67 protein-coding genes (1 of these 67 running past the window's edge) are annotated in these 56,774 nt (G+C 36.2%); 12 read left to right on the plus strand and 55 right to left on the minus strand.

Annotated features, from left to right (window positions below):
• The coding region (locus tag DRF57_RS15745) for a SpvB/TcaC N-terminal domain-containing protein (protein ID WP_317126109.1) at nt 1-763 on the minus strand (763 nt) is incomplete at its 3' end.
• 4 nt (nt 764-767) lie between these two features.
• Nucleotides 768-1,226, minus strand: a complete 459-nt coding sequence (locus DRF57_RS15750; protein ID WP_241508031.1) for a hypothetical protein — start codon at nt 1,224-1,226, stop codon at nt 768-770.
• A 404-nt stretch (nt 1,227-1,630) separates the two neighbouring features.
• Between DRF57_RS15750 and DRF57_RS15755 the strand changes: the two genes are divergently transcribed.
• On the plus strand, nt 1,631-2,113 hold the full coding sequence (locus DRF57_RS15755; protein WP_115919552.1) for a helix-turn-helix domain-containing protein: 483 nt from the start codon (nt 1,631-1,633) through the stop codon (nt 2,111-2,113).
• On the opposite strand, the gene DRF57_RS15760 is transcribed toward DRF57_RS15755, so the two are convergent.
• The 3 genes from DRF57_RS15760 to DRF57_RS15770 are packed head-to-tail and all read right to left on the minus strand — an operon-like array spanning nt 2,110 to nt 3,096.
• Nucleotides 2,110-2,367, minus strand: a complete 258-nt coding sequence (locus DRF57_RS15760; RefSeq protein ID WP_115919554.1) for a hypothetical protein — start codon at nt 2,365-2,367, stop codon at nt 2,110-2,112. The genes DRF57_RS15755 and DRF57_RS15760 overlap by 4 nt on opposite strands.
• Nucleotides 2,364-2,894 carry a hypothetical protein gene (locus DRF57_RS15765; RefSeq protein ID WP_123863334.1) on the minus strand — a complete coding sequence of 177 codons (531 nt, stop codon included), beginning with the start codon at nt 2,892-2,894 and terminating at the stop codon, nt 2,364-2,366. The genes DRF57_RS15760 and DRF57_RS15765 overlap by 4 nt, the downstream gene beginning before the upstream one ends.
• Nucleotides 2,824-3,096: a hypothetical protein gene (locus DRF57_RS15770; protein ID WP_115919558.1), complete on the minus strand. Its 273-nt coding sequence runs from the start codon at nt 3,094-3,096 to the stop codon at nt 2,824-2,826. The genes DRF57_RS15765 and DRF57_RS15770 overlap by 71 nt, the downstream gene beginning before the upstream one ends.
• A gap of 406 nt (nt 3,097-3,502) precedes the next feature.
• Between DRF57_RS15770 and DRF57_RS15775 the strand changes: the two genes are divergently transcribed.
• Nucleotides 3,503-4,711, plus strand: coding sequence for an NUMOD4 domain-containing protein (locus DRF57_RS15775; RefSeq protein WP_115919560.1), 1,209 nt, complete (start codon nt 3,503-3,505; stop codon nt 4,709-4,711).
• Nucleotides 4,712-4,937: 226 nt separating this feature from the next.
• On the opposite strand, the gene ctlX is transcribed toward DRF57_RS15775, so the two are convergent.
• From ctlX to DRF57_RS15795, 3 genes are all read right to left on the minus strand, one after another.
• Nucleotides 4,938-5,861, minus strand: coding sequence for a citrulline utilization hydrolase CtlX (gene ctlX, locus DRF57_RS15785; protein ID WP_047491507.1), 924 nt, complete (start codon nt 5,859-5,861; stop codon nt 4,938-4,940).
• 58 nt (nt 5,862-5,919) lie between these two features.
• Nucleotides 5,920-6,324, minus strand: coding sequence for a four helix bundle protein (locus DRF57_RS15790; RefSeq protein ID WP_115919562.1), 405 nt, complete (start codon nt 6,322-6,324; stop codon nt 5,920-5,922).
• Between the two features lie 71 nt (nt 6,325-6,395).
• Complete coding sequence (locus tag DRF57_RS15795) at nt 6,396-7,310, minus strand: dimethylarginine dimethylaminohydrolase family protein (protein WP_047491500.1); 915 nt, start codon at nt 7,308-7,310, stop codon at nt 6,396-6,398.
• A 314-nt stretch (nt 7,311-7,624) separates the two neighbouring features.
• Between DRF57_RS15795 and DRF57_RS23675 the strand changes: the two genes are divergently transcribed.
• Nucleotides 7,625-7,789, plus strand: a complete 165-nt coding sequence (locus DRF57_RS23675) for a hypothetical protein (protein WP_157969904.1) — start codon at nt 7,625-7,627, stop codon at nt 7,787-7,789.
• Between the two features lie 37 nt (nt 7,790-7,826).
• On the opposite strand, the gene DRF57_RS15800 is transcribed toward DRF57_RS23675, so the two are convergent.
• The 11 genes from DRF57_RS15800 to DRF57_RS15855 all read right to left on the minus strand — a co-directional run bounded on the left by DRF57_RS15800 (nt 7,827) and on the right by DRF57_RS15855 (nt 21,749).
• Entirely contained in the window at nt 7,827-10,001 is a 2,175-nt protein-coding gene (locus DRF57_RS15800; RefSeq protein ID WP_115919564.1) for a TonB-dependent receptor domain-containing protein, read from the minus strand.
• Between the two features lie 79 nt (nt 10,002-10,080).
• Complete coding sequence (locus DRF57_RS15805) at nt 10,081-11,142, minus strand: helix-turn-helix domain-containing protein (protein ID WP_115919566.1); 1,062 nt, start codon at nt 11,140-11,142, stop codon at nt 10,081-10,083.
• 547 nt (nt 11,143-11,689) lie between these two features.
• Nucleotides 11,690-12,976 (minus strand): citrate synthase, encoded by a 1,287-nt coding sequence (locus DRF57_RS15810; protein ID WP_047491490.1) that lies wholly within the window; start codon nt 12,974-12,976, stop codon nt 11,690-11,692.
• An 84-nt stretch (nt 12,977-13,060) separates the two neighbouring features.
• Nucleotides 13,061-14,353 (minus strand): phosphopyruvate hydratase, encoded by a 1,293-nt coding sequence (gene eno / locus DRF57_RS15815; RefSeq protein WP_047491487.1) that lies wholly within the window; start codon nt 14,351-14,353, stop codon nt 13,061-13,063.
• 270 nt (nt 14,354-14,623) lie between these two features.
• Nucleotides 14,624-15,982, minus strand: coding sequence for a hypothetical protein (locus tag DRF57_RS15820; RefSeq protein WP_123863335.1), 1,359 nt, complete (start codon nt 15,980-15,982; stop codon nt 14,624-14,626).
• Nucleotides 15,983-16,056: 74 nt separating this feature from the next.
• Complete coding sequence (locus DRF57_RS15825) at nt 16,057-16,350, minus strand: hypothetical protein (RefSeq protein WP_115919570.1); 294 nt, start codon at nt 16,348-16,350, stop codon at nt 16,057-16,059.
• 16 nt (nt 16,351-16,366) lie between these two features.
• A complete protein-coding gene (locus DRF57_RS15830) occupies nt 16,367-16,693 on the minus strand; it encodes a hypothetical protein (RefSeq protein WP_115919572.1) in 327 nt (108 codons plus the stop codon).
• A gap of 126 nt (nt 16,694-16,819) precedes the next feature.
• A complete protein-coding gene (locus DRF57_RS15835) occupies nt 16,820-17,608 on the minus strand; it encodes a sensor histidine kinase (protein WP_047491473.1) in 789 nt (262 codons plus the stop codon).
• 640 nt (nt 17,609-18,248) lie between these two features.
• Nucleotides 18,249-19,037: a hypothetical protein gene (locus tag DRF57_RS15845; protein WP_115919576.1), complete on the minus strand. Its 789-nt coding sequence runs from the start codon at nt 19,035-19,037 to the stop codon at nt 18,249-18,251.
• Between the two features lie 6 nt (nt 19,038-19,043).
• Nucleotides 19,044-19,676 carry a response regulator gene (locus DRF57_RS15850; RefSeq protein ID WP_047491464.1) on the minus strand — a complete coding sequence of 211 codons (633 nt, stop codon included), beginning with the start codon at nt 19,674-19,676 and terminating at the stop codon, nt 19,044-19,046.
• Nucleotides 19,677-19,892: 216 nt separating this feature from the next.
• Entirely contained in the window at nt 19,893-21,749 is a 1,857-nt protein-coding gene (locus DRF57_RS15855) for a glycoside hydrolase family 35 protein (RefSeq protein ID WP_115919640.1), read from the minus strand.
• 67 nt (nt 21,750-21,816) lie between these two features.
• Here DRF57_RS15855 and DRF57_RS15860 point away from each other — a divergent pair, with 67 nt between their 5' ends.
• A complete protein-coding gene (locus tag DRF57_RS15860; RefSeq protein ID WP_084086626.1) occupies nt 21,817-22,251 on the plus strand; it encodes a hypothetical protein in 435 nt (144 codons plus the stop codon).
• 105 nt (nt 22,252-22,356) lie between these two features.
• On the opposite strand, the gene rplQ is transcribed toward DRF57_RS15860, so the two are convergent.
• The 29 genes from rplQ to DRF57_RS16005 form a co-directional block, all read right to left on the minus strand.
• Nucleotides 22,357-22,875 (minus strand): 50S ribosomal protein L17, encoded by a 519-nt coding sequence (gene rplQ, locus DRF57_RS15865; protein ID WP_047491461.1) that lies wholly within the window; start codon nt 22,873-22,875, stop codon nt 22,357-22,359.
• A gap of 6 nt (nt 22,876-22,881) precedes the next feature.
• Nucleotides 22,882-23,877, minus strand: coding sequence for a DNA-directed RNA polymerase subunit alpha (locus DRF57_RS15870; RefSeq protein WP_047491458.1), 996 nt, complete (start codon nt 23,875-23,877; stop codon nt 22,882-22,884).
• Nucleotides 23,878-23,910: 33 nt separating this feature from the next.
• On the minus strand, nt 23,911-24,519 hold the full coding sequence (gene rpsD, locus DRF57_RS15875; RefSeq protein ID WP_047491456.1) for a 30S ribosomal protein S4: 609 nt from the start codon (nt 24,517-24,519) through the stop codon (nt 23,911-23,913).
• A gap of 19 nt (nt 24,520-24,538) precedes the next feature.
• A complete protein-coding gene (rpsK, locus tag DRF57_RS15880) occupies nt 24,539-24,928 on the minus strand; it encodes a 30S ribosomal protein S11 (protein ID WP_047491454.1) in 390 nt (129 codons plus the stop codon).
• 12 nt (nt 24,929-24,940) lie between these two features.
• Nucleotides 24,941-25,318, minus strand: coding sequence for a 30S ribosomal protein S13 (gene rpsM, locus DRF57_RS15885; protein WP_047491452.1), 378 nt, complete (start codon nt 25,316-25,318; stop codon nt 24,941-24,943).
• A 9-nt stretch (nt 25,319-25,327) separates the two neighbouring features.
• Complete coding sequence (gene rpmJ / locus DRF57_RS15890; RefSeq protein WP_007839480.1) at nt 25,328-25,444, minus strand: 50S ribosomal protein L36; 117 nt, start codon at nt 25,442-25,444, stop codon at nt 25,328-25,330.
• A 63-nt stretch (nt 25,445-25,507) separates the two neighbouring features.
• Entirely contained in the window at nt 25,508-25,723 is a 216-nt protein-coding gene (gene infA / locus DRF57_RS15895) for a translation initiation factor IF-1 (protein ID WP_034684855.1), read from the minus strand.
• Between the two features lie 3 nt (nt 25,724-25,726).
• Entirely contained in the window at nt 25,727-27,106 is a 1,380-nt protein-coding gene (secY, locus tag DRF57_RS15900) for a preprotein translocase subunit SecY (RefSeq protein WP_047491450.1), read from the minus strand.
• Between the two features lie 9 nt (nt 27,107-27,115).
• Nucleotides 27,116-27,565: a 50S ribosomal protein L15 gene (gene rplO, locus DRF57_RS15905; RefSeq protein WP_047491447.1), complete on the minus strand. Its 450-nt coding sequence runs from the start codon at nt 27,563-27,565 to the stop codon at nt 27,116-27,118.
• A gap of 20 nt (nt 27,566-27,585) precedes the next feature.
• Nucleotides 27,586-27,762 (minus strand): 50S ribosomal protein L30, encoded by a 177-nt coding sequence (rpmD, locus tag DRF57_RS15910; RefSeq protein ID WP_029297759.1) that lies wholly within the window; start codon nt 27,760-27,762, stop codon nt 27,586-27,588.
• Nucleotides 27,763-27,772: 10 nt separating this feature from the next.
• Entirely contained in the window at nt 27,773-28,294 is a 522-nt protein-coding gene (gene rpsE / locus DRF57_RS15915; RefSeq protein WP_042721505.1) for a 30S ribosomal protein S5, read from the minus strand.
• Nucleotides 28,295-28,313: 19 nt separating this feature from the next.
• A complete protein-coding gene (rplR, locus tag DRF57_RS15920; RefSeq protein WP_047491441.1) occupies nt 28,314-28,667 on the minus strand; it encodes a 50S ribosomal protein L18 in 354 nt (117 codons plus the stop codon).
• A 15-nt stretch (nt 28,668-28,682) separates the two neighbouring features.
• Nucleotides 28,683-29,228: a 50S ribosomal protein L6 gene (gene rplF, locus DRF57_RS15925; protein WP_047491438.1), complete on the minus strand. Its 546-nt coding sequence runs from the start codon at nt 29,226-29,228 to the stop codon at nt 28,683-28,685.
• Between the two features lie 17 nt (nt 29,229-29,245).
• The gene (gene rpsH, locus DRF57_RS15930; protein WP_034694686.1) at nt 29,246-29,644 is read right to left on the minus strand and encodes a 30S ribosomal protein S8; all 399 of its coding nucleotides are present in this window, start codon (nt 29,642-29,644) and stop codon (nt 29,246-29,248) included.
• A gap of 145 nt (nt 29,645-29,789) precedes the next feature.
• Nucleotides 29,790-30,059: a 30S ribosomal protein S14 gene (rpsN, locus tag DRF57_RS15935; protein ID WP_047376574.1), complete on the minus strand. Its 270-nt coding sequence runs from the start codon at nt 30,057-30,059 to the stop codon at nt 29,790-29,792.
• Between the two features lie 3 nt (nt 30,060-30,062).
• Nucleotides 30,063-30,614: a 50S ribosomal protein L5 gene (gene rplE / locus DRF57_RS15940; protein WP_047491435.1), complete on the minus strand. Its 552-nt coding sequence runs from the start codon at nt 30,612-30,614 to the stop codon at nt 30,063-30,065.
• 13 nt (nt 30,615-30,627) lie between these two features.
• Nucleotides 30,628-30,954: a 50S ribosomal protein L24 gene (gene rplX, locus DRF57_RS15945; protein WP_047427597.1), complete on the minus strand. Its 327-nt coding sequence runs from the start codon at nt 30,952-30,954 to the stop codon at nt 30,628-30,630.
• A 22-nt stretch (nt 30,955-30,976) separates the two neighbouring features.
• Complete coding sequence (gene rplN / locus DRF57_RS15950; protein WP_002983226.1) at nt 30,977-31,345, minus strand: 50S ribosomal protein L14; 369 nt, start codon at nt 31,343-31,345, stop codon at nt 30,977-30,979.
• A 2-nt stretch (nt 31,346-31,347) separates the two neighbouring features.
• Nucleotides 31,348-31,602, minus strand: coding sequence for a 30S ribosomal protein S17 (rpsQ, locus tag DRF57_RS15955; protein WP_027371715.1), 255 nt, complete (start codon nt 31,600-31,602; stop codon nt 31,348-31,350).
• 12 nt (nt 31,603-31,614) lie between these two features.
• Nucleotides 31,615-31,800, minus strand: coding sequence for a 50S ribosomal protein L29 (gene rpmC / locus DRF57_RS15960; RefSeq protein WP_027371716.1), 186 nt, complete (start codon nt 31,798-31,800; stop codon nt 31,615-31,617).
• Nucleotides 31,801-31,812: 12 nt separating this feature from the next.
• Complete coding sequence (gene rplP / locus DRF57_RS15965) at nt 31,813-32,238, minus strand: 50S ribosomal protein L16 (RefSeq protein ID WP_047491432.1); 426 nt, start codon at nt 32,236-32,238, stop codon at nt 31,813-31,815.
• A gap of 98 nt (nt 32,239-32,336) precedes the next feature.
• Entirely contained in the window at nt 32,337-33,089 is a 753-nt protein-coding gene (rpsC, locus tag DRF57_RS15970; protein ID WP_047491426.1) for a 30S ribosomal protein S3, read from the minus strand.
• Nucleotides 33,090-33,096: 7 nt separating this feature from the next.
• Nucleotides 33,097-33,495 (minus strand): 50S ribosomal protein L22, encoded by a 399-nt coding sequence (rplV, locus tag DRF57_RS15975; protein ID WP_047491422.1) that lies wholly within the window; start codon nt 33,493-33,495, stop codon nt 33,097-33,099.
• Nucleotides 33,496-33,497: 2 nt separating this feature from the next.
• A complete protein-coding gene (rpsS, locus tag DRF57_RS15980) occupies nt 33,498-33,776 on the minus strand; it encodes a 30S ribosomal protein S19 (RefSeq protein ID WP_002983209.1) in 279 nt (92 codons plus the stop codon).
• 2 nt (nt 33,777-33,778) lie between these two features.
• Nucleotides 33,779-34,600 carry a 50S ribosomal protein L2 gene (gene rplB / locus DRF57_RS15985; RefSeq protein ID WP_047491418.1) on the minus strand — a complete coding sequence of 274 codons (822 nt, stop codon included), beginning with the start codon at nt 34,598-34,600 and terminating at the stop codon, nt 33,779-33,781.
• 22 nt (nt 34,601-34,622) lie between these two features.
• Nucleotides 34,623-34,913 (minus strand): 50S ribosomal protein L23, encoded by a 291-nt coding sequence (gene rplW / locus DRF57_RS15990; RefSeq protein WP_047491415.1) that lies wholly within the window; start codon nt 34,911-34,913, stop codon nt 34,623-34,625.
• Nucleotides 34,914-34,916: 3 nt separating this feature from the next.
• Nucleotides 34,917-35,546 (minus strand): 50S ribosomal protein L4, encoded by a 630-nt coding sequence (gene rplD, locus DRF57_RS15995; protein ID WP_047491412.1) that lies wholly within the window; start codon nt 35,544-35,546, stop codon nt 34,917-34,919.
• Complete coding sequence (rplC, locus tag DRF57_RS16000; RefSeq protein ID WP_047491409.1) at nt 35,537-36,163, minus strand: 50S ribosomal protein L3; 627 nt, start codon at nt 36,161-36,163, stop codon at nt 35,537-35,539. Before rplC ends, rplD begins: the two co-directional genes overlap by 10 nt.
• A 253-nt stretch (nt 36,164-36,416) precedes the next feature.
• Complete coding sequence (locus DRF57_RS16005) at nt 36,417-37,178, minus strand: DeoR/GlpR family DNA-binding transcription regulator (RefSeq protein ID WP_047491406.1); 762 nt, start codon at nt 37,176-37,178, stop codon at nt 36,417-36,419.
• A gap of 116 nt (nt 37,179-37,294) precedes the next feature.
• Here DRF57_RS16005 and DRF57_RS16010 point away from each other — a divergent pair, with 116 nt between their 5' ends.
• The 8 genes from DRF57_RS16010 (at nt 37,295) to DRF57_RS16045 (ending at nt 48,009) form a co-directional block, all read left to right on the plus strand.
• Nucleotides 37,295-38,887, plus strand: coding sequence for a glycerol-3-phosphate dehydrogenase/oxidase (locus tag DRF57_RS16010; RefSeq protein ID WP_047491403.1), 1,593 nt, complete (start codon nt 37,295-37,297; stop codon nt 38,885-38,887).
• A gap of 14 nt (nt 38,888-38,901) precedes the next feature.
• Nucleotides 38,902-40,398 (plus strand): glycerol kinase GlpK, encoded by a 1,497-nt coding sequence (gene glpK / locus DRF57_RS16015; protein WP_115919578.1) that lies wholly within the window; start codon nt 38,902-38,904, stop codon nt 40,396-40,398.
• Between the two features lie 24 nt (nt 40,399-40,422).
• On the plus strand, nt 40,423-41,154 hold the full coding sequence (locus DRF57_RS16020; protein ID WP_115919580.1) for an MIP/aquaporin family protein: 732 nt from the start codon (nt 40,423-40,425) through the stop codon (nt 41,152-41,154).
• 42 nt (nt 41,155-41,196) lie between these two features.
• Nucleotides 41,197-41,964, plus strand: coding sequence for a hypothetical protein (locus tag DRF57_RS16025; protein ID WP_115919642.1), 768 nt, complete (start codon nt 41,197-41,199; stop codon nt 41,962-41,964).
• Between the two features lie 242 nt (nt 41,965-42,206).
• Entirely contained in the window at nt 42,207-42,626 is a 420-nt protein-coding gene (locus DRF57_RS16030) for a hypothetical protein (protein ID WP_047491395.1), read from the plus strand.
• Nucleotides 42,627-42,873: 247 nt separating this feature from the next.
• Nucleotides 42,874-43,845 carry a hypothetical protein gene (locus tag DRF57_RS16035; RefSeq protein ID WP_115919582.1) on the plus strand — a complete coding sequence of 324 codons (972 nt, stop codon included), beginning with the start codon at nt 42,874-42,876 and terminating at the stop codon, nt 43,843-43,845.
• Nucleotides 43,846-43,934: 89 nt separating this feature from the next.
• Nucleotides 43,935-46,661, plus strand: a complete 2,727-nt coding sequence (locus tag DRF57_RS16040; RefSeq protein WP_115919584.1) for a hypothetical protein — start codon at nt 43,935-43,937, stop codon at nt 46,659-46,661.
• 334 nt (nt 46,662-46,995) lie between these two features.
• Nucleotides 46,996-48,009 carry a terpene synthase family protein gene (locus tag DRF57_RS16045; protein ID WP_115919586.1) on the plus strand — a complete coding sequence of 338 codons (1,014 nt, stop codon included), beginning with the start codon at nt 46,996-46,998 and terminating at the stop codon, nt 48,007-48,009.
• A 58-nt stretch (nt 48,010-48,067) separates the two neighbouring features.
• Here the strand turns inward: DRF57_RS16045 and DRF57_RS16050 are convergent, their stop codons facing one another.
• From DRF57_RS16050 to fusA, 7 genes are all read right to left on the minus strand, one after another.
• The gene (locus DRF57_RS16050; RefSeq protein ID WP_115919588.1) at nt 48,068-50,323 is read right to left on the minus strand and encodes a zinc-dependent metalloprotease; all 2,256 of its coding nucleotides are present in this window, start codon (nt 50,321-50,323) and stop codon (nt 48,068-48,070) included.
• 71 nt (nt 50,324-50,394) lie between these two features.
• Complete coding sequence (locus DRF57_RS16055; protein ID WP_115919590.1) at nt 50,395-50,889, minus strand: low affinity iron permease family protein; 495 nt, start codon at nt 50,887-50,889, stop codon at nt 50,395-50,397.
• An 88-nt stretch (nt 50,890-50,977) separates the two neighbouring features.
• Nucleotides 50,978-52,174 (minus strand): PepSY-associated TM helix domain-containing protein, encoded by a 1,197-nt coding sequence (locus tag DRF57_RS16060; RefSeq protein ID WP_157969905.1) that lies wholly within the window; start codon nt 52,172-52,174, stop codon nt 50,978-50,980.
• A gap of 210 nt (nt 52,175-52,384) precedes the next feature.
• Nucleotides 52,385-53,002: a hypothetical protein gene (locus DRF57_RS16065; RefSeq protein WP_115919594.1), complete on the minus strand. Its 618-nt coding sequence runs from the start codon at nt 53,000-53,002 to the stop codon at nt 52,385-52,387.
• A 17-nt stretch (nt 53,003-53,019) separates the two neighbouring features.
• Nucleotides 53,020-55,278 carry a TonB-dependent siderophore receptor gene (locus DRF57_RS16070; RefSeq protein ID WP_115919596.1) on the minus strand — a complete coding sequence of 753 codons (2,259 nt, stop codon included), beginning with the start codon at nt 55,276-55,278 and terminating at the stop codon, nt 53,020-53,022.
• A 317-nt stretch (nt 55,279-55,595) separates the two neighbouring features.
• Complete coding sequence (rpsJ, locus tag DRF57_RS16075; RefSeq protein WP_002661363.1) at nt 55,596-55,901, minus strand: 30S ribosomal protein S10; 306 nt, start codon at nt 55,899-55,901, stop codon at nt 55,596-55,598.
• 16 nt (nt 55,902-55,917) lie between these two features.
• Nucleotides 55,918-56,774 carry the 3' end of an elongation factor G gene (fusA, locus tag DRF57_RS16080; RefSeq protein WP_047491375.1) on the minus strand. It continues 1,261 nt past the right edge of the window, so only the last 857 of its 2,118 coding nucleotides appear in the window; the start codon falls outside the window, past its right edge; the stop codon is at nt 55,918-55,920.

Genomic DNA, 56,774 nt, shown 5'->3' on the forward strand with positions numbered 1-56,774 from the left:
TTTTGCTTTGGTAAGATTTGAGATCTTGTATGTAAGATTCCTCTTTCAGTTCCCTTTCGTTATAAACAAACTGTATGGTGTTCATATGAGGTGTATTCACATCCTTGTTGCCACCCCAGCTTATGCTGCTGATCATGGCAACACGGGTTCCCTGGATATAACTGTATGAAATGTAATTTCCCTGTGGATCTTTCCATTCACTTATATTATACTCAGTTGGAATTCTGGCATCTGCACCACGGCCATACCATGCCTGGGAACCATCCTCGAAAGTTACTTCCCAATATTCCGGACCATACCATCCGGCAGCAGCTCCTACAGATTTAATCTTGATATTAGAATACTTCTCCGTCACATATTCTCCACCATCCCTGCCATATTCTCCGGATTTTAAAATCAACCTCTGGCCGTTATAGCTGTAATAATCTGAGTAGTTCAGCTGGACTCCCTTTACTTCTTCGGCATTCTCTATATTCTTTGCAATTCTTGTGATACTCGTTGTTCCGGAGATGTTCCATCCATATCCGGCAATACCATTTCCAGATCCACTGTTGTAAACCAAACTCACCTGGGGGGACACGTTTTTTATACCCGGTGGAACATCAATAGGTAAAGTAAATTGTAACTGTCCGCCTTTGGTAACCTCGATATCCCCTTTGGTATCGTGAAAATTCGGTCCTGTCTGTGAAAAACAGAATACGGAAATAAAAGATAATACAAAGGATGAAAATAATTGGAGTTTCTTATGATAATATTTTTTCATAGCATTATCTTTTAGTGATGTTTTTACTGAAAGCTCTTCCGTCCTTTAGCGTAAAGCGCAGTACATATACGCCCCAGTCATAGCCTGTCATATTAATCTTCAGCTGCCTGTTAAGGTCAGGTAAATTCTGTTGCTGGAATTTCCAGTGTACCGTACTATGCTGGTATAAAGAGACGGATTCTATGAGTCCGTCTGCTTTTTCTGTCCAGTCGATCGTTAGAACATCGCTGACCGGAACAGGATACAAACGGATTTGTTCCCAGAATGTTTTTTCATCCATCAGCTGTGATCCCGCTAAAGAAGACGTTTTGGATTGTTCAGAAGCCTGTTTGGCTGCAGAGTCAGGACCCCGGTACCGTTGATTCCCGGCCTCGTCATACTTAAAGTAAACTTCTGTTACCTGGGCATACGATAGTCCCAGAGATGCGCATAAGAGGGATGCGCTTAAATAGATTTTTTTCATTTGTTGATTTTTTTGTGAATATAAAAGCTATTTTTAATTCCCACTACAGGGAAAATACCATTTTCATATGGGGTTTTTACGGTAGAATGTTCTACCCTGATAAAAAGAGTGTTTTCATAAAAATATGGTTTTAAATTTTTGTGTTTCAGTTTCGTAACTAAAGCAAAGCTACAGTAGCATGGCGCCAGAACCTGTCGTATTTATCACCAATTGTTTAATATTGAAAGAATGCTTGCATTCCTTTAATGCTAATTAATTGTGGTATTCTTGATTTTGTTTTCATTTTTATTTCTTTACATTTGTAAAACAATTGATACTGTTTTGTTATACAAATATACACCGAATATTCATATTTACAATATTTATACACCGAATATTCGCATTTAAATTATAATCACTTGATTATGAATGGTAAAACTTTAAAGCAAAAGCGGAAAGCTATTAAATTAACACAAACTCAATTAGCTCATAATTTAGGGGTATCAATGCGAACAATTCAGAACTGGGAAGGAGACATCAATGCTATCCCTAAAATTGTAGAAGTATATTTTAAGAACTACACCGAATATTCGCAATATGAACAATTAAAACAAGATTTAGAACAAAAGAAAGAAGGCCCATATAATGAGCTTCCTATTGAAGAGAAATTGAATGTTTTGTATAAGTTGTGGTTAGAATACTTTATGGATGAAAATAAATCAGGAGATGATATCAAAAAGGTAAATAGAACCATTCATGGTTTAGTCAGTAAGGATGCTCACCAAGACAAGTATATTATATTTATGAGAGATAAAATTTTGGAACTAGAAAAATCTCTTGAAATTCAACAAGAAATGACTAGGCAGATTCTTGAAATTGTAAAAGATTTAAAATTAACAACACATTAATTTCTATTAATCTTGAATTTTTTTCCTTTACATGAAACTAGAGTAGGATTTGGGGTTCTAATAATGACATATCCTAAACTTTTTGCAAAGCCATCTAAATCATTTAATTGCCCTTTAAGTGCTTCCTGCATTTTAATTCTGATGTCGTCCATTTTATTCATGAATTCTCTATCGAGAACCAATTTGTTACAATGATCCTCGCATAACTGCTCGCTTAGGGCGTTAAGAATTTTGAAATCATCAAAGTGGTTCATAGGTTAGAATTTTTCTTAAGAATTGTAGAGAATCTTTCTAGAGTAGTATCTTTAAATCTATCAACAATTAAAATTTTTTGATAATAAATAAATAATCTATAGAGTCCCCAAGCGAACAGAGCAAAAGTTAAAATTGACCCAATAAGTCCACCTATATTAAAATGATTTTTGTCAAAAAATATAAATTGAATTAGTAAAATATACTGGATAAGTAAAGATATTATTACGGCAATTTTAGGAAACAAACGTGCTCCAAAATTTAAACCTACAAATAAAAGACTTAATGTAACCGGCCAGGATAAAAAAAATAGAACATCATCTAAATCAAGTGTACTTTTTCCAGTAACATTTGGAAATGTAATACTTGTATCAATAAAATAGCCTGCAAGATTATTAGCGAATGGCATTACTGCTGCTAACAAAACAAGAAAAGAGGCAAAGTATTCGATAATAACTTTACCAAGGTTTGTCTTTTGGTTTTGTTGGATCGACAGTGTCTGTCTCTTGTTGATTAATTGCTGCTCCATCACTTTGTGCTTTTAAAGAATCACTTTCCAGTTGTTCAGTAGGATTTATGTTCTTGGCTGTACTTTTCTTTTTTATAATTTCTTTATTAGAGAGAGTCATTTCCTCTTTTTTGCTATTTATCTCATCATCTTCTCTTACACAAGAAACTACACTAAGAAATAGTATTGACGCTAGAGCTATTTTTATTGTTTTGATTTTCATTATATACAATTTTTTGGATAATCGTAAAGTTACAAAAATCATTATATATCTCCTTACTGTGAATATCAAATTTATAAAAAGTTTTAAAATAAACAAATAATAATTCAAAATTATGTGAAAATAAATATGAAGACCTCACGATCAGAGTCGTAATAAAAGGATTCTGCGCATTTGCTTCTATCTTTCCTCGTTTATATTTTTGTATTTTTATGAAAATATTGTAATATTGATATTGGTTTAGTTATAGAGAAACCGAGATTGGACAAGGTCACAAAAAAAACAATGATTCGTCTTCAACAAAGGAAGAAGAACAAAAGGAAAAAATAGTACTTAATAATTATTCCGGTTAAACATTATTCAAAAAAACATATAACCCGATTAACGCATTTATTAAATTCATGCTCTTATGAAACTTCCCAAAGAAATAGAAGATCAATATCTGAAAGAGGTGATTTACAATAATTCCTTAAATAACCTTCCGAATGAAGAATGGAAGCTAATTGAAGGTTTTGAGAATTATGAAATCTCTAATTACGGAAGAGTGAAGAGTCTAAAACGCATTACAGTCACACCACGCAGCAGGCGTGAGGAACCGGAAAAGGTTATGGAGCTGTTTTTTACGAAGTATTCTAATAAATATCTTGAGCGAAGTTATTACAATACTTTTTGTTCATTATCATCGGAAGGGGTAAAATACCGGAAGTCGATAGCCCGTTTGGTGTATTATCATTTTATAGAAAAGTATGATATGGATAATAAGTCTGTTGTTATTTCTTATAAAGACAGCAATAGCTTCCACCTTCATTATAGCAATCTGGAGCTGCTTTCCATTAGTGAACAACGCTATAAAATGTTCAGGAAAAACAGAGCCAGAAGCTGGAAGAGTGATTATCAGCAACCTATAAGCCAATACACTATTAATGGTGATTTTGTAGCTTCTTTTAATAGCATTTATGCTGCTGATAAAGCGCTCGGTATTGCTAGTGGCGGTATTCTGTATGTATTACAAAGAAAAAATTTTACAGCAGGTGGATTCCGATGGTTTTATAAAGAGTATCAGCCTGAAAAGGAAGATTTTATATTTACTTCAAAAAACAGAACAAGATCAGCAAGGACAAATGATGTTCTTAATATCAACCTTTGGATGAGGCTGGGCAAACCATTAATTGACGAAAATAATCCGCCTGCCTGCATGAACCTCTCACTTAATGATTTTCCCGGTGAAAACTGGAAGCCTGTCCCCGATTTTGAAAAAACTTATCTTGTTTCGAACAAAGGGAGGGTTAAGCGATTGAGCGGATGGATCGTTGGGAAAAGTAAAACGTACATGGGTGAGCAGATTATGAGGCTTAAGTTTGAAGTTAAACCTAATAATAAAGATATAGTTCGCTTCTCTGTCTCCCTAAGGAATGATAAGAAGGGGGTTCAAATAACTCTTAACCGACTGCTTTATTATTGTTTTGTGAAGCCATTTGATTTGAATGATAAAACGATTGTAATTAATAACCAAAGCCAACCTATGTGGAATATTGAGCTGTCAAAGCTGTCTTTGTGTTCTTTGAGTTCTGTACTCAAAGGAAAGAACAAGATAAGACCAAAAAAGAAACAAGGATAATTTTTGGGACTCTAGGGGCTCAAAATTTCCCAGAACCCTTTTACCTATTGATTTTTTCACATTCAACCCTTTCCTAAGTTTATCATACATCATGTCTAATCGCGTGACCTTTCCCCAGATGTATGGAACAGCCTAATAACAAATCTTCTGACTCTGTTTCCAAAGTCAGAAGAATATGTAAACCTTTACTTGATAATGGTTTCAATTAATTTTTTTCGTAAATATATTATTTTTTTGGCAGAAATACTTCAGCAAGCATACATCTTGCACTTCCACCACCATTTACTTCAATAGTAGTAAGATCTGAATAGATAATTTCACAATATTTTTCAATGGCTGCTACCTGCTCAGGACTCAAAGACTGATAAGCTGTCTGGCTCATTACCAGGAACTTTTCTCCATCTTTATTTTGAACCTGAAGCATATTTCCTGCAAACTGCTGCATTTGTTCCTCAGAAATTTCTACAATCTCTTTTCCGGAATTTTTGATCGTTTCAATTACTTTTTCTCTTTCCAGCTCATCATCAATACAATCGAGACAGATTACCACAAACTTATCTGCCACACACATCATTACATTGGTGTGATAAATAGGAAGTCTTTCTGTACCTACTGTTTGATAAGAATGAAAAACAATCGGTGTGAAACCATATTTTGCACAGAAATCTCTGAATAGCTGTTCATCCAATCTTAGAGAAACAGATCCGTAAGCAATTTTGTTATCATGATCGAAAATCATACTTCCTGTTCCCTCCAGAAAATGTCCCTGAGTTTCAGAAAATGACCAGTCATCAATTTCAGCAACATCAAATCCTTGATCCTTGATGCTTTCAATAATATCTTCTCTTCTTTCCACCCGTCTGTTGGACGCGAACATGGGGTATAAAACCACTTTCCCGTCCTTATGGAAGCTCACCCAGTTATTAGGGAATATAGAATCCGGTGTATGAGGATCCAGGGTATCTTTTATGGAGATCACATTGATTCCTTTGTTTCTCAGTTTTCCGACAAAAGTATTGAATTCAGCCAAAGCCTTAGACTGAATATCAGCTCCTGTCTGCTCAACCTGGAAATAATTGTTTTTCGCAGTTTCTGCGTTATAACCGAATGCGATCGGCTCTATCATTAATACGGTATCTGTTGTCTGCATTTCTTTTAAGTTTGAGGGTGTTAGTGTATGAGGGTTTGTGAGTTATCAGTCATATTTTTCAATCTTTCTGTTCTGTATCGAGCGAAGAGAATGAACACCATTTTTCTGATTGCCCCATCATAATAACTAACATTCCAATAATTTGATTATACTCATTATTTAATTTTCCAAACTCTTCAGTATTGATATACTCACAAGCCAAAGCAAACTGAAGCCATGTTTGGGTTTCCCTTGCCTCCCCTTCAGAATCTGTGAGTTTAGCAATAAAGGATCTTTCATATTTTCTTTTTCCCCAAGCCTCACTAATATTGGCTGAAACGGATCTTGATGATCTTCTGATCTGATCCGTAAGGGAATAGAGTTCTTCTTTTGGGAAAGATTTTGAGAGGTCATAAATTTGCTGTGCCATATCAAAAGACTTTTTAAAAACCTTCAAATCCTGGTGAAATTTAATCGTTGACATAATTTGATTATTTAAGATTAATAATTCACTTAAACACTCCAATGCTCCTACTCTACTACTTTCCCATTCAATTACTCTCTCACAAGAGGCATAGTAGAACATCTCAATAAACCACCCATTTTAGAGATCTCTCTGTAAGGTATTTCTTCTACGGTCATTCCCCATTCATTTCTCAAATGGTTATTCATTCTGGTAAAAGCCTTATCAGACACTACAATTTCCGGTGAAATAGAGAAAATATTCGGGAACATTTCAAACATCTCATCGTCATTAATATGGAAACAGTTTTCTTCTCCAAAAATATCGATGATTAAGCGGTAATCGCTTTCGTCTACAAATCCGTTTTTATAGATGATACATTTGTCTTCTCCAATGGGGTTAAAGGTACAGTCTAAATGCAGAATTCCTTCAAATGGAACTTTATCATTTTTCTTCAATTCGAGATCAATGATTCTTTTCTTTGGAAAATATTCTTTTAAAATTTCTATGGCATATTCGTTCGTTCTTGCCGTTTTATAATTTCTGTAATCTTCGCTGAAACAAGTTCCTATAAAAAGAAAATCATTCCAGACAATTACATCACCACCTTCAATATGTGCTGTTTCCGGAAGATTGATAATTTTTCTCCAGGCTACCTTTTCAAAAACGCTCTTATATGCTTCCTGTTCATCCGCTCTGTCAGCAATCACATTGGAAATAATCATTTTATCATCAATGACAAAGGCTACATCTCGTGAAAAAACCTGATTGTAATCTTTGATAATGCTAGGGCGAAGCACCTCAACATCATATTTCTTTAATACTGCCTCAAAAGCATTCATTTCATTGATAATATCCACCTCTTTAGGATAGATATTGTGTTCGATTGAGTAATATGACTTGGCGTCATAACTTTCTTCTAATGTGGGAACTGGTCCCAAAGAATTAGGCTGGCCTAGAACTACTGACTTCAGCCTTCCCGTTTCGTTTTTAATGTTTAGTCTCATAAAGATTTATGCAATACTACAAATATAAGTAAAGGACTCTACCTGCAAAACTTTTGCATTATTTTATCCGGCAATTTTGAATTTATTTATACAATAACTCCACCTGGAATTTTCACTTCCTTCTTAATATTTCGCCCCATTTTCCGGAATAAAATCAAAATTTTCTATCATCCATGATCTACAACCTACTATATTCCATCTACATAAGGATAAAAAAAAATAGCATTATTATAGAATATTTTCATACTTTAGTGATATAATTTTCGCGAAATTATAACTAAAACTTAACTATTTAACATCAAAACAACAAAATCATGAACAAGAACAATCCAATGCTGAAAAATGCACGAAAATTAGGGAGAGATCAACAGAAATCCGTTATGGGAGGAGCTCCTATCTCAACTGGCAGAAGATGCTGTGAGTGGGATGAAAATGGAGTATGCTATATCTGGACATGTGACAGATGTCAGTGCCCATAAATAAATTAAGAACCTGCTTTTTCAAGCAGGTTTTCTTTTATCTTGTCCTGTTCTCCTCTTCGGTCTTCTGAATTTCTTTAGCCTGATATTTTGAGCTACCGAAATTATAGCTTAATGAAAGAAAGAACCGGCTGCTGTCCCACCAATGACCTAAACGATTATCCATAATCTGTTTATGCCGGAATTCCAGGCGTTGGTCATATGAATCAAAAATATTATTATACCCAATTTTAGTATTCAGCTTATTATCCAACCAAAACTTCTGTACTGAAAGATCTACCGTATAACGCGGTTTGATGATGTAAAGGCTGTTCCCGCTTTTAGATTCATAATTCGCAAACAGATTAATAGTATATCCTTTTGGCAGAGTGAAAACCTGGTTTAACCTGATTTCGTAATTACAAATTTTCAATGCAAAAACATCGTCAAGATAAGGTCTGAATTCATAATTATAATATCCTGCAAACTGGCTGGTTACAGTCCACCATTTCTTGATTTTCAGGGGGAAACTGGTTTCCAGAACGGCAAATTTTCGGTAAGGAAGATTGGTTCCCAGATACTCCAGCACATTCGTTTCAGGATTATAGATTGGATAACGGGTCATTACATCTTTTTCTTTTCCCAGGGTAAAACTTGTAATCCAGTTCTTGTAGCGATAAGTAGCTTTGATCTGGCTGGTAAAAGAAGGTAGCAGATAAGGGTTTCCTATCCAGTAATTCAACGGACTAAAATAAAACCGGAAGGGGTTAAGCTGTGAAAAAACAGGCCTGGTTATTTTCCTGCTGTAGGAGAAAGACAGCTCGTTAGATGGATTAATGGTATAACTTGCACTGAAAGAGGGTAGCCATTCCAGATAATTTCTTGAAACCAGAGAGTCTACGGTAATGGCATTGGAAATACTGTTTGTATTTTCAAATCTTATTCCTGCATTGATCTGAAGTTTTCCCAACTTTTGCCTGTACGCTAGATAACCTGCCCATATTTTCTCTTTATAGGAAAATATATTGCTTCTTGCCGGATCAAATACAAACTGTCCTGCAGCTGATAAGGTATCATACCTGATATTATTATGAGTATCTGACTGGCTGTATTTAATTCCTACTTCCATATCTGCGCTTCCAATCTTTTGGGAAGCATCAATTTGGCCCGTATAAATGCTAATTTTATTAAAAAGATCAGATTTCCAGTAGGATAATAATGCTGATGATCCTTTATTTCTATTGATAAAATCGTCCTGTTGTTTGTTTTTAACGGAGAGATAATTACCCAAAAAGTCAATTTTAAATCCTTTATTCTGGAAAGAATAATTAGCCGTCATCCCATAATTATCCTGCGAATAAGAAATAGGATTTTCACTTTCGGTATGGGAAACAAGTTTCGTTTCACTTTTGTCAGTTGTATATAGAGATCCTGAACGGATACGATCATTTTCCCGGAAGTTACCTCTTAGATTTATACTCACCCGGTTTTTATCATTCACTCTGAAATCTACTCCGGTTTGGATACTATAAACGGCTCCCCTATCTTCCTGATAGGTTTTGGTTCGCATAACATTCGTATTGGCAAGCCGCTGCAGTGCGTGATAACGATATGTCGAAATTCCATCATTGTATCCTGCCTGTACACTATAAGCAACCTTTCCTGTATTATATGTTAAATTCAGAGAATTCTCCCGGGTACTGAATTTGTTTATATAGAGATTTCCATTATAGCTTCCTTTCCAACCAAGGTTGGTATTCTTTTTTAGTTTAATATCAATAATCCCCTTAAATTCTGCATCATACTTTGAAGAAGGATTGGAATTCACTTCTAGAGACTCCACCATTTCTGGCGGCAAAGACCGTAAATATGCCTGTAGCTCCTGATTAGTCATCACCACAGGTTTTCCATCAATAAATATTGCCGGAGTCACTCTTCCCCCGATAAAAATCCCACCCTCCTGGTCTATGGCAACTCCAGGGGTTTTTCTAAGGACTTCAAAAAGGTTCGTTGATGTTCTAAAATCTTTATTACCGGAAACAGCCATCACCACATTTCCATCATTCAACTTGATACTACGTGAAGCAGACTGAATAATCACTTCTGAAATCGCTGTTGTTTCAGATTTGTCATCGATAAGAGAATCTGAAACTTTTCTTTTTAAAACATCCTGAGCTTTCCCAAAAGTTGACAACAACAAAAGCAACATGCACAGCCCTAATTTAATCATCATAAATTTTAAATTTTATGAATCAAAAGTATCGGCTTAAGGTAAGAATAGGGTTTTAAAGTTTAAATTCCGCAGTACGAAATTATAAATTTGAACTCTGAAACTTAGATTCTGCGGGAGTTTGCAGTTGTTTGTACAAAAGAGGTGTTGTATTTTTAAATCTCTTAAATGTAGAAAAAAATGTAGACTTGGAATTGAATCCCACCTCGTATCCTATCTCTTCAATCTTTAAACAGGAACCGTTTTCAATTTTTTCACAGGCTTCATCAATTCTGTATTCATTGATGTATGTTGAAAAACTTTTACCCAAATTATCATTCAGCAACTGAGAAAGCTGATGGGCAGACATATTCATTCTGGAAGCGAGATCACTTAATTTCAGATTTGGATTCTTATACAGTTCTTCTGACTTCATCAATCGTTCCAGCTTTGAAACAAAACTGTCCGCCCGTTCTCCAGAGATTTTCTTATTAGAATATTTATTAGGCTCTTTCGTGGTAACCTGCTGATATTTTTTGTTGAAGAAAATCAGAAAATTAGCATACAATACAAATGAGAATACCAAGCTTCCCCCTGCACAGTAGATCGCCACCCAACCTGTAGAGATCAGCTGATATGTCAAAAAGATAATTACATTACTGAGGAGTACAGTAAGAACAAATTTATTGGCAATTTTAATATTCTGCTTTGAAAATATATAATACTGGTATACGGCAAGAAATACGAATACCGACCAGACTGTATAAATAAAAGTTCCAAAATAATGATCCCAGGTAACCGGAAAAAATAAATAAAGCAGTCCAACAGTTCCTAAAATAAGGGTTAATATTCCAAACATCCGTCGGCAGCTTCTCCAATCAAAGTCTTCCTGCTGAAAAGAAGATTTAATGTAATAAAATAAAGCCGGACCTGTAAAAAACAATGCTGAGAACCCCAAATGTGGAATAATCCTCGGTATTTCCGGATAGAAATACATACCTACTGACACCCCCACTCTTATACTTAACATCAGCAGCAGCAGCCCCAGGAAAAAATCGGGTACATATTTCAGTTTTTTGACAAACAACAGATAAATTCCCAGCAAAAGCCCATTGAAAGCTCCTACTGCACTGAAAAAAAATAACAACTGTTGTCCTAAGGTCATGATTTACTAATTTTTATTTTTCTAGCAGAAATACGTTACGAAGGCACCCATAGAAACAAATTTTTAGTTTGTTTTACGTCATAAAGTTTATTCATTTGGCTTGAGTCAAAACCTGTATTCTGCAAAAGTAAATTTAATAAATTATTGAATTGAAATTCAAATAGATAAATATTTTTTAGGTTTTGGCTAAAGCCCATGGAATTTTTGTTTATTTCCAAACGGGCTAAAGCCCTTTCCTATTGAATAATAAGCGTTGTGGATAAAACATTATTTGGATCCTTGGGTTGGCAAAGATATACTGTAAACAACGGCTAAGGGTCATAATGAGAATAGTTGTATTCATTACTGATCACTCACTACCCACTCCTATACTCCTAGCCCCGATAGTAACGGTTACCCCGCAACACAAGCTGGAAAGCCTGAGGATTTTGGGATGGCAGGGTATTGGCGTGAGGAGTATGAGTGGATAGCGGGAAATAGCTTCTGATCCTGAAAAACAAAAAATCCCAAAGCGTACTTTGGGATTTTGTTATGATAAAATGAAAGATTATCTGCTTGCAATATCGATGTAGTTTCTTTCCTGAGCTCCTTGGTAAACCTGTCTTGGTCTTCCGATTGGATCTCCTTTCAGTCTCATCTCTTTCCATTGAGAAATCCATCCCGGAAGTCTTCCTAATGCAAACATTACTGTAAACATTTCTGTAGGAATTCCTAATGCTCTGTAGATAATACCTGAGTAGAAGTCTACGTTTGGATATAATTTTCTTTCAATGAAGTACTCGTCCTCAAGGGCTACTCTTTCTAACTGCATAGCAATGTCAAGAGCTTTGTCCTGGATACCAAGTGCAGTAAGGATATCGTCAGCTGCTTTTTTAATGATTTTCGCTCTTGGGTCGAAGTTTTTGTAAACTCTGTGTCCGAAGCCCATTAGACGGAAGTTATCATTTTTATCTTTAGCTTTAGCCACATATTTAGATACGTCACCACCATCTTTCTCGATCAGCTCAAGCATTTCGATTACTGCCTGGTTAGCACCCCCGTGAAGAGGTCCCCAAAGTGCAGATACTCCAGCAGAGATAGAAGCGAAAAGACCTGTATGTGCAGAACCTACCATTCTTACTGTAGAAGTAGAGCAGTTTTGTTCGTGGTCAGCGTGAAGGATTAATAATTTATCTAATGCATTAACTACTACCGGATCGATTTCGAAATCAGCGTTTGGTAATCTGAATGCCATTTTGTAGAAGTTCTCTACATAGCTTAGGTTGTTATCACCGTGGTTTAATGGTAAACCTTGAGTTTTTCTGTAAGTCCACGCACAAAGGTGAGAGAATTTAGCAATCATCAACTCAGCAGCGTGATCCATTTCTTCTTTAGAGTTTACGTTAACAGCTTTAGGGTTAAAAGCAGTCAATGCAGACGTCATAGAAGAAAGAACTCCCATAGGGTGAGCAGAACGAGGAAAAACATCAATGATCTTTTTCATCTCATCTGCGATGAAGTTATATTTTTTAATATTGTTGTCGAAAGAAGTAAATTGATCCTGAGTAGGTAATTCTCCATGTAATAAAAGGTACATTACTTCTGTGAAGTTAGATTTCTCAGCAATCTGCTCGATTGGATAACCTCTGTAGAATAATTCTCCTTTATCTCCGTCTAAGTAAGTGATGTCGCTAATAGTAGCTCCTGTATTTTTGTAACCTAAATCCAGAGTGATTAAACCTGTCTGGTCTCTTAATTTTGAAATATCAATCCCTCTGTCTCCGATAGTACTATCCACGATAGGATATTCATATGAATTACCGTCGTAATTCAATATTACTTTGTTGTCTGACATTATTTATTTATTTTTTTTAAATATACCACTTTCCATAAAATACGGCAAACAAAAATTATCGCTTGCCGTCATTTATAAATTCAATTATCTTTTAATTTTAAAAGCCTCTAATCCTGGGAAAATTGCTGTTTCTCCTAAAGCCTCTTCGATTCTCAACAGTTGGTTATATTTTGCCATTCTGTCTGATCTTGAAGCAGACCCGGTTTTGATCTGTCCACAGTTCATAGCTACAGCTAAATCAGCGATAGTAGCATCTTCTGTTTCTCCTGATCTGTGAGACATTACTGAAGTGAATTTGTTATTCTGAGCCATTTGTACTGCAGCCATTGTTTCAGAAAGAGATCCAATCTGGTTTACTTTTACAAGAATTGAGTTGGCAATTCCTTCTTTTACTCCTCTTGATAATCTTTCTACGTTTGTTACGAATAAATCGTCACCTACCAATTGTACTCTGTCACCAATTTTATCCGTTAACATTTTCCATCCTTCCCAGTCATTTTCCTGCATACCATCTTCGATAGAAATAATAGGATATTTAGCGGCCAATTCTGCTAAGTAAGAAACCTGCTCACTGCTTGAGAACTGAGCAGCATCCGGAGTTTGGAATTTTCTGTAATCGTATACTCCATCTTTGTAAAATTCTGAAGCAGCACAGTCTAATGCTAACATTACATCATCACCTGGCTTATATCCAGCTTTTTCAATAGCCTGAAGTAAAGTATCCAAAGCATCTTCAGTTCCTTTGAAAGTAGGTGCGAAACCACCTTCATCACCTACTGCTGTAGATAAACCTCTTGAATGAAGGATAGATTTAAGGTTATGGAAAATCTCAGTTCCTTTTCTTAATGCATGAGAGAAAGAATCTGCTTTTACCGGCATTACCATAAATTCCTGGAACGCAATAGGAGCATCTGAGTGAGACCCACCATTGATTACGTTCATCATAGGAACAGGAAGTGTGTTTGCATTGACTCCTCCTACATATTTATATAAAGGCATTCCCAATTCTGCAGCAGCAGCTTTTGCTACGGCTAAGGAAACTCCCAAAATAGCGTTAGCTCCAAGATTTCCTTTGTTTGGAGTTCCATCAAGATCAATCATGATCTGATCGATATAGTTTTGTTCAAAAACCGGCTGTCCAACTAAATTTTCGGCAATTACTTCTTTTACATTTTCAACAGCTTTCAGAACTCCTTTTCCTAGATACTCTGAACCACCGTCACGTAGCTCTACTGCTTCATGTTCTCCTGTAGATGCTCCCGAAGGTACAGCTGCACGTCCCATTGCTCCGCTTTCTGTAAACACATCCACTTCAATGGTAGGATTACCTCTGGAATCTAAAATTTGTCTTGCTTCTATGTAAGAAATTGCACTCATTTTTTATTTTTTTTAGTTTATACAAATTTAATCAAAATTTAACTTTTTGGGGGTATTAAGTGTCATCTTTTAGAATAATTTCAGAGTTAAATTTTAGTTAATTTTAATATTATGATAAGTAAGAATTCAAAAATGAAACATCCATCTCTTCATTTTGTTGTCTATATCATTTAATACAGGAAAAAAACCTTCTTTGATTTGTTTCAAAAAAGGTTTTATCATACTTAAACCTGCTCTATTTAGGATAAACTTAAAAGGTATTAATGGCTATCAGTCAGACAAATTCGCAGCTATGGAAAAAAAGCCAAAAAGATTACCGTTATCCGGATCATATTTCACGGTTATTGGCAGCCAGATTGTTTTGAAGAGGTTTATTCTTAAAGTAGAATTGAGACTGAAAATACTCTTTGGAAAATTGGAGGTTTTTCCAAACTGATGTTCCAGCTGGGTAAAGAATTTAAACTCCATCTTGGGCTCATTATCTTTATTCTCAAGCAAGACTTTATTCACTCCAAAATTGATCAAACCTACCTGATTATCATAATTTGTAGCGGGCTTCAATGTATCTTTAGAAACTTTAAATGAGGCATTAGCTTCTATTTCCCAAGGTTTTCTTTGGAGTTTATTAGAAATTCCTACCGTCATTTTTGTTGCCACGTTATAAATTCCCTGTTTATTTTCTCTGTCATACTCCATGGCCGGGGAAACGGTCCAGAGCATTCTTCTTGAATAAGTTTCAGCAACTTCTTTATACAGCATTTTAAGAGGGTCTTTTCCTTCCCGGTAGCTTTTTACAATTCTCTTATAATCTTCATCATCTGTTCCTCTAAAAACGTCACGATCAAAATTGATTTGATTAATGTCATTTGTAAGCATCATAAAATCACCTTCTTTTTTGGCATCGTCCCATTTTTTGTTTAGAAATTCCAGTTCTTTAGTATTGATATAGTCTTTTAGTGCTTCAAGTTCCCCACCTATAGCTGTCTGCACTTCATTTATTTCCTTATCCTCTAAACCCTCCAATACTTTGTCAAATCCTATTTGTTTCAAATGACTTTCATCAGGACTTAAATTCACCTTTGAAAATAAAGCCCGTAATCGTTTGTTGATTTTTATCTGGGCAAAGCATGGATCCTCATATTTTGAGCTCTTATTTAATGATTGCAATATTGAATTGATCTGTGTTTTTGTCGAATCAATTTTCTGATTGCTGATCTCTTCTTTTTTTATTCGTAAAGCATGCAGTGATTTTTTAATATCAGCCTGTATAAACACATTCTTTTCAAGGGCTGCAAAATCTTTGGAATCCAGCTCTTTTGTTTTTAGGTCTTTATTATTAACAATCGCGGTTGTAAATCCAAAATAAATACTTGATATAGAATTTTGTTCATTGGCTTTTAGCTTAAAATCAAATGAAGTCTGCTTAATAAAATCACTTGGGCTACCTTTTGAAAGATGGAATAAGGAATCAATGGCATATAGTGTTGTATTAAGACTGAATGATTTCTCTTTGCTTGTAATATTATTCAATGCCGTTCTAAGAAATGTTGTCAGGATTTCTTTGGTATTATCCGTCTTATAAAGGTTGGTCGCTTTATTGATCTCAGCTTTATTTACTGGCAATTTCATACTTTCATCCTGTTGTGCTTTTATATAGCAACTGAGACATAAAAACACAAATACTATAATGTTACCTATTGTTTTCATTTCTTTGTTTTTATGATATATCCTGGTGAAAAATCTGTATTTGAGAATGCAGCCTGAAAAGGTTTTGTAATTTCGCCTGTGATGCTTACCTCAAATGTTCCAAACGTAAATCCTGTAACATCTACAATATATGAGGTCCCTGGTTCCAGGTCATCAAGTTCAAAAATGAAACTTTTGTAGAATACTTTTCGTACATCATAGGGTTTATTGGTGGCGTTAGAACTGAATACATCAATTATTGCCATGTTGTTTTCACCTGTACATGTTCCTTGAATGGTTAACTTTTTCATGATCTTAGTTTTTAAATTATTGTTTATTGGGTGAAGGGGCTAAAAGTCCGGCTAGCGCGCCTATTGCCCCTGATGAAATGGCTGTAAAAATGGTAATCAACTGGGTATCGAAACGGAGATTATTCATTGTAATAAGGATCAGTCCTGTTATAATACCCAGAACAGCTAATCCAAGCATAATCACTATAATTCTGTAGATCCAGTAATCTGTGTCTTTTGGATTTCTTATTTCCACATTTTTTAATGCTTCTACAGGATTGAGTTTAAATTTCTCCTGGAGATCAGTATTGTTTTTTAAAGCAATCTCCAGATCTTCAATACTGTCATTAATTAAAGTTTTCATGGCTATTTGTTTTATAGATCAAATTTCCATCTAAAAAACACGCCTGTCAATTACACAAACGGGTGATTATAAAAACAAAACAGCACCATTAAAAAATGATGCTGTTCAAAAAAAACTAATAATTATTTACAGTGTTATCTTAAAGAGTAAGCAGGTTCCCGAATCTCCGGAGGACTGTTCAAACTCACCGCCTTGTTCATTCATCCTTCTTCTCATATTCCGAAAGCCATTCCCTTCCCGCTGCCCTTCGGAGATTCCAATCCCGTTATCTGATATTTTCATAGTAAAGACATTTTTTTCCTGGGAAAATGAAAGTTTCAGTTCATCTGCGCGGCTATGCTTATACCCATTATTAACCGCTTCTTTCAAACATAAAAAAAGATTCCGTCTCAGTTCTGTAGAGATGGGAATTTCTGATACAATATCTATGCTTTCTGACCATAGTTTTATTTGGGTCTTTTTCAGAAAATGATCAGCATATTGAATTGCATAGTCTATAAAGCTACCCAACGTATCATTTTCTGAATTCAGGCTCCAAAGCATTTCCCGCATGGAGATATTCATTTCTTCAGACGTTTTCAGCAATTCATTGATATCATCCTGCACGTCATCTTTTTCTACTTTCTGTTTTAGGAATTCAGCCTGAAGCTTAAGGGCTGAAATGCCTGCTCCAAGATCATCATGCATATCATGGGAAATACGTTCCCGTTCCTGCTCTATTGATTTTTGTTTTTCAAGTTCTTTTTGGAGAAGCTGGTTTTGATGCTCGACCTCTTTGAGTTGTTTCTCCTTGAGGTATAAAAGCTGTCTCTTATTATACATTAACACAACAAAAACAATAAAACAGACAAACAACATCATTATTGAGATTGCAATAATATAAGCCAATTTGATATCATCCTGAATATGGGTCATAGAGTTGATCGTCTTTCATATTTAATTAGTGCTATATAAAACATACTATACATCATAATGTTAATAATATTCTGTCCAACTTTTAAAAACTGCAGAAATTCGTTATCATTCTCTGCGAAAAAAAACATTGGGGTAACCCTGAAAATAAAAAAACAACTCCACATCAGCAATGCAGTAGAGATCCAGAAAACAGGATCATTTGTAATTTTATGCTCATCAAAAAAGGATATTTTCTGATAAAACCAGAGCATCGCATTCATGATGTAAAATAAGGTAATTGTTATTCCTATTCTCTTATCAAAATCATTTTCTAAAAAATGAGTACAAAAAAATATATAGCCTAATGATAGGACTGTACTCAACAGGGCTATTTTTTTTATAATGCCTTTAAAAAGCAATGAGTAGTAAAAATAAAAGAATACAATACAAAAGATAAAATAAAGATTGTACTGCAGTCCTACCTTCACATCGGGATTACACTGGTCTCTTGTGAAGGAAAGCCACTCATTCATAAAAGTGATGAGAAAATAAACAAAAAGATAATTCTGGGCAGAGAAAGAATATTTTCTACCCAGATAAAAAGATTTTATTAAAGGAAATAATAATAGTATCTTATATATAATTCCTATCAGCATTTTGATTAGGGTTTTAAGTCACCTGCATCATAATAAAAGTTGATAATATCACTTGATATATTCACATCCCTTGCCGCACTTGTATCATCGTAATTCGTTTTTACAGCAAATGAAATTCTTGAGTCTTTATTTTTGGTGTAGTCTATTAAAGTACCGTCTTTTCTAGTAAAATCTTTAAACTGAATGTATTCAAACTGAAGATCAATAATTTTGTGTAGAGTCATTTTTTCAATATCACGTGTCATTTGAAAATACCTTTTTATATCATCAAGGGTATATATAATCATATCACAAGGATCATTTTTACTCACACTGTCTACCAGTTTACTTTTGAAAGCGTCAAATTTTTTCTTTTTATCTTTAAATATACCATTTGAATCCGGCACGAAATGATCGCCTGATAAAATATAGAGAGCATCTTTATCATAGTTCAACATATCGTCATCTGACAGGGCCATTCCTAAAGATAGAGAGTCGTTTGCATCTGAAAGGAAAAAGAACTTTGCATATTTTTTATTAGCACTATTGATCATTTTTTCAAAGTCACTATAGTTTAAATTAATTTTAAGATCAGATTTTAGATTCAGTTTTTGAAAATTCTCTTTACCTTTTATTATTTCTTCATTGGAAATTCTGTCCAGAAAATCAATATGAAGGTTTCCCTTTTTATCTGCGGATGCATTTTTATCTGTACTTGTTCCCACTTTATCAGTATCTCCCGATTTTTTACAGGTTATTAAAAACAGCGGCAATGCTAGTAACGGAATAATCTTTAAGAATTTAATAGTTTTCATGGTTTCTTAGTTTTTAGTTTGGTTGAGTTTATTGATGGCCTCCACTTTATTATTGACGTGAAGTTTTCTGTAGATATTTCCAACATGTTTTTTTACCGTATCCATGCTGATGAATTTTTTATCGGCAATTTCTTTGTACAGAAGCCCCTGTGAGAGGAGTTCCAGGATTTCTTTTTCGCGCTCGGTAAGCTCATCAAAGCCTTTAACCTCGGGAGCTTCTTTTTCAAAATGATGCAGAACTTTTCGGGCGATAGAGAAACTCATGGGAGCGCCTCCGTTGTGTACGTCCCGGATAGAGGAAAGAATTTTATCCATACTTTCCCCCTTTACAAGATATCCCATAGCACCTGCTTTTAATGAATTGAAGATTTTTTCATCCTCTTCAAAGCTTGTACACATAATAAACTGGGTATTGGGCATGTCTTTCCGCAATTTGAGTATGATTTCAATTCCCAACATATCCTGTAACTGAATATCCATCATCACAACATCCGGAGAAATACTGGCGAGATTATTCAGGGCATCATTGCCATCAAAGAACTGAGCAATTACTTTCATGTCCTGTTGATAATTGATTACCTTCTTCAACGCATTGTTGTAGTTCTTCTCGTCTTCTACTATGGCTATAGAAATACTCATGTCCTTTTTGTTTGAAACAAATTTCAATAGAAAACAAAGCCGAATCAATTACCCCTTTGGGTAATTTTAAAATCAGAGTTTACATTTATGGTTCAGTCTTTAGTTTTATTAAATTTAACTAATTTTTCGCTTCAAAAAATATATTATTTGAAATTATTTTGAAATAAATAAACTTAATATTGAATTAGTAATAATTTCACAGTGAAACATCAGAAGTTATTTCACAAGCTCTTCCAGAATCGGATGGTCAATACTGCTGATTGAAGTGTTATTTTCAAATATCTGTTCAAATATCTGAATCTTATTGCTTCCTTTCTTCAGCCACGCTCCGGGAATATATAAGGTTTGTTGAGGGCCTACCTTACTCCAATAGCGTCCTATATTTTTTCCGTTGATAAAAACGATTCCTTTCCCCAGCTTCCGCATATCAAGAAAAGTATCTCCTGTTTCATTAAGAATAAATTCAGCTTCCTGAACCACGGGAGAATGGGACGCTATATTTTTCATTTTATCGGAAAGCTTGGGAAATGTATCAAAAGGTAAGGGAAGCATTTCCCAATTTCCGGAAACTTCAATACCGTTTATTTTTACCGGGCTGATAATTCCTTTTACATTGTGAACAATATCAGCTCCGTAATTAATCCGGCCCATATTTTCCACCAAAATCTCCAGGCGGTTTCCGGCTTTGATTTCAATATCGAGATCATATTTTTTATTAACTCTGTTAAGTTCTCCTTTCCAAATACCATTTACATAGACATTGGCATAATCTCTCAATCCTTTTATCTCCAATATACCTTTCTGATCTTTGCCGAATTTTCTTCTATACAAAACGTACCCATGTCCGGTATTTAAATCTTCAAAAGTGAGCAGCTGATTATTAACAACAGGTTTCTGCTGATCCGTGGTATCAAACAGACTGTTAATCTTTGAAAACTTAATTTCAGGAATGCTAATTACTTTAATGGGATTGGGTACTTGCGGAAGAGGATCTGGATTGATTTTTTGAAATGCTTTCCTTAAAGCAATATATTTCGGGGTAGCCCAACCCGCCTCATTGATAGGGGCATCGTAATCATAACTTGTAAGATCGGGCTGAATATCGTGGTCTTTATCATAATTGGCTCCGCTTGTAAAACCGAAGTTTGTCCCGCCATGGATCATATAATAATTAAAGGAGATTCCATTTTTTATGTACAGCTCGGTCTGTTTCAGGACCTCTTCCGTGGAAACTTTTACAAATGGTTCAGCCCAATGATCCAACCATCCCGGATAATATTCCGCAACCATATACGGTCCTTTTCCGTTATTGTATTCATTAATGCTTTTCTTTAAAACATCAATATCACTTTCCCCATTTGCAGTGGGCAAAGCTCCTTCAACAGATCCTCCTTTGAAAAGTGAGCTTCCGTCTGAAGTAAATAAAGGGGTGGAAATTCCAGCCTTCAAAAGCATATCTTTTATTTTATGGCTGTATTTGCGGTGCTGTTCCAAGGGAATATCTTTTCTTTGGGCAACATATGATCCAAATTCATTTTCTGTCTGAACCATAATCACGGGACCACCGTTATTAATCTGTAATGGAACAATTTGTTTAGCTAGCTGGTTGATATATTTTTCACATTCCTCTAAAAAAGCTTTATTATCAGTCCTTATTTCGAGCTCCTTGTTCTTTTGCAGCCACCAGGGATATCCGCCAAACTCCCATTCTGCACAAACATAGGGGCCGGGACGAATAATAACATATAAGCCTACTTCTTTGGCTGTTTTAATGAATTTCTGTAAATCCTTCTCGCCGGAAAAATTCCATTTGCCGGGGGCTTCTTCATGGTAATTCCAAAAGACATAGGTAGTAACAGTATTCAACCCCATGGCTTTCATCATTTGAAGACGATGCTTCCAATAAGATGATGGAACTCTTGGATAATGCATTTCTCCTGAATAAATGATGAATGGCTTTCCATTCAATAAAAACTGACCCTCTTTTATTTCGAAATTTCCTTTCTGAGAAAATGCTAAATTTGTGGAGAGAATGAACAGAATAATACATATATATTTGTTGAAATTCTTCATAGTATAGGGCATGATTTTTGTAAAATTAAATTACAAAAAAATTAATTTGAATATCAAAAAAATAATCATGAAAAAAAGCATTTTGGTACTGGGTGCAGTACTTACATTAACAGCAATAAGCTGCAAGAAAAGTGAAAGCGGAAACAAAAGCGTTATCAAAGCAGACAGTTCGGAAACCTTAGTGACTGATACTAACGGAAAAGTTGATTCAGTAACACAAAGTTCATCGACCATAGAGGTCAATGGTCAAAAAACTGAAAAAACCGATTTTGTTTATAAAGCAACAGACGGAACATTGGTAAAAGTAGTTTTCAAAAATGATCCGAAGGAAAATACAGTAGCTATTACCAGCAATAAGAAAACATTCACGTTACCTAAAACGGAAACCAAAGATGGTGAAACCATTTATAAAAAAGATGATATGACAGCCAGGGTAAAAGGAGACAGCCTCCACCTTGAGCAAGGCAATAATATTATTGAACTGAAAAGAACAAAGATTTAAGTTGGAATCCGGTTTCGGATTTGGGGCTATCAACTATCCCAATAGACTACCAATAAAAAAACCATCCGGAGTCCGGATGGTTTTCAATTTATATCTGAATGAATATTATTCCTCAGTTTTTTCTTCAGTAGTATCAGCTTTTGCTTCTTCTACTTTTTCTTCTACTACTGGAGCATCAGCAACTACTGCTTCAACTTTTTTAGATGTAGTAGCTCTTCTGCTTCTTCTTGTAGCTTTTTTCTCTTCAGCATTAGGGTTGTAAAGCTCGTTGAAATCTACCAATTCGATAAGAGCCATATCAGCAGCATCACCTGGTCTGAAACCTGTCTTAATGATTCTTGTATAACCACCGTTTCTTTCAGCGATTTTAGGAGCTACAGTTCTGAATAATTCAGCAACCGCAAATTTATTTTGAAGGTAAGAGAATACTACTCTTCTGTTATGTGTAGTATCTTCTTTTGCTTTTGTTAATAGAGGCTCAACATATACTCTTAAAGCCTTAGCTTTAGCTACAGTAGTGTTGATTCTTTTATGCTCAATTAGAGAACAAGCCATATTAGAAAGTAAAGCACTTCTGTGAGAAGCTGTTCTTCCTAAGTGATTGAATTTTTTACCGTGTCTCATTATTAATTATTTATCAGCGTCTAACTTATATTTTGCAACGTCGAAACCGAAGTTAAGACCTTTTGAATGCACTAATTCTTCTAGTTCTGTCAAAGATTTTTTACCAAAATTTCTGAATTTCATCAAATCAGACTTACTGTAAGAAACAAGTTCTCCAAGAGTTTCTACTTCAGCTGCTTTCAGACAGTTAAGGGCTCTTACAGAAAGATCCATATCTGCTAATTTAGACTTAAGAAGTTGTCTTGTATGAAGAGTTTCTTCATCGTATTGGATAGATGCTTTTACAGCTTCAGTTTCAAGAGTGATTCTCTCATCAGAGAATAACATGAAGTGATAAATTAATATCTTAGAAGCTTCTGTTAAAGCATTTTGAGGACTGATGGAACCATCAGTTTCTATATCTAATACAAGTTTTTCGTAGTCTGTTTTTTGCTCTACACGATAATTTTCAATGCTGTATTGTACTTTCTTGATTGGCGTGAAAATAGAGTCAATAGCAATAGTACCAATAGGTGCATTGTTTGACTTATTTTGTTCTGAAGGAACATACCCTCTACCTTTTTCAATATTGAAAGTAATTTCGAAAGTTACATCACTGTTTAGGTTGCAGATCATTAAATCTGGGTTTAGAACCTCAAATCCGTTGATAGACTTTCCTAAATCACCAGCAGTAATAACCGTTTGACCTGAAACTTTAGCAACAACCTGCTCGTTAGCCTGGCCTTCTGCTGTAGCTTTTAATCTCACCTGCTTAAGGTTAAGAATAATTTCGGTAACATCTTCGATTACTCCTGGAATAGTTGAAAATTCGTGCTCTACACCTTCTATTTTGATAGATGAAATAGCGTATCCTTCCAGAGAAGAAAGTAACACTCTTCTCAAAGCATTACCTATTGTAAGCCCGAAACCTGGTTCTAAAGGTCTGAATTCAAATTGACCTTTAAATTCATCAGAGTTAAGTAAAATTACTTTATCGGGTTTTATGAATTGTAAAATTGCCATATTATTGGGTTGAGCAAAAATTTGATTAAAAAATTATTTAGAGTAAAGTTCGACGATAAGGTTCTCCTTGATGTCTTCCGGAATTTGGATTCTTTCAGGAGCAGAAATGAAGGTACCTTCTTTCTTCTCATCGTTGAATTGTAACCACTCATAATTTGCTTTAGAAGCTAATGCATTTGTTACCACGTCAAGAGATTTAGATTTCTCTCTTACAGCGATTACATCACCAGCTTTTACCAAATACGAAGGGATGTTAAGAATTTCTCCATTCACAGTAATGTGTCTGTGAGAAACTAGTTGTCTAGCACCAGATCTAGTTTTAGCAAAACCTAATCTGTATACTACGTTATCCAATCTTGATTCACAAAGTTGTAAAAGAACTTCACCTGTTACTCCTTTGCTTCTGTGTGCTTTTTCAAATAGGTTAGCAAACTGTCTTTCTAAAATACCGTAAGTATATTTAGCTTTTTGTTTTTCAGCTAACTGAACTGCATATTCTGATTTTTTAGCACCTCTTCTTTTGTTAGGACCGTGTTGTCCTGGCGGTTGGTTTTTTCTCTTTTCGAAGTTCTTATCATCTCCGTAGATTGCAGCTCCAAACTTTCTAGCAATCTTAGTTTTAGGTCCAATATATCTTGCCATAATGGGTAAATTCTAAAAATTAAACTCTTCTTCTTTTAGGTGGTCTACATCCATTGTGTGGCATTGGCGTCACATCAACGATTTCGCTAACTTCAATTCCTGAATTGTGAATCGTTCTGATAGCAGATTCTCTACCTGCACCAGGACCTTTCACATACACCTTTACTCTTCTTAATCCAGCTTCGTGAGCAACATTAGAGCAATTTTCAGCTGCCATTTGAGCAGCAAAAGGAGTGTTCTTTTTAGAACCTCTGAATCCCATTTTACCGGCAGACGCCCAAGAGATAACCTCTCCACTTTTATTTGTTAAAGAAATGATGATGTTATTGAAAGAAGCTTGAATATGTGCTTCACCAATAGCTTCAACTTTTACTTTTCTTTTTTTAACTACTTTACTTTGTTTTGCCATAATTCCTAACGATTATTTACTTGCCTTTTTCTTGTTAGCAACTGTTTTTCTCTTTCCTTTACGGGTTCTAGAGTTGTTTTTCGTTCTCTGGCCTCTTAAAGGTAATCCTAGTCTGTGACGTATTCCTCGTTGGCATCCTATGTCCATCAATCTCTTGATGTTCAATTGCACTTCAGATCTTAATTCTCCTTCTACTTTTACGTTGTCAGAGATATATGTTCTGATTGCAGCCAATTCATCGTCATTCCATTCGTTGACTTTCTTGTCTTCGCTGATACCGGCAGCTTTAAGGATTTCAGAAGAAGTACTTCTTCCTACTCCATAGATGTAAGTTAAACCGATAACACCTCTTTTGTTTTTTGGTAAATCAATACCTGCAATTCTCGCCATAATTTAATGTTAGCCTTGTCTTTGTTTAAATTTTGGGTTCTTCTTGTTGATTACAAATAGGACACCTTTTCTGCGTACAATTTTGCAATCAGCGCTTCTTTTTTTAATTGATGCTCTTACTTTCATTTTGATAGTATTTATTTTTTAACAAATGCCAAATGGAATGTTTATTCCATTTGGCTATTTTGTTTAATATCTAAATGTAATTCTCCCTTTCGTTAAATCATAGGGAGACATTTCTAGTTTTACCTTATCACCAGGTAAAAGTTTAATATAGTGCATTCGCATTTTACCAGAAATATGAGCAATAAGTATATGCCCATTTTCAAGTTCTACACGGAACTGAGCGTTCGAAAGTGCTTCCGTTATAACGCCGTCTTGTTCAATATGTTTTTGTTTTGCCATAAATTAATATCCAGTCGTTCTAGACAGTTTAGACTGCATTAAACCATCATAGTGATGGTTCAGCAGATATGTATTAATCTGTTGAACAGTATCTAAAATTACTCCCACCATAATCAATAATGACGTTCCCCCGAAAAATAGGGCAAACGCATCCGTCTGAACAAAGCTTCCATGCACAATTGCTGGAAGGACTGCAAAGATAGATAAAAAAATTGCACCTGGCAAGGTAATTTTTGATAAAATATCATCTAAATAATCAGCTGTCTCTTTACCGGGTCTTACTTTCGGTACTAAACCTCCATTTCTCTTCAAATCATCGGCCATCTGGTTCACCGGAATTGTAATTGCAGTATAGAAAAACGAGAAGATAATAATTAATAGCGCAAACAATACATTGTACTGCCAGCTAAAAACATTCTTGAAACCTGCAAGAAAAGTGTTAGACTCATCGAATTTTGTTAATAGTCCTGGTACGAACATCAATGCCTGAGCAAAGATAATCGGCATTACACCAGCAGCATTTACTTTCAATGGAATCCATTGTCTTGCTCCCTGCATAAGATTTCTGTTTACACCTCCTCTTGCTTGAGCTCTGCTTACATACTGAATTGGTATTTTTCTAACAGCTACGGATAGTATCACTGCTAAAAGAACCACCACCATCCAGAATAATACTTCAATAAGGATCATAATAGATCCCATTCCTCCTTTTCCGTTCTGCACGGCCATCTCCTGAACGAATGCTTCAGGTAATCTTGAAAGGATCCCCACCATAATAAGGATAGAGATACCGTTTCCGATACCTTTGTCGGTGATTTTCTCACCCAACCACATTGCGAATACTGAACCACCTACCAAGATTACAATACTTGGTAACCAGAACATAATAGAATTTGGCTCTACATAATATGCAGATTGGAATTGAGCATACGGTAAGAATAATTGAGTAATAGAAGTTAAGTAAGAAGGTGCCTGTACCAGACAAACTCCGATTGTTAACCATCTTGTAATTTGGTTCAATGTATTTCTACCTGACTCTCCATCTTTCTGAAGCTTCTGAAGATAAGGAATAGCCATTCCCATCAACTGAACAATAATAGAAGCAGAAATATAAGGCATGATTCCTAACGCCATTACGGAAGCGTGGCTGAAAGCTCCCCCCGTAAACGACGAAAGCAAGCCAAGGAGACCTGCTCCTTGCTTGTTACCGCCTTGATTTTTATAATGCTCTAAGAGATCTCCCACCTCTGCAAGGTTAATTGCAGGAAGTGAAATATAAGATGCGAATCTATACACAAGGATAATACCTAACGTAAAGAGAATTTTATCTCTTAATTCCTTTAGGCTCCAAATATTTTTAAGTGTTTGTATAAATTCTTTCATTAGTAAGTATTATAAGGTAATTGCTTTTCCACCTGCCTTAGCAATAAGCTCTTCAGCAGATTTAGTGAACTTGTCAGCAGAGATTGAAACCGCAGATTTCAATTCTCCTCTACCCATAATTTTCACTAATTCGTTTTTAGAAACTACTCCATTTGCTACTAAAACTTCTTTCGTGATATCTCCAGTGATGGATTTGTTCTCGATTAAAGTCTGGATAGTATCAAGGTTAACTCCTCTAAACTCTTTTCTGTTTACGTTTTTGAATCCGAATTTAGGTAATCTTCTTTGTAAAGGCATCTGACCTCCTTCAAAACCGATTTTCTGAGAATAACCAGCTCTTGCTTTCTGTCCTTTATGTCCTTTTGTAGCAGTACCTCCTTTTCCACTACCTTGACCTCTACCAATTCTTTTTGAATTGAAAGTAGATCCTGCAGCAGGTTTTATGTTATTTAAATTCATTTTAATTTCTTTTTTAAAAATTATTTTTGAACTTCAAGTAAATGACTAACTGCAGCTATCATTCCTAAGATAGAAGGAGTAGCTTCATGTTCTACAACTTGGTGAAGTTTCTTTAATCCTAATGCTTCAAGCGTTCTCTTTTGGGTTTTTGTTCTACCAATAGCGCTTCTTACTTGCTTTACTTTAATTGTTGCCATTGTTCTAATATTAACCGTTAAACACTTTACTTAGAGAAACTCCTCTCATTCTAGCGATCTCCTCAGGTCTTCTGATATCTAATAACGCTTTAAAAGTAGCTTTCACTACGTTGTGAGGGTTAGAAGATCCTTTAGATTTTGAAAGGATATCGTGAATACCAGCAGATTCCAATACCGCTCTTACCGCACCACCGGCGATAAGTCCTGTACCGTGAGAAGCAGGTCTTAAGAAGATATCTGCACCACCGTATCTAGCAGTAGTTTGGTGAGGAATAGTGTGGTTCATTACAGGAACTTTAACAAGGTTTTTCTTAGCATCTTCCACTGCCTTAGCAATTGCAGAAGCAACCTCTTTAGATTTTCCTAAACCAAAACCGATAACACCTTCTTCGTTTCCTACTACAACAATAGCAGAAAATCCGAAAGCTCTACCCCCTTTAGTTACTTTTGTTACTCTGTTAACAGCTACGAGACGATCTTTTAATTCTAATCCTCCCGGTTTTACTCTTTCTATATTATCTAGTCCTAACATATTTTCCGAAATTTAATGATTAGAATTTAAGTCCACCTTCTCTCGCACCATCAGCTAGAGCTTTCACTCTTCCATGGTATACGAAACCGTTTCTGTCAAATACAATACTTTCGATTCCTGCAGCAACCGCTTTAGCAGCGATAGCTTTACCTACAGCAGCAGAAATTTCAGTCTTAGTACCTTTAGCGTCTACACCTTTCTCTCTAGAAGAAGCTGATGCTAAAGTTTTACCATTTTTATCGTCGATTAACTGAGCGTAAATTTCCTTATTACTTTTATATACAGATAATCTTGGCAATTCAGAAGAACCAGAGATTTTCCCTCTTACTCTTCTTTTGATTCTTATTCTTTTTTCTAATTTACTTAATGCCATAATACTTATAATTTATTAAGCAGATTTACCAGCTTTACGTCTAACAATTTCTCCTACAAATCTTACACCTTTTCCTTTGTATGGCTCAGGCTTTCTGAAAGAACGGATCTTTGCAGTCACCATTCCTAGAAGTTGCTTGTCGTGAGACGCTAAAGTAATAATTGGGTTTTTACCTTTTTCAGTCAATGTATCAACTTTTACTTCACTTGGAAGTTCTAATACGATACCGTGAGAGAATCCTAAAGCTAACTCAAGTTTTTGACCTGTGTGAGAAGCTCTATATCCTACCCCTACTAGTTCTAGTTTCTTTTCGAAACCTTCTGATACCCCAACGATCATGTTGGCGATCAACGCTCTGTATAAACCGTGAAGCGCTTTGTGTTGCTTAGAATCAGATGGTCTGTTTACATTAAGTTCACCATCTTTTTGTTCTAAAGTAATTCCTGCTGTAAGCTCTTGAGAAAGTTCTCCTTTCGCTCCTTTTACAGTTACTACACCGTTATTTTCAGTGATTGTAACTCCAGCTGGAATTGTTATAATTGCTTTACCAATTCTTGACATTTTCCTCTGATTAAAAATTAATAAACATAGCAGATTACTTCACCGCCTACTTTCTCTTCTCTAGCTTTCTTGTCAGTCATTACTCCTTTAGAAGTAGAGATGATAGAAATACCCAAACCGTTTAGTACTCTTGGAAGTTCAGTAGAACCTTTGTACTGTCTCAAACCTGGTCTAGAAGCTCTTTGAATAGACTTGATAGCAGGTTTGTTAGTTTGCTTATCGTACTTTAAAGCGATTTTGATCACTCCTTGAACAGCGTTATCTTCAAACTTGTAGTTTAAGATATACCCTTGATCAAATAGGATCTTAGTAATCTCCTTTTTGATTTTCGATGCAGGAATTTCCACCACTTTGTGGCCTGCGCTTTGTGCGTTCCTTACTCTTGTTAGGAAATCTGAAATTGGATCTGTTACCATTTTTCTTTTATAAATTATTGGTTAAAGACAATCAGTATTGAAAAGACTTGAAGAGGAAAATATCAGACTTCAGAAAACTTCGGTCTGATATTTATATTCTTTAGTATCTAGACAACTTAATTGTCCCGATTTTAATTAGTAATTATTACCAACTGGCTTTTCTTACACCTGGGATAAGACCGTTGTTTGCCATTTCTCTGAAAGTTACTCTGGAAATACCAAACGTTCTCATGTATCCTCTTGGTCTACCTGTTAGTTTACATCTGTTGTGTAATCTTACAGGAGAAGCATTTTTAGGTAATTTTTGAAGTCCTTCGTAATCACCTGCTTCTTTTAAAGCTTTTCTTTTGTCAGCGTATTTAGCAACAAGTGCTTCTCTTTTGCGCTCACGCGCTTTCATTGATTCTTTAGCCATTTCTTAGTTCTTTTTAAATGGTAAACCGAAGTGAGTTAATAATGCTTTAGCTTCTTTATCTGTCTTCGCAGTAGTAACGAAAGTGATGTCCATCCCTTGGATTTTTTTCACTTTGTCAATTACGATTTCAGGGAAGATAATTTGCTCAGTAATACCTAAGTTGTAGTTACCTCTACCATCGAAACCATCTGCCTTGATACCAGAGAAATCTCTAATACGTGGTAAAGCAGAAGAAGTAAGTCTGTCTAAGAACTCATACATTCTGTGAGCTCTCAAAGTTACTCTAGCACCTACAGGCATTCCTTTTCTTAGTTTGAATGCAGCTTCGTCTTTCTTAGAGATCGTACCTACTGCTTTCTGACCTGTGATGTTTGTAAGTTCTTCTACAGCATAATCAATGATTTTCTTATCTGCAGTAGCATCTCCTAAACCTTGTGATACAACGATTTTCTCTAATCTAGGTACTTGCATGATTGACTTGTACCCAAATTCTTCCATCATTGCAGGAACAATTTGCTCTTTGTATGCTTTTTTGGGTCTTGCTATAAATTCCATGTGTTAATTCAAATTATAAAGTTTCCCCCGTTTTTTTGTTAATTCTTACTTTCTTATCTCCTTCGATTTTGTAACCGATTTTGATAGCTTTTCCGTCTTTACCAACTAAAGCTACGTTAGAGATATGAATAGAAGCTTCCTTCTCAGTAATTCCTCCTTGAGGATTAGAAGCTGAAGGCTTAACGTGTTTCTTAACGATATTAAGTCCTGCAACGATTACTCTAGGGTCTCTTCCTTCTTTCTTGATCACTTCAATAACTTCACCAGTTTTACCTTTGATATCTTTCTTACCAGTAGTAATGATTACGTTATCTCCTCTTTTTATTTTTAACTTTGACATTTTCTTTTAAAAATTTTAAAAATTAAAGTACTTCAGGAGCTAATGAAATGATTTTCATATATTCTTTGTCTCTCAACTCACGAGCAACTGGTCCGAAAACACGTGTTCCTCTCATTTCTCCTGCTGCGTTTAGTAATACACAAGCATTGTCGTCGAATTTGATGTATGAACCATCTTTTCTTCTTACTGCTTTTTTAGTTCTTACTACTACAGCTTTAGATACCTGACCTTTCTTAGCGTTTCCTGATGGTGTAGAATCCTTGATAGTAACAACGATTTTATCACCAACTGAAGCATATCTTCTTCTGGTTCCTCCCAGAACTCTGATAACCAATACTTCTTTAGCACCTGTGTTATCAGCAACTTTTAATCTTGATTCTGTTTGTAACATTATTACTTAGCTTTTTCAATGATTCTTACTAATCTCCATCTCTTGCTCTTGCTCAAAGGTCTAGTTTCCTGGATCAGAACTGTATCACCTTCTGTGCATTCGTTGTTCTCGTCGTGTGCAGTATATTTTTTCGTTTTCAAAACGAATTTACCGTACATCGGGTGCTTTACTCTTGTAGTTTCACTAACAACAATAGTTTTTTCCATTTTATTACTGGAAACCACTCCGATTCTTTCTTTTCTTAAATTTCTATCCATTGTAAAATGAAATTATTGTTTGTTAGTTAACTCAGTGTTTAGTCTTGCGATTGTTCTTCTCAAATCTTTGATTTGAATCGGGTTTTCAATTGGGCTGATTGCATGAGCCAATTTCAATTTAGAATATTGAGCTTTTGCTTCAGTTAATTGAGCTTGAATATCACCCGCGCTTAAATTTTTAATATCAGCATTTTTCATTGTATTCAAAGATTATAGAGGTTTAACAAAATCGTTAGCAACGATGAATTTAGTAACTACTGGTAATTTCTGTGCCGCAAGTCTAAGAGCTTCTTTCGCAACTTCGTAAGGAACACCTCCTACTTCGAACATGATTTTACCTGGTTTTACTACAGCCACCCAATATTCAACAGCACCCTTACCTTTACCCATCCTTACTTCGGCTGGTTTCTTAGTAATTGGCTTATCTGGGAAGATTTTGATCCATAGCTGACCTTCTCTCTTCATATATCTAGTTGCAGCAATACGTGCAGCTTCAATTTGTCTAGCTGTGATCCAAGCTCCTTCCGTAGCTTTAATCCCGAAAGTTCCGTAAGCAAGTTGATTACCTCTTTGAGCAATCCCCTTCATCTTCATTTTATGAACTCTACGGAATTTGGTTCTTTTTGGTTGTAACATAATTTCTAAATTTTAGATTTTAGATTTTAGATTTTAGATTTTTTTTATTTTAAAAAAGTAACGGTAATTTAAAATTCAAAATGTCTAATCTAAAATTTTTAATTATTATTGTTATTATTGTTATTATTTTTTCTAGGTCTTCTGTTGTCTCTGTCTCCTCCTCTGTTTCTATCTCCTGACTGACCACCTTTCTTCTGTTGTCCTACTAACGGGGAAAGTTCTCTTTTACCATAAACTTCACCTTTCATAATCCAAACTTTTACACCTAGTCTACCATAAGTAGTGTGAGCTTCAGCCCAGTGATAATCGATATCAGCTCTGAAAGTAGACAATGGAATTCTTCCGTCTTTGAAAGATTCGCTTCTTGCCATTTCAGCACCGTTCAATCTTCCAGAGATTTGAACTTTGATACCTTCAGCACCCATTCTCATAGTACTAGCCATTGCCATTTTAACAGCTCTTCTGTAAGAGATTCTGTTTTCAATTTGCTTAGAAATACTATCAGCAACTAAAACTGCATCTAGTTCAGGTCTTTTGATTTCAAAGATGTTGATTTGAATATCCTTACCTGTAAGTTTCTTCAATTCTTCTTTTAATTTATCAACTTCCTGACCTCCTTTACCGATGATAAGTCCCGGTCTAGCAGTAGTAATTGTAACTGTAACTAATTTTAATGTTCTTTCAATATAAATTTTTGAAATACCACCTTTAGATAATCTAGCTTCAAGGTATCTTCTGATTTTGTAGTCTTCAGCGATTCTGTCTCCATAATCGTTTCCACCAAACCAGTTAGAATCCCATCCTCTGATGATACCTAATCTATTACCAATTGGATTTGTCTTCTGTCCCATACCTTGATTAATTTTCTTTATTACCTAAGATTAATGTAACGTGGTTAGATCTTTTTCTGATTCTGTACCCTCTTCCTTGTGGAGCTGGTCTTAGTCTCTTCAATTGTCTTGCACTATCCACGAAGATTTCTTTAACGATAAGGTTTGCTTCTTCAATATCAGCACCTTCGTTTTTAGTCTGCCAGTTTGCCATAGCAGAAAGAAGTAATTTCTCTAATTTGTTAGAGGCTTCTTTTTTAGAATATTTTAGGATATAAAGAGCTTTATCTACCTGCTCTCCTCTAATGATATCAGCAACTAATCTCATTTTTCTTGGAGATGATGGGCAGTCATTTAATGAAGCTTTTACAACGTCTTTGTTAGCTTCTTTTCTTGCGATTGCGCTATCTTGTTTTCTTGATCCCATGATTATCTGCTTCCTTTGTTTTTGTTACCACCATGACCTCTGAAAGATCTTGTTGGAGAAAATTCGCCTAACTTGTGACCTACCATGTTTTCTGTAACATATACAGGGATAAAAGATTTCCCATTGTGTACAGCGATAGTTTGTCCTACGAAGTCCGGAGAGATCATCGATGCTCTAGACCAAGTTTTGATAACTGTCTTCTTACCAGACTCTATATTTGCCTGAACCTTCTTATCTAAAGTATGATGAATGAACGGTCCTTTCTTAAGTGATCTTGCCATAATTATTTTCTTTTAGATACGATGTAACGGTTAGACACTTTGTTTTTCTTTCTAGTTTTGTAACCTTTAGCCGGCATACCGTTTCTAGATCTTGGGTGACCTCCAGAAGAACGTCCTTCACCACCTCCCATTGGGTGATCTACAGGGTTCATTACTACCGGTCTTGTTCTTGGTCTTCTACCTAACCATCTGCTTCTACCAGCCTTACCTGATACAGTTAATTGGTGATCAGAGTTGGAAACTGAACCAATCATTGCCATACATTCAGTAAGGATCATTCTAGATTCTCCTGAAGGCAATTTAATGATAGCGTATTTTCCGTCTCTTGAAGTTAATTGAGCTGAAGAACCAGCACTTCTTGCTAAAATAGCACCTTGACCAGGCTTCATTTCAACACAAGAAATTACAGTACCCAATGGAATATTTTTCAATTTCATTGCGTTACCTACGTTTGGTTCAACGCTTTCTCCTGACACTACTTTCTGATCTACTTTGATACCGTTTGGAGCGATGATATATCTCTTCTCTCCGTCAGCATACTCTAATAAAGCGATAAATGCAGTTCTGTTTGGATCGTATTCTACAGATTTTACAGTTGCTTCAACGTTTGCTTTGTTTCTTTTGAAGTCAATAATTCTGTATTTCTTTTTGTGTCCACCTCCGGTGTAACGCATGGTCATTTTACCTGTTTGGTTACGTCCACCTGACTTTTTAATACCAACTGTTAGAGACTTCTCTGGTTTGTTGGTAGTAATTTCCTCAAAATTGTTTACAACTCTGAATCTCTGTCCCGGGGTGATAGGTTTTAATTTTCTAACAGACATTACTATTATTTATAATTAATAATTAATTTACAGCAAAAATATCGATAACCTCACCTTCAACAAGCTTGATTACCGCTTTTTTCAATTTGTTTGTCTTTCCTACTTGAAGACCTTTTTTAGTGTATTTCGAAGAAACCTTCGGAGCATAAATCATTGTGTTAACGTCTGCTACTTTTACACCGTAAGCCGCTTCTACAGCTTTTTTAATCTGGATTTTATTCGCCTTAGGATTAACTAAGAAAGAATAAGAACCTCTTAAATCCGTAAGGTAATTAGCCTTTTCTGAGATAACTGGTTTAATAATAATAGACATGACTTATTTCTTTAGATTTTCCTGGAATTTTTCAACTGCACCTTCGAAGAATACAACTTCACCTGCATTTACTAAATCGTAAGAACTCACTTCATTGAAGTTCATTACTTTAGCTTTAGGTAAGTTTCTTGAAGATAAATACACATTCTTGTTAGCTTCAGGAAGGATGAATAAAGCTTTCTTGTCGTTTAATGCCAAAGCATTTAATACTGTGATGAAATCTTTAGTTCTAGGAGCGCTTAAGCTCATATCTTCCAAAACTCTGATGCTGTTGTCTCTCATTTTCTGAGATAAAACAGATTTCTTAGCTAATCTCTTAAGAGCTTTGTTCAATTTGAATCTGTAGTCTCTTGGTTTTGGTCCGAATACTCTACCTCCACCTCTGAAAGTTGGAGATTTGATATCCCCGTATCTAGCAGATCCTGATCCTTTTTGCTTCTTAAGCTTTTTAGTAGAAGCAGTAATTTCGCTTCTTTCTTTCGATTTATGAGTCCCTTGTCTTTGTGCAGCAAGGTACTGTTTAACTTCTAAGTAAACCGCGTGCTGATTTGGCTCAATTCCGAATACTGTTTCGTCTAGAGTTACTTTTCTTCCGGTCTCTTTTCCTGATGTATTTAATACTACTAGTTCCATTTTCTGATAATTACATAAGAATTTTTAGCTCCCGGAACAGCACCTTTTACTACTAAAAGATTTTGTTCTTGATCAACTTTTAACACTTGAAGGTTTTGAACAGTTACCTGCTCACCTCCCATTCTTCCAGCCATTCTCATCCCCTTGAATACTCTTGAAGGATCTGAACCTGCACCGATAGAACCTGGAGCTCTAAGTCTGTTGTGCTGTCCATGAGTTGCCTGCATTACACCTCCAAATCCGTGTCTTTTAACAACACCTTGGAAACCTTTACCTTTTGAAGTACCTGTTACGTCAACATATTCACCTTCAATGAATAAATCAACTTTTACTTCTTCTCCTACTTTTACTTCATCAACGAATTCTCTGTAGAATTCAACTAATTTAGCTTTAGGAGCAGAACCAGCCTTTTTAAAATGACCAGCTAACGCTTTACCAACGTTCTTCTCACTCTTGTCATCGAAACCTAATTGAACAGCTTTATAACCGTCTTTTTCTAAGGTTCTGACCTGTAAAACCGAGCATGGACCAGCTTGGATAACTGTACAAGGAATGTTTTTTCCTTCTTCGTTAAACAAAGATGTCATACCGATTTTCTTACCAATAATACCTGACATTGTTTATATTATAATAAAATTTATCTTTCTCTTTATCACCATTTTTAGGAGGTCTAAAGTAATTTCTACTTCTGATATAGGCATACTACGCCCCTAAAATGAGTGTGCAAATGTATGAATAATTTTATTACTGACAAATTTTTTAAGTAAAATATTTTGATTTTTAATCAATTAGAACTTTTTGAGAAAATTCGGAACAAATTTTCTCCTCAATTATTTTGATTTTAAAAAAGAAATTAGAAAGAAGATCTGTTTATACGATCACATTCACACCTGCTTCTTCCAATCCTGCCTCATCTTCACCGGAAATACCTGTATCAGTAATCAGATAGTCTATTTTATCTAATGATGCAATCTTACCAAAGCCTTTTTTGTTGAGTTTTGAAGAATCTGCAAGAATCACCGTTTGATCGGCACAGTCAATCATCACCTGATTAAGATGGGCTTCTGCGGCATTAGAAGTACTGATTCCAAATTCAAGATCAATACCATCTACTCCCAGAAAAAGTTTATTACAGGAGAACTGCTTAAGAATTCCTTCGGAAATAGATCCTACTATAGAAGTGGAACTCTTACGGACTTCTCCTCCCAGCTGAATGATATTAATATTAGGATTATTACAAAGCTCAATAGCTACCCTCAAAGAAGAGGTCAATACGGTAAGCGGTCCAAAGTTCACCAGCATCCGGGCAAGATAATGCATTGTTGTTCCGGAAGCTAATATAATACAGTCGTTCTCCTGAATCAGTGCTAATGCCGCTTTTGCAATCGCTTGTTTTGCTTCTACATTAATATTCTCCTTCTCCCCTACATTTTTCTCATAAGCATATCTTACCTGCTTACTTGCCCCTCCATGATTACGGAAAAGCAGCCCTAAACTTTCAAGATGGTTCAGATCCTTTCGGATCGTAACCGAAGAAACATTCAGTTTTTCACATAAATCTTGCACAAGAACATGGCCTTTTTCATCCAGCTCTTTTAATATTTCATCATGCCTTGGGATTAGCTTCTCCATTTTATTCGTTTCATCAAAATTAGCGTTTTTTTTTCGTACTCTAAAATTTCATTTATTTTCTTTTTGCTTTCATTTTTAATTTATATATTTGAAAACGAAACATAAACGAAACATTTATGAAACGAAACGAAGAACTCAGTAAATTAACCAATGTAAAGGAATGGGACTTTATAGTCATAGGAGGAGGAGCCAGTGGTTTAGGTTCGGCACTAGACGCAGTAAGCAGAGGTTTTAAAACCTTATTGCTTGAATCTCACGATTTTGCAAAAGCAACATCCAGCAGAAGTACAAAATTAGTACATGGTGGAGTAAGATATCTTGCCCAGGGAGACGTAGGATTGGTAAAAGAAGCATTAAAAGAAAGAGGTCTGCTTGCTAAAAACGCAGCTCATATCGTAAAAAATCAATCTTTTATTATTCCTAATTATACTTGGTGGGGAGGAATCTATTATAAAATAGGTTTATCCATTTATGATTTCCTTGCAGGAAAGCTGAGCTTGGGAAAAACAAGATACATCAGCAAATCAAAGACTGTAGAAAAACTTCCAACTATTGAACAAAATCACTTGATGAGTGGTGTTGTTTACCAGGACGGACAGTTTGACGATGCCAGACTTGCTGTGAATTTAACTCAAACCATTATCGAGAAAGGAGGAACCGCAGTCAATTATGTAAAGGTGATCAATCTTCTGAAAGATGATGCTGATAAAGTAATTGGTGTTGTTGCAGAAGATCAGCTGTCCAAGCAGCAATATCAGATTCATGCCAAGGTAGTCATTAATGCTACAGGTGTATTTACCAATGACATCCTTAATATGAATAACCCTAAGCATGGTAAACTTGTTGTTCCAAGCCAGGGAATCCATTTGGTGCTTGATAAATCATTCCTGAAAAGTGATGATGCGATCATGATTCCAAAAACATCAGACGGAAGGGTTCTATTTGTTGTTCCTTGGCACGACAGAGCTTTGGTAGGAACTACGGATACCCTTCTAAAGGATGAAAGTTTTGAACCCCGTGCTCTTGAAGAAGAGATCAACTTTGTTTTAAATACAGCAAGACAGTATTTAGCTAAGAAACCTACCCGCGAAGATGTAAAATCTGTATTCGCAGGATTACGCCCTCTGGCCGCTCCCAAAGATGGAAGCAAAAGTACAAAAGAGGTTTCCAGAAGTCATAAAGTTATTGCTTCTGAAACAGGGTTAATTTCCATTATCGGTGGAAAATGGACAACCTATCGTAAAATGGCTGAAGATACTGTAGATGAAGCGATGAAAGTTCACAGATTAGGAAATACCGCCTCCAAAACAGAACATCTTTCCATTCATGGTAATGTAAAACCGGAGCAGGTAGACAGAAGCAATCATCTGTATGTTTACGGTTCTGATATTCCTGCTATAAAAGCCTTACAGGAAAGCAACCCGCGTTATTCCCAGAAACTTCATCCGGATCATCCTTTTACCATTGCAGAAATTGTATGGGCTATAAGAAATGAGATGGCAGAAACCATTGAGGATATCTTATCAAGAAGAGTCCGTTTATTATTCTTAGATGCCAGAGCAGCTATAGACAGTGCTCACACTGTTGCAAAAATAATTGCTGAGGAAAAAGGATATTCTGAAGAATGGACGCAGCAACACGAAAATGAATTTATTGATTTAGCAAGAGGATATTTATTAACGCCTTATTCACCTAAAGTCCAACCTTAATCTAGTACACTTTTATGAATGAAAAATTAATTCTCGCTTTAGACCAGGGGACAACTTCCTCCAGAGCGATCTTATTCAACCACAGTGGAGAAATTAAATATGTAGCACAGAAAGATTTCAGACAAATATTCCCGACACCGGGTTGGGTAGAGCATGATCCGAATGAAATCTGGTCATCACAAATCTCCGTAGCAGCAGAAACTATAGCGAAAGCAGGTATCTCCGGACTGGAAGTTGCCGCTATCGGTATTACCAATCAACGGGAAACAACCATTGTATGGGACAAAGAAACCGGTGAGCCTATTTACAATGCCATTGTATGGCAAGACCGAAGAACGTCTAAATATTGTGATGAGCTAAAAGAGCAGGGTCACGCTGAAGTTATTAAAGAAAAAACCGGCCTTGTATTAGACGCTTACTTTTCTGCAACAAAACTAAAATGGATCCTTGATAATGTAGAGGGTGCCAGAGCTAAAGCAGAAGCAAGAGAACTATGTTTTGGAACAGTAGACACATGGCTGGTATGGAAGCTTACCCGTGGTAAAATGTTTATCACTGACGTATCCAATGCCAGCAGAACAATGCTACTGAATATCCATACACTAGAATGGGATAATGATTTGTTAGAATTATTCAATATTCCTAGGGCCATTCTTCCCGAAGTAAAGCAGAGCAGTGAAATATATGGAGAAACTGCAACTACTTTATTTTCCACTAAAATTCCTATTGCAGGTATTGCAGGTGACCAGCAGGCAGCTCTATTCGGGCAAATGTGCATCACTCCGGGAATGGTAAAAAACACATACGGAACCGGCTGCTTTTTATTAATGAATACAGGAAAAGAAGCTGTTTCTTCTAAAAACAACCTGCTTACCACCGTAGCCTGGAAAATCAATGGAGAAGTAAACTATGCACTGGAAGGAAGTGTATTTGTAGGAGGTGCTGCAATCCAATGGCTGAGAGACGGTCTTAAAATTATTCGTTCATCTGAAGAAGTGAATGAGCTGGCAGCATCTGTTCCGGACAATGGTGGTGTATATTTCGTTCCTGCCCTTACCGGATTAGGAGCTCCACACTGGGATCAGTATGCACGGGGAACTATTGCAGGCATCACCCGTGGAACAACTGACGGACATATTGCCAGAGCAACATTGGAAGGTATTGCATTCCAGGTTTATGATATTGTAAAATCTATGGAAGCAGATTCCGGAAGAGCCAGTCTTGAGCTAAGAGTAGATGGAGGAGCTTCGGCAAGTGATCTTTTGATGCAGATACAGTCTGATCTGTTTGGTTTTAAAATCACAAGACCTCAGACACTTGAAACCACTGCATTAGGAGCAGCTTATCTGGCAGGTCTTGCGGTAGGATACTGGAAAGATATTGATGAAATACAGTCTCAATGGATCGTAGACAAAGATTTCCATCCTCAGCTGGATAAAGAAAGTGTTGATAAAATGATCCACCTGTGGAAGAAGGCTGTATCGCGCTCGCAAAACTGGATAGAAGATTAACCCGTTGACCTTAAAAATACACATATGACACCATTTATCGCAGAATTAATAGGAACAATGCTTCTTATACTCTTAGGCAACGGCGTTGTCGCCAATGTTGTCTTAAAAGGAACTAAAGGAAATAATTCCGGCTGGATTGTAATTACAACAGCTTGGGCATTAGCCGTCTTCATCGGCGTCACTGTAGCCGGACCTGTAAGCGGTGCCCACCTAAACCCGGCAGTCACCATTGGTCTTGCTACCGCAGGAAAATTTTCCTGGGATTTGGTTCCAACTTATATAGCCGCCCAAATGATAGGAGGAATGCTTGGTGCCTTTCTGGTTTGGCTATTCCATAAGGATCATTTTGCTATAACAGAAGATGAACCAGGAATGCTTGCCTGTTTCAGTACAGGACCAGCCATCAGAAAGACTTCTTCTAATCTTATCAGTGAGATTATAGGAACGTTTGTACTGGTATTTGTCATCTTCCACTTTTCGGATCCGAGTATTTCGATCGATATTGACCCTACAGCAAAAGTAGGATTAGGTTCTGTAGGAGCTTTTCCTGTTACGTTCCTTGTCTGGGCAATAGGTTTGTCTCTGGGCGGAACTACAGGCTATGCAATTAATCCGGCAAGGGATCTGGCTCCAAGAATCATGCATGCTATTTTACCTGTAAAAGGGAGCAGTGATTGGGGATATGCATGGATACCGGTAGCGGGACCTGTGATAGGAGCTGTGCTTGCCGCTGTTTTATATGGACTCTTAACTTAAAAAATACAGATGATGAGAATTTTAAAAGGAATCTTCCTGCTCATGCTAGGCAGCGGAAGGTTATTTTCTCAGGAAACTACTGAGACTAGGGAAAACAGACTTGATTTCACGGCCAACATTCAGAATAATCATTTATGGAGAGGTTTAATCATTACTGATAAGCCTGTTGTAATGGGAAATCTATCCTATGCCCTGGATGCGGAAAAAAAATGGAAAATAGGAATCTGGGGAGCATCCGCTTTAGCAGATGATAAAGACAATACCCATTATAAAGAAATCAATTATTATGTTCAATATTCTGACGGACGTTTTTATATCGGACTTTGGGATCTTTATAATTCCAGAAACATTAATACTGCGGTAGCTGCAGATGACATCTTCAGCTATTCACAAAGAAGAACGGCACATATTATTGACTTAAGAACCAACTATACGTTCGGGCCTTCATTCCCTATTAATATTGAAGCAGATATTATGCTTTATGGAGGCGCCAATGCAGGAGAGGTTGTTCTTGAGCCGGACGGAAGTTATAAAAAGAATAAATATTCTACTTATGTTCAGGCAAGTTACCCCGTAATAAAGGGTCAGAAAGTGAATCTGGATGCATTTGTAGGCGCCGGCTTTGCTCTTAATGATAAAACGTTCCTGTATGGAAATGGCAAAAACAGTTTTGACATCGTTAATATAGGTGTAAAAGCAGGTAAGGTTGTTAAGATTACTGACCATTACAGTCTTCCTGTTTATATGATGGCCATGTGGAATCCCTCTAATAAGTTTGCAAGGATTCAACTTGCTGCGACTGTTTTTTAACCCGAATATCTACCACAATACTATAAAATCACTCCTTTGGAGTGATTTTTTTGTTATGGATGATGATGACCAACTGTCAAATTAAACCACCCCGTCAAATCTTTGATTTGACACCCCTCCACTGGCGGGGAATGGTTATACGAATGTTATGTCTGGGATTAATAACGGTCTTATATCCAATCACCGGGATTTCACGGTTTATCTTTTAAGTAAAAATTTTTACTTTTGAAGAAAAAAGAACTATGAAAAAATTTTTCAGTATCATGATTTTGTGTATCAGTATTTTGTCTTTTGCACAGGTAAAAGTTCCTTTTACGGGACATAGAAGTTTTGATATTATGGAGGGCTACAGTGGTACCGGTACTCCTCATTATTATTTGGATGTGAAAAAAAACGGTGATGTCTTTTTTGGATATGTTCAGGTAAATCAGGCTAACGGAAAAGAAACTACAGAAGAAATAAATGCAGGCAAATACGGAGCAAACAAAGTAATGAAAGTACATTTCAAAAAATTCGATGAGACTTTCTTTGTGAAATTTGATAAAAATAAAATCTTTATGACCGATGAAAAGGGAAATATTCAGAATCTTGAAGGCTGTTGCTCTTCCAGTGAGAGTATGGATAAAGAAACCTGTACCTGTGAAAGTGGACTGTATGAATAATAAGATAATATAGCGCCACTCCTTTGGAGTGGCTTTTTGTTTAATGGAAAGAAAAAGGCCACCCATTAAAAATTCTTTGAATTTTTGCCACCTCTCTGGTGGAGAGGAATGGTTATAAGAATTGTTGGGATTTGTTGAGAGTTTGAGATCATGTAATTTGTCAGGAATAAGGAATCACCGGGATTTTACGGTGTATGGTTTCTATAAATATCTTTACTTTTGAAGAATCAATTATGCACACCACGGTATGAAAATCCTAAATATTTTATGGGTTTTATTTTTTATTGTTTCCTGCAGTAAAAATGAAAACCATCCCTACACGTTCTATTATTGGAAAACCAATTTGAAACTGAATCAGGAGGAGAAAAAAGTATTGGCACAGGCTTCTGTTCCTTATTTATATACCCGCTTTTTTGATGTTGATAAAATAGGGGGAAAGTTTCAGCCTGTGGCTGTCATCACCAAAGACCAGAGTTTTCAGACCGATAAGCAGGTGGTACCTACTGTTTTTATCACGAACCAGACTTTACTGAACATTTCTTCGGAGGAGATAAAATTCCTGGCAGAAAGCATTCATCATTTAATATTGAAGAAAACAGAAGAGTATCATTTAAAAATCAACAATGAAATTCAGATCGACTGCGACTGGACAGCTGGTACACGTAATGATTATTTTAAATTTCTAAAGGAACTGAAAAGGGTTTCCGGAAAAAACATCACCTGTACTCTACGTCTTCATCAGGTTAAAGATAAAAAGCAGACCGGAATTCCGCCGGTAGAAAAGGTATATCTGATGTGCTACTCCACTTCTTCCCCATTAGAGAAATCTGATAAAAACTCCATTCTGGATGTGGCTACATTAAAAAGTTATCTTTCCAGAATTGAAGAGTATCCCATCAAAACTATTGAAGTAGCACTCCCTATCTACTCATGGGGAATTGTTACCAACCATCTGGAAAAGCATAAGCTTATTAATGCATTATCTACAAAGGATCTGCAAAATGAGCATTTTAAAAAGATCTCTGAAAATGAGGCTGAAGTTTTGAAAGACGGTTTTTACTTTGGAAGCTATCTGAATAAAGGTTTTAAAATAAAGGTAGAGGAAATTTCAGGTGAGCAGCTTGAAGATGTCATCCGCTTTCTTGAGAAAAAAATACCTCATTTTAATATTATTTATTATCAATTAGATAGTAAATTTGTGTTAGATCGAAAATTTTAAATCATCATCACAGATGAAGGCAGAGTATTACTACCTGCACGGATTTATATTATGAATCATTATAAAAAATTAAAAACACCACTCTACATATGAAAAAGTATATTCTTTCACTTGCAGTGGCCTCTCTTTTCTATACGAAATCTGATGCCTGCGCCTGGTCGGATCCTGACTACGAATACTTCAATCTTTTTACCCAGAGTATCATTAAAGATAAATCTTACCTTCCTTTTCTGCACAATTATTCCAGCAGATTCTACACGGGTTATAAAACCTCGTTGATTCCTGATGACAATCTGGAAACATGGAAGAAGTATTTCGGCAACCAGCTTAATCATGCTGAAGCTTATGATCTGGTTTATAAGATCAGTATGAACGACCTCAATAGTCTTAAAAACGGAAATCCTTCCAACCCTCTTCTCCAAAAGCTGGGTTCAGGATTTTACCAGAAGTACCGCGAGGGAATAGATTATTTAATTGAGGCTAAATATCTGGAACCTTATATGAGCATCAATTATATTGAAAGTGAAAATTCATTTTACTATGACAGAAATGCCAACACTAAGAATGCGACGGCTCTTGATTATGACAAAACCATTGCTGCTTTAACTTCTTTATACAATGCTGCCAGAAATCCGGAGATTAAACAGCGCTATGGATACCAGCTGGTACGTCTCAATCATTATACAAGAAATTATGATGCTTCACTGCAGGCATTTAAAACCTATATAGAGCCAATCAAGCTAAAAGGTGCTGTTTATTTTATGGCACTGGATCAAATGGCAGGTGCTCAAAGGGGACTGGAGATGAACAGTGATGCCAACTGGAACTTCTTCCAGGTATTCATGAACACTAAAGACCGTAAAGAATCTTCTTTTGTATCTATGAAACTTTCGGATACGGCTTCTTTCAGCAATATTATGAAAAGGGCTAATACCAATGAGGAAAAAAACATGGCTTATTTCCTTTTAGGCTATGAGGATTTCAACAATCCTATTCCGGTTATGGAAAAAATGTATGATATTAATCCTGACTCTGAAATTCTGAAAGTAATGGCCGTAAGAAGTATCAATGAACTGGAAAGAAGTTATCTTCCCACTTATTATTATACTGATGCTGCTTCCGGGAGAGTTTCTGTACAAAGAGGAAAAACGGATACCAAAGCTTCAAATGATAATGTAGCGGACAACACTACCACAGTGGTAAAAGAGGAAAAGCTTTCTTTCTGGCAAAAGATTGTAAGGTTCTTTAAAAACCTTTTCGGAGGTTCTAAGTCTGAAAAAACCGGTGATGAAGCTAAAGCTGATCAAAGTGATGATGAGCTCTTCAGTAATCCGGACAGGATACCTTTCTATACCCGAACAGGGTATTATTATGATCAGAAAACACAGGACTTCCTTGATGCTCTGGAAAAATTCACTGATAAAACAAGGGAGAAATCTAAGGATGAATACTGGCAGATTGCCAATGCTTACCTTAAGTTTTTGAAAAAAGACTATAAAGCAAGTTCTGAAATTCTTAATGACATCAAAACCACCAATCCTGAGTACCAGGAGGAGATCAAGAGAATGAAAGTGCTGAATGATATTGTATCTCAGCCTAAAATAGATGCAGCATACGAGGATCATTTAATGAAAGATTATCCTGAATACTTTGTGGAAAAACCTGTAAAAAAAGACACTGCCACCACAGATAATTTCGATTATTATGGGGAAGCACCATCTACTGCAGACTTCCTTAAAGATGTCTTGGCTAACCGCTACTTCCTTCAGGGTGAGGATGGAAAATCATTCCTGATGAATAATAAACTTTCTGACCTTCAGTATAACCCGAACTCAAGTCTGGTAAAAAGTGTGGAGGACTTCTACAGAAAGTCAAATAAAACACAGTTTGAGCAGCAGGTTATTGCCAAAAATATGGACAGTGTAGGTAATATTGATGCATTTTTCAATACCATTTATGGAGACAGAGCCATGAGGCTTACCAATTTTGAAAAGGCTAAATCCCATTATGAAAAAGCGCAGAAATTTGCCGGAATCCCAAGAGTCAATTACGACTGGTCAGAAAAAAGCGGTCAAACCATCACTGCAAAACAATATACACCTACTGAGTATAACGGTTTTGATAATATTTCAAATCTTGTGTTTGGTCATAATGTTTGGGAAAGCTTCCAGAGTTCTGAGGCTGAAAGTATGAAAGCTGAAAACTACACTGATTTCCCTTTCATCAAAAGCAGTATGAATAAACTTGAACTTGCTGATGTTTTGATCCAGCTTAAAAAGATTGGAAATGGTGCTGATGAAAAAGCTGCCAAAGCCAACCAGCTTATCGGAAATTTACTGTACAACACCTCTATTTTAGGATATTACAGAGAGTTGTTCGTCATGGATGTCGACAATAGTAATGGTGGAAAGTATAACTTCTGGAATACCGACAGAAAGAACCCTTATAAATATTATTACAAAAACTTCCTGGACACTTCCTATATTGAGCCTGACAATTTTGACCTGGCAATTAATTATTATCAAAAAGCCCTGAAGCTTTCCAATAATAAGGAAGAAAAAGCAAGAGTTCTTTTCCAGATGGCTAGTGCTGAACAAGGGAAATACTATCAATATGAAGCAAAAAACCAGATGGATTATGATTATTCTGACCCTAAGTGGTCTGAAAAATCTGATGCTCACCAAAAGGAACTGGACAATCTGAGAAATCAGAAATACAGAACCTATTTTGCACAATTGAAAACACAGTACTCAGATACTGAAACCTCAAAAGCACTGATCGGAAGCTGTTCTTATTTCAGTTACTTTATGAGATAACATCACTACATAAAAAAACCTCTGAATCATCAGAGGTTTTTTATTTTAGATCTTATGTTATTTCTTAATAAACTTGGTTTTGATATTTTTCCATTATCGTTTATGGTCATGAAGCAGACTCCCTATCTTTACTCTTTACTTCCTCTTCTGCAATGACCCTAAGAAGCTTTTATAGTATGGCTTTTTACCCTTACATATTCAAAATCAAGAATCATCAACACAATTATACAACACACAACCACATCATAATCAATTATTTACTACTTTTGCTCTATCATTATGACTTAATGATAGAGTAAAACTAAAAACCATTAACCAAAAAAATCAACACAACATGAAAACGACAATCTCAGACGAGGAATTTTACGCCGGATTACAACGGTTACCCAAGCCCAAGTATCCCTTCCCAAATTCTATTCACCATGATTTTCAACTTCAGAGGGAAGAATATTATGATTGGATTGACAGGGAGTATATTTTCCACAGTAAAGAAGCCCGTGAAAAACACAAACAGCATAACTTGACTGATATTGCAGCACGCGGTTGCCCTTTTTTAAAGAATCTGGCAGAATTGAGACCATTAGCTATTTATGCTGCTGATGGGGCTATGATGGATGATTATTTTGATCGTTGTTCATATGATGAAATGAAAGATATAGCAACTCACATTATGACTTTGCTTACTGATGATGATCCGGATGAACCAGCTAACAATGATATATTTCATCGATTCTGGATATTAAGACAGAGCGCCATTGCATGTGAAATGCCAGAACGATTATATAAAAAATTCCTAAAATCTTTACATGAAGTACTTATTGGGTATGCAGACGAAAGAGTATATTACAGATCAAACACAATCCCCCCTCTTCCCGTTTACCTATTGATTCGTGAGGCTACAAGTGGGGCAAAACCTTTTTGTCAATATGTAGCTATGCAAAAAGATTATCGACAGCTACCTGACAGCATACTGGAGCATTTACATATTCAACGCCTTCATACTATTTGTGCTCTGATGATCGGAATACATAATGATATTATTTCTTTACCAAAGGAACTCCATAGAGAAGAGGACACCATGAATCTGGTGAAAGTATTACAGCAAGAGCATAAAACTTCAATAAAAGAAGCCTATATGATGGCTCTGGAAGTGCATGATAATTATTTAAAAGAATTTCTCGTATTACAGGAGCATTTACCTTCTTTTGGTCAATGGCAGGAAATGACCCGCAATTATGTACAGGATCTCGGTATTATGGTAGCCGGCGTATATGCTTGGCACACGAATGATACATCCCGCTATGTAAATGGAGGATATGTAGAGGGTGAATTTAACAGCAAACAATAAAAAAAGGAATCTGAATGATTCCTTTTTTTGCTCCTGCTTCTTCAGCCATTCTTCATATTTATTTTTTAATAAACTTGGCTTTGATATTTTTTCCATTATCATTTATGGTCATGAAGTAGATTCCTTTTACGAAGCTGCTTACATTTATTTGACCTTCACCAATTATGCCTTTTGAAATCAATTGCCCTGGAGCATTGAAAATTTCATAGGATGATTTTGGAGATACATTTTTCACATTCAAAACATTGTCCACAGGATTCGGATAAACCTGAACCGATTTTATTTTTCCTGTTTCCGAAACGGCCAATGTACCTGCTGTCATTTTTTTTACTGCATAGAATACATTTCCGATTGCTGAAACTCTTACATGAATCGTCTTTCCAGCTAAAGAGGCAGGAATGAAAACATTTGCTGTTCCACTGTTAGGTACTGATGCTGCTAGATCATTCCATGTTGCACCGCTATCATCAGTATAATCAATTTTTACATCAGCCACATTATAAGGTGCGGCTGTAGTTCCGGAAACCGTCCATTTAATTTCTGAACTGGTATCAGGAGTAAGAGATGCTGTATCCACTTTGAAGGCTTCTGCAGAGCCTACTACAATGGTTTGTGTAGTATGAGCGCTTTGCCCCTGCCCCGGTTTATTATCTCTCACGGTTACACGGAAATGAGTTGTTCTTGCTACCGTACTTGCTGCTTCAAAATCATCAGCATTCTTCACCTCTCCATTTAATACGGTAGAAAGCTTAGGGAAATATCTGGTAGGACTTAATGTTGGTGGCCATGATCTGAAGTTGGCCCCTGAGGTAGTTCGTCCAATGTAAAACTTATTAATGCCGTTATATAAATAACTTGGATCTACCTGTTCCCAGGAATAAGTTAATACATCCCCATCCGGATCTGTTGCCTCTGCGGTGAGTGCAAATGCAGTATTCATCGGGATGGTATAAGTTACCGGCATTTCTGTAACTACCGGAGGGCGGTTGATAATGGTAGTTATGGTACCACAGTTCACTCTGGCACCAGTCAGAAAATTATCCTGTACCTGATCAATACTTACAGAATGAAAAAACAGATCGGAGTGCTTCTGCACATCTGTTGAAGCTCCTGTAATTCCTGCGTACCCCATGATTGTTGACCCTGATCCAGGTTCTACCTCTACACCAGTTCCCTCTCTGTTACTATACGTATGGTTGTTTCCCAGTTGGTGCCCTATTTCATGGGCTACAAAATCAATATCAAAACTATCTCCGCTAGGAGGCAGCTGAGTTGTGCTGTTAAAATCCCAGGTTCCGTTCGGATACCAGTTTACACCCGGCGATGTAATACCGGATCCCTTGTAGCTGTTATTGGCATTACCCCCTACATTTAAACTGTTATTGCATACACAGCCTATACAACCTGCGTTTCCTCCTCCTCCGGAGGCTCCAAACAAGTGGCCTATATCAAAATCGGCATCTGTAACTCCGTATACTCCTCCATGTAAAGTATCCATCAGCTCTATATTCCATGATGACGGCGGTGAGGTAAGATCCGTAACGGTACTGTAAGGGTCAGTATTTGGATCAGTAAATAGGGTTTGTGTATTATTAATGAGGTTTACATGTACATTAAACTCCTGCTCAAAAACTCCGTTCACCCTTGTTAATGTAGCATTGATTTGCGTCATGGCTCCGGAAAGCCCTCCAAAAAACTGAGTGTACTCTCCTGTGGTAGAGAGTGCCAGTCTTAGTGTTCTGAATTTCTGATTTCCACTTCTCCTGGCAAATGCTGTTTTATCAGAGTACGTCTGCATCTCCTTCATTTGGTCTACAGCCTCTTTTTTTTCAGTGGTATTACAAACAAATGCATGCCCGTTCCTGTTGGTTTTCCCGTGGACAGAATAAAAAGATTTATCTGCAGTAGCGGGCTCAATAAACTCATACTTTCCATCATTTCCAATGATCATGGACTGGAAATCATTGGGGCCAACACTGAATCTGATATACTTGGAAGGATCATCAATACCCACCCCCACATAAGATCCGAGTTCATACTGTTTTGCCAATGCTTCATCCATAACCGGAAAACTACTGACCGCAAATCTTTCCGTCTTTCCGGATAATGTAGGAATATTCACACTAATAGCAGAACCTTCCCCGATTTTTGAGGTCCTCAGTAACTGAGTTCTGATCTGATCAATATCGAGTCTATAATAAATCGAATTATCACTTTTCTTTACAATTTTTTCTTTAGGTACATTCTGACTCCATTGGGCGCTTACTATTGTTGATAAAAACACAAATGGTAAACATGATAATTTTAAATTCATATAAATATGTTTGTATAAAAATGATGTCTTCACCAAAAAGTTCCTTCAAGAAATTTTATAATGAAGACTAATTATTCTTTCTTCCGTTCCTGCTTCTTGAGCCATTCTTCATGTTTATTTTTGAAGAACTCATGCTTGTAATTCTGATTTCTCTTTGCCGCATCAATAGAATGCGAGGTATGGATATCCGCATCCTTTTTGGCAAACTGAGCCAGATTTTCGTAATAATGGTGGAGCTGATCCAGTTCCGTTTCTGTAAGATCTTCAATATCTACAATTCTGTTACTGGCCTTTTCATGGGCAGCAATCAGCTCGTTCAGCTTTATCTGTATAGCTTTAGAATCTTTATTCTGGGCTTTTTGAATAAGGAAAACCATTAAAAAGGTAATGATCGTAGTTCCTGTATTGATCACAAGCTGCCAAGTTTCCGAATAATCGAAAAAAGGACCTGTTACCGCCCAGATAATGACCAGAAGCATAGCTCCGATAAATGCAACAGGACTTCCTGTAAATTTTACTGCCTCGTTTGAAAATTTCTCAAAAAAATTATGATTGTTGTGACTCATGATAGAAGTTGTTTTACATAATAAATGTATAAAATTACCATGAACCGGGATAAATAAAGTTGAGTTTTCAGTTGGGAAGTGGTATCTTTTATTTTATTTTCTTAGCCCTATGCCACCAGATCAGAAATCCTGTCACAGGTAGAGAACATCCGATAAGAGACACTATAAAATAGAGAATGATACTGGGTAGTCCCATGATTTCTCCAGTATGCAAAGGTTTGGCAAGTGTTGTAAACTGTTTATTGAGAGGCTTTGCAGAGAACAATTCCCTGGTTTTAAAAACTCCTGTTTTATCAAATGTCACTTCATCCGGAAGCATCATTCCCAGCAGGTTCTGCCTGTTTGTTTTGATGATCACATATCGGGGGTTATCTTTATTAGGTAACGCTACACTTGTAACAGCAGTATAAGGAAGGTACCGGTCCGAAAGCTGTATAATTTTATCGATAGAAGCAGACGTTGAATTTTTAAGATTTTTCTTTTCATCCTGCTTCTGGAGCATATCTTCCATAAGCCCACTGAACGGATCATCGCCATTCTCATTATTATTTGAAATATGATCAATTGAAGATCCTCCGAGACTCACAATAAGGCCATTTTTCACCCAGGGATAGGTTATATACAATCCTGTAACAGCAATAAAGAAAAGCATCAGGAAGCTGTAGAATCCAAGGGTATTATGGAGGTCATAATTCAATCGCTGAAACTTTGCTTTCAACATGACAGTCAGCCCTTGTTTTAGAAACTTCAGTTTTTTGGGCAGCCAGAGGATAAATCCTGAAATCAGCAACCCACAAAATACAAGTACCGCAGCTCCTACCACCTGACGTCCGGCATTTCCCATCATCAGGTTTCTGTGAATATCAAGTACAACTTCAAAAAAGTGGCTCGCTCCGATATCTGCCGGCCCCAGAATTTCACCTGTATACTGATTATAATAAGTGCTTTTATCCAATTGATTTTCCCGATATCCAATAACATAGCTTCTTCCTTTATCATCCGGAATCAGAAGGGAGGTCAGCTCTTTTTTCTGTTCTAACAATTCTGACCGGATCAGATCCGGGTTTTTAACTTTTCCGGAAGCTGGGCTGATATATACTTTATCTCTGTTTGTAAATTCTATAACCTGGTTTTTGAATGCATACAGGCAACCGGTAAGACACATTAGAAAAACAATGACCGCTGATAAAAGTCCCAACCAAAGATGAATAAGCCACATCAGATATTTAGTAACCGATTCATTCTTCCTTTTTTTCCGGTAAAGGCTTTTAAATAATAACTTCATTTGGGCATATAACAAAAACATTAAGATGGTTGGGGTCACCTTAATGTTTTTTAAATTAAAATTGATATGAATGATTGATAATTTTAAAGGGTGACCTATAAATTAATTTCGCTGAATAATCTGCTGTGTATATTGTATAAGCCTTACAAGAAAGTTCTGTGATACGGGTAGAACTTACTTTCCCTTCTCCGGATGGGAATCCGGATCAAATTATTTTCTTCCTTTAAACTGAACCTCTTTTACGATCTCTTCGAATTTCGTATAATGTTCAGGAGTAAGTGTATTTTTAATGACTGCTTTTCTCTGTGCATCAAACTTTTCCCAGTATTCTTTAGCCAGGTCATTGTTACCGTGATACACATCGTGAGCATCGTTGAATGCTTTTTCAAATGCATCATTCGCTGCATTGACTACTTTAAATTCGTCTTCGGAAAGCTGTGCTTCTGTTTTTATTCTTTCTAAAAGAGCATTGTCATATCTTGGTCTTTTTCTGGAATTTTCATCAACGAATTTGTTGAACTTTTCCATTTGTGGGCCATCCAATACTTTGGCCATTTCAAGAGACTGTTGTGCTCTCAGCTCTTCATTTTTTATTCCCAAAGCCACACGGTCCATATTTCCTCCCTGTGCTTTTGCGGCCTGAAAATTCTGTTCCTGAAGATCCTGATATTTTTTAGTGATCTCATCAAAGCTTTTCGTCTGATCGGGTGTAAGCTGTATTTCAGTTTTGAACTGGTTATAATCAATTCCTTTCTTTTTCTCTCCGGAACATGAAGCAAAAAAAGCTCCAATACTAAGGGCAAAAACTAATGATTTTATACTTTTCATAATAATGATTTTGTTGATTAGAATTTATAATTTACCTGTACTGCAAAGTTTCTAGGTTGGATCTGATCAATATATCCTCCTCTGAAATAAGAACTGTATCCTACACTATCAAAAATATTGTTGAAGAATACTCTTACACCAACACCATTCTTCAATGAGTATCCTACCTGTGCGTCTACAGTAGTATATTCCGGCATATCGAAAGGTTTTGTCCCCGCTTCCACACTGTTGATATGGCCTGCGGTGAATGTCTTCTGAGTCCACTCATCTACCGGACGTTTTCCAACATAGTAAATTCCAGCCCCTACATCTAATCTATCCAATACCCCTGTATTAAATCTATAATTTAACCATGCATTAGCCGTATGCTTTGGTGCATTCATAGGTCTTGAACCATTGATATAAGCCGGGCTATCCTGATATTGAGCATCTAAATAAGCCCATCCGGACATTACCTGTAGATTGGGTAAGATTCTTCCAATAAGTTCTACTTCCAATCCTTTTCTTCTTAGATTACCTGCCATTCCGTAAAGTACATTATTATCTTTATCTACCACCGGTCTGTAATTTTTATCTAATATTTGGAAGGCTAAGTTATCTGTCTTAATATCAAAAACTGTTACATTAAATCTTAAACGTTCATTAAACCAGTCTGACTTAATTCCTGCTTCCCATTGTTTTGTTTGTGATGCTCCTACGAATCCTCCAGCCTGAAGAATATTATTTACAGATCTTAATGAAGTTGTTGTTGTATAAGATCCAAAAACATTAATATTTTCAATTGGTGAAATAATTAATCCGAAAGAAGGATTCCATGTATCAACCACTCTGCTTCCAGAACCATTCAATCTGCTGTAACGGATTCCCAGGTGAGCTTTTACATATTTACCAATAGCCATTACATCCTGTGCCATAGCTCCAATGCTTGGTGTCAATACGGAATTTGTACGTCCTAAACTTTTGTAAACAACATTGACAGGAAGTGTGTTGGGAATGACCCCATTCACTACATCAAATGTATCAAGAGGGTTAGCTCCATATGTTGTACTTCCTATTTTAGTAGGTCTTGCTGTAATTAGATTTTCCGGAGCAATAGAGTTTTTATATGCTTCATACGTTACAGAAGATGTTTCCGTTTCTCTCCAGTCGAATCCAACCTGGAATGTATGATTAATAAAACCAGTTTTGATCTTCTCACCAATGAAATCTAACTGTAAAACACGGTTGATATCTAATGATTCTGATTTACCTATTGTACGTTGTCTGATATTATAGTTTGTGCCTCCGGTTGGCAGTGAAATGGATGATGCTTCACCATCAGAATTGCTTACAGAATTTACAAAAGCTGCTCTTACCTTTAAATTATTATTAAGCTTACGGATTGCCGTAGTTGCAAAATTATACGTTTCAGTTTTAGCATAATCTGAAGTATATCCTAAAAACTTACCTTTTGGCATGTGATACAATGCTTCTACATCTCCAGTTGCCAAGTTAATAGTCCCTCGGTCCGGAGTTCGGTTATCGTGCAGATAATCCATCTCAACATTAATATATGTTTTGTCATCCGGACGGAATGCTACTGATGGATTTACATAGATTCTTTCTCCTTTTACGTGACTTCTAAAGGAATTATTATTCTGATAAGCTCCGTTAAATCTTACAGCAACTTTCCCCTGAGAATCTAAAACTCTCTGGAAATCTACTGTAGGTCTATAAAAATCCCAACTTCCATAGCGGAACCCTACATTTGTTTGATCAATAAATTGAGGTCTTTTAGTAACAACATTAATTACTCCTCCTGCTGAACCTAAGCCATTTCCTATTCCCTGGCTTACTGCTGCTGAACCTTTAATTACCTGAATACTTTCAACGCCCTGCATATCTGTCATCATCCCCGAAGTACGGAAGTCTGAGTCCATCTGAACCCCATTCTTCAATACAGGAACACCACGATATCCTCTGATGGACATACTTTCGCTTCCTCCACCATAGCTTGAAAATAATGTTACACCAGGAACGTTCTTTGCAACATCAGTAACAGTAAGTGCTCCTAATTCTTCAATTGCTTTATGAGAAATAACAGAAATACTCTGGATTTGATCTCTGGTTTTTAATGGCAATCTTGTAATTGCTTCCAGGCCTTCCGGTTGTTTTTTTCTGTCACCGAACAGTTCTACTTCTTCAATTTTTTTATGTTTAATTGAATCATTCACTTTCTGTGCATTTGCAAGAACCCCACCCAATAACAGCAGAGAAAAGGATACTACTTTATTCATTTAATGATTTTTTGCAAATTTATTGTTTTTATTCATTCTAAATAAAATAAACCTCACTGACATATGTCACCTGCAAAAGACTAATCAATACCGGATCAACAACCAACGTAACAGTCTGCTTACAATATGCCAACAGATACATATCATCATTAGTAGTATCATGTCAAAGCCGGCATATGGTTATAAAAAGTAAAACCTGAAAAAAGATAAATTTTTCTGTTCAAAAATGGAGGTCGTAGTATGGAGAGGTTGATAGCAAAAAAAAATCCGTTCCTAAAAAGGAACGGATTGTATAATCATTGCAAAGTATGCAGTTATCACACTTTAATTTCAACGTCTACACCTGAAGGAAGTTCTAATTTCATTAGAGCATCAACAGTTTTAGAAGAAGAAGAGTAGATATCCATCAGTCTCTTGTGAGCTGAAAGTTGGAACTGCTCTCTTGCTTTCTTGTTTACGTGCGGAGATCTCAACACAGTGAAGATTCTCTTATTCGTTGGCAATGGAATTGGACCGTTTACAACAGCACCAGTAGCCTTTACCGTTTTTACGATTTTCTCAGCAGACTTGTCTACCAAGTTGTAATCGTAAGATTTTAGTTTTATTCTGATTCTTTGTGACATTTCTTTAATTTAAAAATTAACCTTTTGCTTTAGCAATGATTTCTTCAGCAACGTTTTGTGGAGTTGCTTGGTACTTCTCTAATTCCATAGAAGAAGTAGCTCTTCCTGATGAAAGTGTTCTTAGAGTCGTTACATATCCAAACATTTCAGAAAGTGGAACTGAACCTTTGATTACAACAGCACCGTTCTTTTCTTCCTGACCACTGATCGTACCTCTTCTTTTGTTAAGGTCACCAATGATGTTACCCATATACTCTTCTGGAGTTACAACTTCCAATTTCATAATAGGCTCCATGATTACTGGCTTAGCAGCACGTCCCGCTTCTTTAAATCCTAATTTAGCAGCTAATTCGAAAGAAAGTGCATCAGAATCCACCGCGTGGAAAGATCCATCTTTAAGAGTAACTTTAATACCTTCAACTTCGAAACCAGCCAAAGGACCGTTCTTCATTGCAGCTTTAAATCCTTTTTCAATTGCAGGAACAAATTCTCTAGGAACGTTACCACCTTTGATCTCATTGATGAATTCTAAACCAATTTTACCTTCGTCAGCTGGACCTAGTTCAAATACAATATCAGCAAATTTACCTTTACCACCAGATTGTTTTTTGTAAACCTCTCTGTGTTGAGCAACTTTTGTTAAGTTTTCTTTGTATTCTACCTGAGGTTGACCTTGGTTTACTTCAACTTTGAATTCTCTTCTCATACGGTCAACAATGATATCTAAGTGAAGCTCACCCATACCAGAGATAATCGTTTGTCCAGAAGCTTCATCAGTTCTCACTGTAAACGTTGGATCTTCTTCAGCCAATTTAGCTAGAGCGTTACCCATTTTATCCTGGTCAGCTTTAGTTTTAGGCTCAACTGCGATAC

The sequence above is a fragment of the Chryseobacterium rhizosphaerae genome, from assembly GCF_003385455.1.
Taxonomy (GTDB): Bacteria; Bacteroidota; Bacteroidia; order Flavobacteriales; family Weeksellaceae; genus Chryseobacterium; species Chryseobacterium rhizosphaerae.

Bases quoted from the DNA above. Each gene is read 5' to 3' on its own strand.
- DRF57_RS15750 (WP_241508031.1), bottom strand. From the start codon at position 1,226: ATGAAAAAAATCTATTTAAGCGCATCCCTCTTATGCGCATCTCTGGGA.
- DRF57_RS15755 (WP_115919552.1), top strand. From the start codon at position 1,631: ATGAATGGTAAAACTTTAAAGCAAAAGCGGAAAGCTATTAAATTAACA.
- DRF57_RS15760 (WP_115919554.1), bottom strand. From the start codon at position 2,367: ATGAACCACTTTGATGATTTCAAAATTCTTAACGCCCTAAGCGAGCAG.
- DRF57_RS15765 (WP_123863334.1), bottom strand. From the start codon at position 2,894: ATGGAGCAGCAATTAATCAACAAGAGACAGACACTGTCGATCCAACAA.
- DRF57_RS15770 (WP_115919558.1), bottom strand. From the start codon at position 3,096: ATGAAAATCAAAACAATAAAAATAGCTCTAGCGTCAATACTATTTCTT.
- DRF57_RS15775 (WP_115919560.1), top strand. From the start codon at position 3,503: ATGAAACTTCCCAAAGAAATAGAAGATCAATATCTGAAAGAGGTGATT.
- ctlX (WP_047491507.1), bottom strand. From the start codon at position 5,861: ATGCAGACAACAGATACCGTATTAATGATAGAGCCGATCGCATTCGGT.
- DRF57_RS15790 (WP_115919562.1), bottom strand. From the start codon at position 6,324: ATGTCAACGATTAAATTTCACCAGGATTTGAAGGTTTTTAAAAAGTCT.
- DRF57_RS15795 (WP_047491500.1), bottom strand. From the start codon at position 7,310: ATGAGACTAAACATTAAAAACGAAACGGGAAGGCTGAAGTCAGTAGTT.
- DRF57_RS23675 (WP_157969904.1), top strand. From the start codon at position 7,625: ATGAACAAGAACAATCCAATGCTGAAAAATGCACGAAAATTAGGGAGA.
- DRF57_RS15800 (WP_115919564.1), bottom strand. From the start codon at position 10,001: ATGATGATTAAATTAGGGCTGTGCATGTTGCTTTTGTTGTTGTCAACT.
- DRF57_RS15805 (WP_115919566.1), bottom strand. From the start codon at position 11,142: ATGACCTTAGGACAACAGTTGTTATTTTTTTTCAGTGCAGTAGGAGCT.
- DRF57_RS15810 (WP_047491490.1), bottom strand. From the start codon at position 12,976: ATGTCAGACAACAAAGTAATATTGAATTACGACGGTAATTCATATGAA.
- eno (WP_047491487.1), bottom strand. From the start codon at position 14,353: ATGAGTGCAATTTCTTACATAGAAGCAAGACAAATTTTAGATTCCAGA.
- DRF57_RS15820 (WP_123863335.1), bottom strand. From the start codon at position 15,982: ATGAAATTGCCAGTAAATAAAGCTGAGATCAATAAAGCGACCAACCTT.
- DRF57_RS15825 (WP_115919570.1), bottom strand. From the start codon at position 16,350: ATGAAAAAGTTAACCATTCAAGGAACATGTACAGGTGAAAACAACATG.
- DRF57_RS15830 (WP_115919572.1), bottom strand. From the start codon at position 16,693: ATGAAAACTTTAATTAATGACAGTATTGAAGATCTGGAGATTGCTTTA.
- DRF57_RS15835 (WP_047491473.1), bottom strand. From the start codon at position 17,608: ATGACCCATATTCAGGATGATATCAAATTGGCTTATATTATTGCAATC.
- DRF57_RS15845 (WP_115919576.1), bottom strand. From the start codon at position 19,037: ATGAAAACTATTAAATTCTTAAAGATTATTCCGTTACTAGCATTGCCG.
- DRF57_RS15850 (WP_047491464.1), bottom strand. From the start codon at position 19,676: ATGAGTATTTCTATAGCCATAGTAGAAGACGAGAAGAACTACAACAAT.
- DRF57_RS15855 (WP_115919640.1), bottom strand. From the start codon at position 21,749: ATGAAGAATTTCAACAAATATATATGTATTATTCTGTTCATTCTCTCC.
- DRF57_RS15860 (WP_084086626.1), top strand. From the start codon at position 21,817: ATGAAAAAAAGCATTTTGGTACTGGGTGCAGTACTTACATTAACAGCA.
- rplQ (WP_047491461.1), bottom strand. From the start codon at position 22,875: ATGAGACACGGTAAAAAATTCAATCACTTAGGAAGAACAGCTTCTCAC.
- DRF57_RS15870 (WP_047491458.1), bottom strand. From the start codon at position 23,877: ATGGCAATTTTACAATTCATAAAACCCGATAAAGTAATTTTACTTAAC.
- rpsD (WP_047491456.1), bottom strand. From the start codon at position 24,519: ATGGCAAGATATATTGGACCTAAAACTAAGATTGCTAGAAAGTTTGGA.
- rpsK (WP_047491454.1), bottom strand. From the start codon at position 24,928: ATGGCAAAACAAAGTAAAGTAGTTAAAAAAAGAAAAGTAAAAGTTGAA.
- rpsM (WP_047491452.1), bottom strand. From the start codon at position 25,318: ATGGCGAGAATTGCAGGTATTGATTTACCAAAAAACAAAAGAGGTGTT.
- rpmJ (WP_007839480.1), bottom strand. From the start codon at position 25,444: ATGAAAGTAAGAGCATCAATTAAAAAAAGAAGCGCTGATTGCAAAATT.
- infA (WP_034684855.1), bottom strand. From the start codon at position 25,723: ATGGCAAAACAAAAACATATTGAACAAGACGGCGTTATAACGGAAGCA.
- secY (WP_047491450.1), bottom strand. From the start codon at position 27,106: ATGAAAGAATTTATACAAACACTTAAAAATATTTGGAGCCTAAAGGAA.
- rplO (WP_047491447.1), bottom strand. From the start codon at position 27,565: ATGAATTTAAATAACATAAAACCTGCTGCAGGATCTACTTTCAATTCA.
- rpmD (WP_029297759.1), bottom strand. From the start codon at position 27,762: ATGGCAACAATTAAAGTAAAGCAAGTAAGAAGCGCTATTGGTAGAACA.
- rpsE (WP_042721505.1), bottom strand. From the start codon at position 28,294: ATGTTAGGACTAGATAATATAGAAAGAGTAAAACCGGGAGGATTAGAA.
- rplR (WP_047491441.1), bottom strand. From the start codon at position 28,667: ATGGCATTAAGTAAATTAGAAAAAAGAATAAGAATCAAAAGAAGAGTA.
- rplF (WP_047491438.1), bottom strand. From the start codon at position 29,228: ATGTCAAGAATTGGTAAAGCAATTATAACAATTCCAGCTGGAGTTACA.
- rpsH (WP_034694686.1), bottom strand. From the start codon at position 29,644: ATGGTAACAGATCCAATTTCAGATTTCCTAACAAGAGTAAGGAACGCA.
- rpsN (WP_047376574.1), bottom strand. From the start codon at position 30,059: ATGGCTAAAGAATCAATGAAAGCGCGTGAGCGCAAAAGAGAAGCACTT.
- rplE (WP_047491435.1), bottom strand. From the start codon at position 30,614: ATGGAATTTATAGCAAGACCCAAAAAAGCATACAAAGAGCAAATTGTT.
- rplX (WP_047427597.1), bottom strand. From the start codon at position 30,954: ATGTCAAAGTTAAAAATAAAAAGAGGAGATAACGTAATCATTACTACT.
- rplN (WP_002983226.1), bottom strand. From the start codon at position 31,345: ATGTTACAAACAGAATCAAGATTAAAAGTTGCTGATAACACAGGTGCT.
- rpsQ (WP_027371715.1), bottom strand. From the start codon at position 31,602: ATGGATAGAAATTTAAGAAAAGAAAGAATCGGAGTGGTTTCCAGTAAT.
- rpmC (WP_027371716.1), bottom strand. From the start codon at position 31,800: ATGAAAAATGCTGATATTAAAAATTTAAGCGCGGGTGATATTCAAGCT.
- rplP (WP_047491432.1), bottom strand. From the start codon at position 32,238: ATGTTACAACCAAAAAGAACCAAATTCCGTAGAGTTCATAAAATGAAG.
- rpsC (WP_047491426.1), bottom strand. From the start codon at position 33,089: ATGGGACAGAAGACAAATCCAATTGGTAATAGATTAGGTATCATCAGA.
- rplV (WP_047491422.1), bottom strand. From the start codon at position 33,495: ATGGGATCAAGAAAACAAGATAGCGCAATCGCAAGAAAAGAAGCTAAC.
- rpsS (WP_002983209.1), bottom strand. From the start codon at position 33,776: ATGGCAAGATCACTTAAGAAAGGACCGTTCATTCATCATACTTTAGAT.
- rplB (WP_047491418.1), bottom strand. From the start codon at position 34,600: ATGTCTGTTAGAAAATTAAAACCTATCACCCCGGGACAGAGATTCAGA.
- rplW (WP_047491415.1), bottom strand. From the start codon at position 34,913: ATGTCTATTATTATTAAACCAGTTATCTCAGAAAAGGCTAATTACCTT.
- rplD (WP_047491412.1), bottom strand. From the start codon at position 35,546: ATGGAACTAGTAGTATTAAATACATCAGGAAAAGAGACCGGAAGAAAA.
- rplC (WP_047491409.1), bottom strand. From the start codon at position 36,163: ATGTCAGGTATTATTGGTAAGAAAATCGGTATGACATCTTTGTTTAAC.
- DRF57_RS16005 (WP_047491406.1), bottom strand. From the start codon at position 37,178: ATGGAGAAGCTAATCCCAAGGCATGATGAAATATTAAAAGAGCTGGAT.
- DRF57_RS16010 (WP_047491403.1), top strand. From the start codon at position 37,295: ATGAAACGAAACGAAGAACTCAGTAAATTAACCAATGTAAAGGAATGG.
- glpK (WP_115919578.1), top strand. From the start codon at position 38,902: ATGAATGAAAAATTAATTCTCGCTTTAGACCAGGGGACAACTTCCTCC.
- DRF57_RS16020 (WP_115919580.1), top strand. From the start codon at position 40,423: ATGACACCATTTATCGCAGAATTAATAGGAACAATGCTTCTTATACTC.
- DRF57_RS16025 (WP_115919642.1), top strand. From the start codon at position 41,197: ATGCTAGGCAGCGGAAGGTTATTTTCTCAGGAAACTACTGAGACTAGG.
- DRF57_RS16030 (WP_047491395.1), top strand. From the start codon at position 42,207: ATGAAAAAATTTTTCAGTATCATGATTTTGTGTATCAGTATTTTGTCT.
- DRF57_RS16035 (WP_115919582.1), top strand. From the start codon at position 42,874: ATGAAAATCCTAAATATTTTATGGGTTTTATTTTTTATTGTTTCCTGC.
- DRF57_RS16040 (WP_115919584.1), top strand. From the start codon at position 43,935: ATGAAAAAGTATATTCTTTCACTTGCAGTGGCCTCTCTTTTCTATACG.
- DRF57_RS16045 (WP_115919586.1), top strand. From the start codon at position 46,996: ATGAAAACGACAATCTCAGACGAGGAATTTTACGCCGGATTACAACGG.
- DRF57_RS16050 (WP_115919588.1), bottom strand. From the start codon at position 50,323: ATGAATTTAAAATTATCATGTTTACCATTTGTGTTTTTATCAACAATA.
- DRF57_RS16055 (WP_115919590.1), bottom strand. From the start codon at position 50,889: ATGAGTCACAACAATCATAATTTTTTTGAGAAATTTTCAAACGAGGCA.
- DRF57_RS16060 (WP_157969905.1), bottom strand. From the start codon at position 52,174: ATGAAGTTATTATTTAAAAGCCTTTACCGGAAAAAAAGGAAGAATGAA.
- DRF57_RS16065 (WP_115919594.1), bottom strand. From the start codon at position 53,002: ATGAAAAGTATAAAATCATTAGTTTTTGCCCTTAGTATTGGAGCTTTT.
- DRF57_RS16070 (WP_115919596.1), bottom strand. From the start codon at position 55,278: ATGAATAAAGTAGTATCCTTTTCTCTGCTGTTATTGGGTGGGGTTCTT.
- rpsJ (WP_002661363.1), bottom strand. From the start codon at position 55,901: ATGTCACAAAGAATCAGAATAAAACTAAAATCTTACGATTACAACTTG.